Annotated in this window: 52 protein-coding genes (1 of these 52 running past the window's edge); 40 read left to right on the plus strand and 12 right to left on the minus strand. The window is 45.2% G+C overall.

The window, feature by feature from the left end:
• Positions 1–334 precede the first annotated feature (334 nt).
• Positions 335–1021: a DUF4294 domain-containing protein gene (locus tag KN811_RS15070; RefSeq protein WP_187965268.1), complete on the minus strand. Its 687-nt coding sequence runs from the start codon at positions 1019–1021 to the stop codon at positions 335–337.
• 202 nt (positions 1022–1223) lie between these two features.
• On the opposite strand from KN811_RS15070, the gene KN811_RS15075 reads away from it, so the two are divergent.
• The 5 genes from KN811_RS15075 to KN811_RS15095 all read left to right on the plus strand — a co-directional run bounded on the left by KN811_RS15075 (position 1224) and on the right by KN811_RS15095 (position 7319).
• Complete coding sequence (locus tag KN811_RS15075; RefSeq protein WP_187965217.1) at positions 1224–2315, plus strand: M42 family metallopeptidase; 1092 nt, start codon at positions 1224–1226, stop codon at positions 2313–2315.
• The gene (locus tag KN811_RS15080; protein WP_187965218.1) at positions 2315–2872 is read left to right on the plus strand and encodes an NUDIX hydrolase; all 558 of its coding nucleotides are present in this window, start codon (positions 2315–2317) and stop codon (positions 2870–2872) included. The genes KN811_RS15075 and KN811_RS15080 overlap by 1 nt, the downstream gene beginning before the upstream one ends.
• Before the next feature lie 60 nt (positions 2873–2932).
• On the plus strand, positions 2933–4858 hold the full coding sequence (locus KN811_RS15085; RefSeq protein ID WP_187965219.1) for a DUF294 nucleotidyltransferase-like domain-containing protein: 1926 nt from the start codon (positions 2933–2935) through the stop codon (positions 4856–4858).
• A 176-nt stretch (positions 4859–5034) separates the two neighbouring features.
• Positions 5035–5367 (plus strand): TraR/DksA family transcriptional regulator, encoded by a 333-nt coding sequence (locus KN811_RS15090; protein ID WP_187965220.1) that lies wholly within the window; start codon positions 5035–5037, stop codon positions 5365–5367.
• Between the two features lie 374 nt (positions 5368–5741).
• Entirely contained in the window at positions 5742–7319 is a 1578-nt protein-coding gene (locus tag KN811_RS15095; RefSeq protein WP_187965221.1) for a SulP family inorganic anion transporter, read from the plus strand.
• A gap of 73 nt (positions 7320–7392) precedes the next feature.
• On the opposite strand, the gene KN811_RS15100 is transcribed toward KN811_RS15095, so the two are convergent.
• A complete protein-coding gene (locus tag KN811_RS15100) occupies positions 7393–8031 on the minus strand; it encodes a class I SAM-dependent methyltransferase (RefSeq protein ID WP_187965222.1) in 639 nt (212 codons plus the stop codon).
• A 400-nt stretch (positions 8032–8431) separates the two neighbouring features.
• On the opposite strand from KN811_RS15100, the gene KN811_RS15105 reads away from it, so the two are divergent.
• Positions 8432–10174: a M14 family metallopeptidase gene (locus KN811_RS15105; protein ID WP_187965223.1), complete on the plus strand. Its 1743-nt coding sequence runs from the start codon at positions 8432–8434 to the stop codon at positions 10172–10174.
• Between the two features lie 117 nt (positions 10175–10291).
• Here the strand turns inward: KN811_RS15105 and KN811_RS15110 are convergent, their stop codons facing one another.
• The 3 genes from KN811_RS15110 to KN811_RS15120 all read right to left on the minus strand — a co-directional run bounded on the left by KN811_RS15110 (position 10292) and on the right by KN811_RS15120 (position 13221).
• On the minus strand, positions 10292–12130 hold the full coding sequence (locus KN811_RS15110) for an ABC transporter ATP-binding protein (protein WP_187965224.1): 1839 nt from the start codon (positions 12128–12130) through the stop codon (positions 10292–10294).
• A 115-nt stretch (positions 12131–12245) separates the two neighbouring features.
• Positions 12246–12536 (minus strand): hypothetical protein, encoded by a 291-nt coding sequence (locus KN811_RS15115; RefSeq protein WP_187965225.1) that lies wholly within the window; start codon positions 12534–12536, stop codon positions 12246–12248.
• Positions 12537–12633: 97 nt separating this feature from the next.
• Positions 12634–13221, minus strand: coding sequence for an NUDIX hydrolase (locus tag KN811_RS15120; protein WP_187965226.1), 588 nt, complete (start codon positions 13219–13221; stop codon positions 12634–12636).
• Between the two features lie 8 nt (positions 13222–13229).
• Between KN811_RS15120 and pyrE the strand changes: the two genes are divergently transcribed.
• Together pyrE and KN811_RS15130 are read left to right on the plus strand one after the other, a co-directional pair.
• Positions 13230–13883, plus strand: coding sequence for an orotate phosphoribosyltransferase (gene pyrE / locus KN811_RS15125; RefSeq protein WP_187965227.1), 654 nt, complete (start codon positions 13230–13232; stop codon positions 13881–13883).
• Positions 13884–14011: 128 nt separating this feature from the next.
• On the plus strand, positions 14012–14407 hold the full coding sequence (locus KN811_RS15130) for an SRPBCC family protein (protein ID WP_187965228.1): 396 nt from the start codon (positions 14012–14014) through the stop codon (positions 14405–14407).
• A gap of 86 nt (positions 14408–14493) precedes the next feature.
• Here the strand turns inward: KN811_RS15130 and KN811_RS15135 are convergent, their stop codons facing one another.
• Complete coding sequence (locus tag KN811_RS15135; protein ID WP_187965229.1) at positions 14494–15225, minus strand: biotin--[acetyl-CoA-carboxylase] ligase; 732 nt, start codon at positions 15223–15225, stop codon at positions 14494–14496.
• Positions 15226–15405: 180 nt separating this feature from the next.
• Between KN811_RS15135 and rsfS the strand changes: the two genes are divergently transcribed.
• The 6 genes from rsfS (at position 15406) to KN811_RS15165 (ending at position 20250) form a co-directional block, all read left to right on the plus strand.
• A complete protein-coding gene (rsfS, locus tag KN811_RS15140; RefSeq protein ID WP_187965230.1) occupies positions 15406–15777 on the plus strand; it encodes a ribosome silencing factor in 372 nt (123 codons plus the stop codon).
• A gap of 30 nt (positions 15778–15807) precedes the next feature.
• The gene (gene ftsH, locus KN811_RS15145; protein WP_187965231.1) at positions 15808–17748 is read left to right on the plus strand and encodes an ATP-dependent zinc metalloprotease FtsH; all 1941 of its coding nucleotides are present in this window, start codon (positions 15808–15810) and stop codon (positions 17746–17748) included.
• 144 nt (positions 17749–17892) lie between these two features.
• A complete protein-coding gene (locus KN811_RS15150; RefSeq protein ID WP_187965232.1) occupies positions 17893–18501 on the plus strand; it encodes an LUD domain-containing protein in 609 nt (202 codons plus the stop codon).
• Between the two features lies 1 nt (position 18502).
• Positions 18503–19315 carry a phosphatidate cytidylyltransferase gene (locus KN811_RS15155; RefSeq protein WP_187965233.1) on the plus strand — a complete coding sequence of 271 codons (813 nt, stop codon included), beginning with the start codon at positions 18503–18505 and terminating at the stop codon, positions 19313–19315.
• A complete protein-coding gene (locus KN811_RS15160; RefSeq protein WP_187965234.1) occupies positions 19305–19955 on the plus strand; it encodes a phosphatidylserine decarboxylase family protein in 651 nt (216 codons plus the stop codon). Before KN811_RS15155 ends, KN811_RS15160 begins: the two co-directional genes overlap by 11 nt.
• 31 nt (positions 19956–19986) lie before the next feature.
• Positions 19987–20250, plus strand: a complete 264-nt coding sequence (locus KN811_RS15165; protein WP_187965269.1) for an acyl-CoA-binding protein — start codon at positions 19987–19989, stop codon at positions 20248–20250.
• A gap of 616 nt (positions 20251–20866) precedes the next feature.
• On the opposite strand, the gene KN811_RS15170 is transcribed toward KN811_RS15165, so the two are convergent.
• A complete protein-coding gene (locus KN811_RS15170) occupies positions 20867–22168 on the minus strand; it encodes an OmpA family protein (protein WP_187965235.1) in 1302 nt (433 codons plus the stop codon).
• Positions 22169–22434: 266 nt separating this feature from the next.
• Complete coding sequence (locus KN811_RS15175; RefSeq protein WP_187965236.1) at positions 22435–25074, minus strand: valine--tRNA ligase; 2640 nt, start codon at positions 25072–25074, stop codon at positions 22435–22437.
• Between the two features lie 226 nt (positions 25075–25300).
• Between KN811_RS15175 and KN811_RS15180 the strand changes: the two genes are divergently transcribed.
• Positions 25301–25687, plus strand: a complete 387-nt coding sequence (locus KN811_RS15180; RefSeq protein ID WP_187965237.1) for a DUF1573 domain-containing protein — start codon at positions 25301–25303, stop codon at positions 25685–25687.
• 89 nt (positions 25688–25776) lie between these two features.
• Here the strand turns inward: KN811_RS15180 and KN811_RS15185 are convergent, their stop codons facing one another.
• Positions 25777–27093 (minus strand): retropepsin-like aspartic protease, encoded by a 1317-nt coding sequence (locus KN811_RS15185; RefSeq protein WP_187965238.1) that lies wholly within the window; start codon positions 27091–27093, stop codon positions 25777–25779.
• Positions 27094–27397: 304 nt separating this feature from the next.
• Here KN811_RS15185 and KN811_RS15190 point away from each other — a divergent pair, with 304 nt between their 5' ends.
• The 11 genes from KN811_RS15190 (at position 27398) to KN811_RS15240 (ending at position 39243) form a co-directional block, all read left to right on the plus strand.
• Positions 27398–28600, plus strand: coding sequence for a pyridoxal phosphate-dependent aminotransferase (locus KN811_RS15190; RefSeq protein WP_187965239.1), 1203 nt, complete (start codon positions 27398–27400; stop codon positions 28598–28600).
• 5 nt (positions 28601–28605) lie between these two features.
• Positions 28606–29637: a UDP-N-acetylmuramate dehydrogenase gene (gene murB / locus KN811_RS15195; RefSeq protein ID WP_345725278.1), complete on the plus strand. Its 1032-nt coding sequence runs from the start codon at positions 28606–28608 to the stop codon at positions 29635–29637.
• A gap of 264 nt (positions 29638–29901) precedes the next feature.
• Complete coding sequence (locus KN811_RS15200; protein ID WP_187965240.1) at positions 29902–30438, plus strand: RNA polymerase sigma factor; 537 nt, start codon at positions 29902–29904, stop codon at positions 30436–30438.
• Between the two features lie 89 nt (positions 30439–30527).
• On the plus strand, positions 30528–31289 hold the full coding sequence (locus KN811_RS15205; protein ID WP_187965241.1) for an anti-sigma factor domain-containing protein: 762 nt from the start codon (positions 30528–30530) through the stop codon (positions 31287–31289).
• 346 nt (positions 31290–31635) lie between these two features.
• Entirely contained in the window at positions 31636–31842 is a 207-nt protein-coding gene (locus KN811_RS15210; RefSeq protein ID WP_187965242.1) for a membrane or secreted protein, read from the plus strand.
• An 18-nt stretch (positions 31843–31860) separates the two neighbouring features.
• Positions 31861–32961 carry a glycosyltransferase gene (locus KN811_RS15215; RefSeq protein WP_187965243.1) on the plus strand — a complete coding sequence of 367 codons (1101 nt, stop codon included), beginning with the start codon at positions 31861–31863 and terminating at the stop codon, positions 32959–32961.
• Entirely contained in the window at positions 32952–33521 is a 570-nt protein-coding gene (locus KN811_RS15220; RefSeq protein ID WP_187965244.1) for an RNA polymerase sigma factor, read from the plus strand. The genes KN811_RS15215 and KN811_RS15220 overlap by 10 nt, the downstream gene beginning before the upstream one ends.
• On the plus strand, positions 33514–34731 hold the full coding sequence (locus tag KN811_RS15225; RefSeq protein WP_187965245.1) for an Nramp family divalent metal transporter: 1218 nt from the start codon (positions 33514–33516) through the stop codon (positions 34729–34731). The genes KN811_RS15220 and KN811_RS15225 overlap by 8 nt, the downstream gene beginning before the upstream one ends.
• A gap of 139 nt (positions 34732–34870) precedes the next feature.
• Positions 34871–35746: a lipoyl synthase gene (gene lipA / locus KN811_RS15230; protein WP_187965246.1), complete on the plus strand. Its 876-nt coding sequence runs from the start codon at positions 34871–34873 to the stop codon at positions 35744–35746.
• A 132-nt stretch (positions 35747–35878) separates the two neighbouring features.
• A complete protein-coding gene (gene gap / locus KN811_RS15235; RefSeq protein ID WP_187965247.1) occupies positions 35879–36913 on the plus strand; it encodes a type I glyceraldehyde-3-phosphate dehydrogenase in 1035 nt (344 codons plus the stop codon).
• Between the two features lie 113 nt (positions 36914–37026).
• A complete protein-coding gene (locus tag KN811_RS15240; protein WP_187965248.1) occupies positions 37027–39243 on the plus strand; it encodes a response regulator in 2217 nt (738 codons plus the stop codon).
• Between the two features lie 56 nt (positions 39244–39299).
• Here KN811_RS15240 and lpxK read toward each other — a convergent pair whose 3' ends face one another.
• On the minus strand, positions 39300–40307 hold the full coding sequence (gene lpxK / locus KN811_RS15245) for a tetraacyldisaccharide 4'-kinase (RefSeq protein ID WP_187965249.1): 1008 nt from the start codon (positions 40305–40307) through the stop codon (positions 39300–39302).
• 214 nt (positions 40308–40521) lie between these two features.
• Here lpxK and KN811_RS15250 point away from each other — a divergent pair, with 214 nt between their 5' ends.
• Positions 40522–41637: a Nif3-like dinuclear metal center hexameric protein gene (locus KN811_RS15250; protein WP_187965250.1), complete on the plus strand. Its 1116-nt coding sequence runs from the start codon at positions 40522–40524 to the stop codon at positions 41635–41637.
• Between the two features lie 3 nt (positions 41638–41640).
• Entirely contained in the window at positions 41641–42420 is a 780-nt protein-coding gene (locus KN811_RS15255; protein WP_187965251.1) for a zinc ribbon domain-containing protein, read from the plus strand.
• A gap of 97 nt (positions 42421–42517) precedes the next feature.
• Here the strand turns inward: KN811_RS15255 and KN811_RS15260 are convergent, their stop codons facing one another.
• Both KN811_RS15260 and KN811_RS15265 read right to left on the minus strand, forming a co-directional pair.
• On the minus strand, positions 42518–46831 hold the full coding sequence (locus KN811_RS15260) for an endonuclease (protein ID WP_187965252.1): 4314 nt from the start codon (positions 46829–46831) through the stop codon (positions 42518–42520).
• 320 nt (positions 46832–47151) lie between these two features.
• A complete protein-coding gene (locus KN811_RS15265; protein WP_187965253.1) occupies positions 47152–48126 on the minus strand; it encodes a GlxA family transcriptional regulator in 975 nt (324 codons plus the stop codon).
• A 231-nt stretch (positions 48127–48357) separates the two neighbouring features.
• Here KN811_RS15265 and KN811_RS15270 point away from each other — a divergent pair, with 231 nt between their 5' ends.
• From KN811_RS15270 to KN811_RS15325, 12 genes are all read left to right on the plus strand, one after another.
• A complete protein-coding gene (locus KN811_RS15270) occupies positions 48358–48762 on the plus strand; it encodes a VOC family protein (RefSeq protein ID WP_187965254.1) in 405 nt (134 codons plus the stop codon).
• Positions 48763–48907: 145 nt separating this feature from the next.
• Positions 48908–49336: an SRPBCC family protein gene (locus tag KN811_RS15275; protein ID WP_187965255.1), complete on the plus strand. Its 429-nt coding sequence runs from the start codon at positions 48908–48910 to the stop codon at positions 49334–49336.
• A gap of 43 nt (positions 49337–49379) precedes the next feature.
• Positions 49380–49715, plus strand: a complete 336-nt coding sequence (locus KN811_RS15280) for a hypothetical protein (protein ID WP_187965256.1) — start codon at positions 49380–49382, stop codon at positions 49713–49715.
• Positions 49716–49772: 57 nt separating this feature from the next.
• Positions 49773–50006 (plus strand): hypothetical protein, encoded by a 234-nt coding sequence (locus KN811_RS15285; protein ID WP_187965257.1) that lies wholly within the window; start codon positions 49773–49775, stop codon positions 50004–50006.
• 227 nt (positions 50007–50233) lie between these two features.
• Complete coding sequence (locus KN811_RS15290; protein ID WP_187965258.1) at positions 50234–51181, plus strand: helix-turn-helix domain-containing protein; 948 nt, start codon at positions 50234–50236, stop codon at positions 51179–51181.
• Positions 51141–52004, plus strand: coding sequence for a DUF6268 family outer membrane beta-barrel protein (locus KN811_RS15295; protein WP_187965259.1), 864 nt, complete (start codon positions 51141–51143; stop codon positions 52002–52004). Before KN811_RS15290 ends, KN811_RS15295 begins: the two co-directional genes overlap by 41 nt.
• A 54-nt stretch (positions 52005–52058) precedes the next feature.
• A complete protein-coding gene (locus KN811_RS15300) occupies positions 52059–52292 on the plus strand; it encodes a hypothetical protein (RefSeq protein ID WP_223129371.1) in 234 nt (77 codons plus the stop codon).
• A gap of 103 nt (positions 52293–52395) precedes the next feature.
• The gene (locus tag KN811_RS15305) at positions 52396–53532 is read left to right on the plus strand and encodes a M23 family metallopeptidase (RefSeq protein ID WP_187965260.1); all 1137 of its coding nucleotides are present in this window, start codon (positions 52396–52398) and stop codon (positions 53530–53532) included.
• 116 nt (positions 53533–53648) lie between these two features.
• Positions 53649–54353, plus strand: a complete 705-nt coding sequence (locus KN811_RS15310) for a lycopene cyclase domain-containing protein (RefSeq protein ID WP_187965261.1) — start codon at positions 53649–53651, stop codon at positions 54351–54353.
• A gap of 86 nt (positions 54354–54439) precedes the next feature.
• Positions 54440–55159: a hypothetical protein gene (locus tag KN811_RS15315; protein WP_187965262.1), complete on the plus strand. Its 720-nt coding sequence runs from the start codon at positions 54440–54442 to the stop codon at positions 55157–55159.
• Between the two features lie 125 nt (positions 55160–55284).
• Entirely contained in the window at positions 55285–56589 is a 1305-nt protein-coding gene (locus tag KN811_RS15320; RefSeq protein WP_187965263.1) for a retropepsin-like aspartic protease, read from the plus strand.
• A 252-nt stretch (positions 56590–56841) separates the two neighbouring features.
• Positions 56842–57671 carry the 5' portion of an AraC family transcriptional regulator gene (locus tag KN811_RS15325; RefSeq protein WP_187965264.1) on the plus strand. It continues 700 nt past the right edge of the window, so 830 of the gene's 1530 nt are visible here — the first part of the coding sequence; it begins with the start codon at positions 56842–56844; its stop codon lies beyond the right edge, outside the window.

The following is a 57671-nucleotide window of genomic DNA, read 5'->3' on the forward strand; positions in this document are numbered from 1 at the left end:
CGAACTTCTTATGCTTTTTCTCCTATAAAGACACACCTCCGCGCATCTCTACATGACCTATCCTCTCCGGATAAGCGGGTGCAAAAGTAAATACTCTTTTTGACTCTCACAACCCTTTTTGAAAAAATTTTTTTAATGAACTTTTTTACTTCGCAATCCTCTTCTTATCTACACTCTTCCTCTGCAAAGCGGGTGCAAATATAGAACTTGTTTTTTTATTTACGCAAGTAAAATTTAATGATTTTTTTGTCCTACCCATCAAAATACTGCCTCACAATATTTTAAGGCAGAAAAAAAGGATAGCTAATATAACTGATTTCTTCGAACTAAGCAACTATTTTTTCAGATCGGGCGATTTTTTCCACTTATTGGAAAGGGTCGCATAGTCGAAATCGAGTACGGAAGGCTGCCTTTCTATCCGGTTTGCAGCAAAGGCCCTTTGCAAAATATCTTCAATAAGGTAGTCTTCGTGCACTGATTCCGGATGATATTCTTCCTTCAGCGATATTTTAAACATCTTTGCAGTATTATTATACCAAAATGCCCGCCAGCCGCTTCGCAGTTCCTTTACCAGGTAAAAAGCCGTAGATCCCGTTTGCCGGTGAATGAGTTTTACGAGTATCTGTCCTTCCGTCCGGGTAAGTTTTTTTAATTCATCCGTAAACTCGTTTTCAATATACTTTTGTATTCTACGGGTATACCATCTCCTCCTGGATTTGGACTCTATCTTTTCGAGCCTCCTGTTCAACTCTGTCAGCCGTTCAGATGCGAGCTTGGCATAAGGATACACTTTCAGGGTCTTTCGCTTCAATATATAATAACGGACCCTTTCTTCCCTGGAAGAGAACTTAAGACGGTCAAAAATATACACCTCCTCCAGGTCTATGGCTTTACGCGGAACCGTATCCCCTTCGAGCAAAAAATATTCCTGCCCCAGCGAATCCCGGAAAGTTTCCCGGTCCTGGGCATAGACAAAACTTCCCGAAAACAGGAAGATAAAGATATATGTCCATTTTTGCATCATAATCCCGAGTGTAAATTTACGAACATTCTCTCTGTTACCAACACATCCGTCTCATTTAACGCTCATCCCTATCCTGTTATTTCCACTTTCCCGCAAATTAATGGCCAGCGCATACAGGAACGTAAATATCCACAATATAAACTATTTAATGTAATTGAATATTGTTATTTTCGTGCGATAAATAAATATTATATGAGTTATGGCTAAAAAAGCGGAAATTATAAACAAGAAATCTTTAACCTTCCTCGAAAAATACCTGAACAACGCCGCCCCCACAGGCTATGAGTGGGATGGTCAAAAGCTGTGGATGGAATACCTGAAGCCCTATGTAGACACTTTTATTACCGACACCTATGGAACAGCGGTCGGCGTTATAAACCCGGATGCTCCTTATAAGGTGGTTATCGAAGGGCACTCTGATGAGATCTCGTGGTACGTTAACTACATCACCGATGACGGACTATTGTACGTGATCCGCAACGGCGGAAGCGACCACCAGATCGCACCGTCCAAATGGGTGAATATCCACACCAAGAAAGGTATCGTAAAAGGTGTATTCGGCTGGCCTGCCATTCACACCAGGAATGCCGCCAAGGAAGAGACCCCGAAACAGGACAATATATTTATAGATATAGGTGCCAAGGACAAAAAGGAAGTGGAAAAGCTGGGCGTGCACGTAGGTTGTGTGATCACTTATCCCGATACCTTTCAGGTGCTCAACAAAAACAAATTCGTATGTCGTGCCATCGATAACCGTGCAGGTGGTTTTATGATCGCCGAAGTAGCCCGGTTACTGCACGAAAACAAGAAAAAACTTCCTTTCGGACTGTACATCACCAACTCCGTTCAGGAAGAAATAGGCCTTCGTGGTGCGGAAATGATCACCCAGACCATAAAACCGGACGTAGCCATTGTTACCGATGTATGCCACGACACCACCACCCCTATGATCGACAAAAAGAAACAGGGGGAGACCAGGATCGGGGATGGCCCTGTGATCACATACGCTCCCGCAGTACAGAACAAACTCCGGGAACTCATCATAGACACTGCCGAAGAGAAAAACATACCTTTTCAGCGTATGGCTTCTTCCAGGTTTACAGGGACAGACACCGATGCCTTCGCTTACAGTAACGGGGGTGTAGCTTCTGCACTGATCTCCCTTCCATTGCGGTATATGCACACTACGGTAGAGATGATCCACAAGGAGGACATGGAAAACGTGATCCGGATGATTTACGAAACCCTCCTGAAGATCACCCCGGAAACCAGCTTCAGCTATTTTGACTAATGGATGAATACGTTGACATACTCGACGAAAACGGAAATTATACCGGAAAAGTCCTTTTGAAGTCCGAAGCACATGCAAAAGGGCTTTTCCATCCTACGATCCATGTCTGGCTTTATACGACTGACGGGAAAGTATTGTTACAAAAAAGGTCCGCCTGCAAAGACACCTTCCCCGGATACTGGGATGTTTCCGTAGCAGGGCATATTGGAGCAGGCGAAGCCTCCCTCTCCTCCGCTCTCCGGGAAGTAGAAGAAGAACTCGGGCTTCAACTATCCGAAAAGGCCCTGGAAAAAACCGGGATCTGCAAATCCGTCACAAAACATCGCGAGGACCTGATCGATTGTGAATTTCACCATATATATATAGGTGAGCTGAATGTTCCCTTAAGCGAGTTAAAATTACAGGAAACCGAGGTCGATGATGTAAAACTTATGGATATTGATGAGTTTCTTTCAATTGTTAAAGACCCGCCACCGTCATCCCTATACGTAATCTCCTGTCCGGACTATTACAAATCAGTCTTCGGAGCTATAAACAAAAAGCTAAAACAGGATTAAACGGATACTGCACCCAAAAGCCGGCACACTTCAATGACCGATCATCTAAAAAATACACAAGTGAAGAACACCATCGCCCTTCGTATTGCCGACTTCCTGAAGAACCACCCTCCTTTTGATGTACTCAGCAAGGAGCAACTCCTGGAAGTATCTTCTCGTGTACAGGTACTTTATTTTGAAAAAAATAAAGTCATTTTTAATGAAAACGACGAAGGCCACAATCAATTCTACGTAGTACACAAGGGAGCCGTAGCCCTGCAAAAGCGAAAGAACGGCGATTTTATCACCATAGATAATTGCGACGAAGGCGATATTTTTGGGCTCCGGCCGCTTATAGCCAGGGAAAACTATGTCATCAAGGCCGTCACGCGTGAAGAAAGCATCCTTTATGGTATTCCTCTCGATGTCTTTGACCCTATCGTTAAAAAGAACCTTAAGGTAGGGAACTTTATCATAGAGAGTTTTGCCTCCAATACCGAGAACCCTTATTCCGAAGAACACCGCAAAAAACTGTATACCGAAAACGGTATCGATGTAGCCATCAGCTCCTCTACTGACCTTTACGACCTGCAACCCGCCAGGTATGTAAAAAACGTGATCACCTGTACCCGGGACGACAAAACCAGGGACGTCGCCCTTCTTATGCGCGAAAAAAACATTGGTTCCGTAGTAGTTACCGAAGGTGATATCCCTGTGGGAATTGTTACGGACCGGGACCTGAAAAACAAGGTCGTCACAGGCGATTATCCCATTGACACCCCCATCAGCAACATCATGACCTCACCGGTGATATGCTACCCGAAGAACATCACCATCGCCCAGGCGCAGATCGCCATGATGAAATACAAGATAGGCCACCTGTGTATTACCAAAGATGGTACGCCAAAATCCAGGCTCGTAGGTTTTATTTCAGAGCACGACATCACTGTATCCCAGGGCAACAACCCTTCCGTATTGATGAAAGCCATAAAACGGGCCTCCAGGACCAAACACCTGAAGCGTATCCACGAAAAGATCATGATACTCCTTCAGGGTTATATCCGTCAGGACATCCCCCTTACCCATATTTCCAGGATCATCACCGAGCTTAACGACGCTACTATAAAACGGTGCATAGAGCTGTCCCTGAAAAAAATGCCGGAAAGCCCGCCCGTAAAATTCGCCTGGCTCTCTCTCGGCAGCCAGGGCCGTAAGGAGCAGTTATTACATACCGACCAGGACAATGCCATTGTATTTGAAAATGCCCCCGCCGATAAGCTGGAAGAAATCAAAACTTATTTTCTGGCCCTGGCCAAAAAAGTGACCAAAAGACTCAATACCCTCGGCTATGAATACTGCCCTGCAGACATGATGGCCAGCAATCCCCGGTGGTGCCTGTCCCTGGACGAGTGGAAAACACAGTTCACCCAATGGATCGCCGAACCCGGGGAAGACGAAATACTGCTCTGTTCTATCTTTTTCGATTTCGACATTTCCTATGGAGACAGCACACTCACCGATGACCTTAGCCGTCATATTTTCGAAAAAACCGGCCAGAACACTTATTTCTTCGCCATGCTCGGGAAGAGCGTATTGCAAAATCCATCGCCCCTGGGCTTTTTTCGCCAGTTCCTGGTAGAGCAGAACGGCGAATACAAGGATTTTTTCGACCTCAAGAAAAGAGCCATCACCCCCATTACCGATGCCGGAAGGGTGCTTATCCTCTCTCATCAGGTGCCACATATTAACAATACGGCCGAACGCTTTGAAAAACTCGCCGAACTGGAGCCCGAAAACAAACAGCTATACCTTTCCTGCTCCTACACCTCCAAGGCTCTGTCGAAATTCCGCACCAAGCACGGCCTTATGCATAATGACTCCGGCAGATATATAGAACTGTCCGCCCTGTCCAAGGAAGAAAAAATGAAACTGAAACGCTGTTTTAAAACCATACGGGAAATACAGGAACTCATAAAAATGCGTTATAAACTGACATCGTTTATTTAAGGCGATGTATATTTAACTACAAAGTACGCGAAGGATTACACAAAATTCGCAATGTATATGCTTTGTGCTCTCCGTACCTGCTTTGTTCCCCTCTGTGGTTGTATAAGCCTGTTGCGAGTCTCCAGACTCGTGACATCATTATTTAATAATATTGTTAATCCCAAACCAAAAAAACAATGACCGACCCCACCGACAAACAATGGATGGAATTCCTCCAAAAACAAATCGAACTCACCGAAAAACAGGTAGAGCGCTACAAGGAAATGACCAAACCCATAGCTCCTGAAAACGCCATAGGCCGCGTATCGCGTATGGATGCCATAAATAACCAGAGCACCGTAAAAGCCGCATTGCGACAGGCCGAAGAAAAACTCTCCAAACTAAAGTATGTGCTGGACAAAGTTGGTGACAAGGATTTCGGTATCTGTGTAAAGTGCAAAAAGCCCATTCCCATGGGCCGTATTATGGCTATGCCGCAGAGTACACTTTGTGTGGGTTGTGCACGATAGCCAGGTATTCCTCCATAATTTATCTTTAACAAATCACCTCCTTTACCAAAGCCATAATATCCCTTTACTTCATTAAAAAAACCATTTAAAAAAGACGCTGTATTTAAAAACTACACAAAAAATCACCTTAACATAATTTTTTATTAACTCCTTATAGTTGTCACTTCCCTTAAAAGTTATACTTTTGCCGCTTCATTTATGAAACGCAGGATCACAACATACTTCAAAACCGTTACTCCGCCTTGATGCACGGAGCCATTCCGGTGTTTTGCCATTCCCTGTCCTAAGGGGAATACGGCATTGTTTTCACATATTCAGGCTTTTAGATTTTTATCAACCAGTTACATTCCGTAATTCATTTATTATTCATTGCCATGAAAAAAATATTCAATTTGTTTGACCTTTCACAAAAAGTAAATTACAAGACCGAAGTGCTTTCGGGCCTTACCGTAGCCCTGGCCCTGGTACCAGAGGCCATTGCCTTTGCCATGATCGCAGGGTTTTCGCCGCTTATTGGTCTCTATGCCGCTTTTACCATGGGGCTCATAACCTCCATTCTCGGTGGCCGTCCGGGTATGATCTCCGGGGCTACGGGCGCCGTAGCTGTGGTTTTTGTGGGGCTTATTGTAAAACTGAAAGAAATAACTCCCGACATCACTCCCGAAGGCATTTTACAGTTCGTCTTTGCCACGGTTATTCTGGCCGGGGCCATACAAATACTGGCCGGGGTACTGCGACTGGGTAAATTTATCCGGCTGGTGCCGCAACCCGTAATGTTTGGTTTTGTGAACGGGCTGGCCATTATTATTTTCACGGCACAATTCCCTAGTTTTTACCAAAAAGGAAGTTCGGAGCTCCTGCAAGGTTCTTCCATGTTCATCATGCTGGGGCTTGTATTACTCACCATGCTTATCATTTGGGGGCTTCCCAAACTTACCAAAGCCATACCTTCATCACTGGTAGCCATTATCGTAGTTTCTGCCATTGTTATAGGACTGGGCGTAGAAACCACCACCGTAGCCGACACCCTCAAGGAAGGCGAGACCATCAAAGGAGGTTTTCCTCCGCTTACCATCCCTAACATTCCCTTTACCTGGGAAACTTTTACGCTTATTCTCCCCTATTCTGCCATTGTAGCCGGCGTGGGCATGATAGAAAGCCTGTTGAGTTTGAGCCTTATCGACGAGATCACAGAAACCCGTGGCCGTGGCAACAAGGAATGTGTAGCCCAGGGAACGGCCAATATCGTATCCGGTTTCCTTTCCGGTATGGGAGGCTGCGCCATGTTGGGACAAAGCCTTATTAATATCTCTTCCGGAGCCAGGGCAAGATTGTCCGGTATAGTGGCCTCGGTAGGATTACTTTGTTTTATTATGTTCGGTTCCAGCCTTATCGAAAGATTGCCTATGGCCGCTTTGGTAGGCGTTATGTTTATGGTTGCCATCGGAACATTCGAATGGGCCAGCTTAAAGACCTTTAAAAAAATGCCTGCCTCCGATGTTATTGTCATGGTACTGGTAACTCTTATCACCGTAGTTACCCATAACCTGGCCGTTGCAGTACTTATCGGTGTAGTACTTTCTGCCCTGGCCTATTCCTGGGAAAATGCCAAGCGTATCCGGGCCAGGAAACATGTGGATGAAGACGGTGTAAAACACTATGAGATATTCGGCCCCCTCTTTTTTGGCTCCGTACAAGGTTTTGCCGATAAATTTGACGTACTGAACGATCCTCAGGAGATCATCATTGACTTTGCCGAAAGCCGTGTAGCCGATATGTCTGCCATTGAAGCCCTCAATGCCGTGACCCACCGCTATGCCAAGCAAGGTAAAAAAGTACACCTCCGCCACCTGAGCAAAGATTGCCGCAGGTTGCTTCAAAACGCCGAAGCTATCATCGATGTGAACATCATGGAAGATCCGAGTTATAAAGTTATGGTCAATAAGATCTGACTCTTTGAAACATACATATCGAAAACACAAAAGTTAAGGCTGTCTGAAAAAGATAGCCTTAGCTTTTTATCTTCTACTTCTCAAAAATGATCAGCCTTCCCGAAACAGTCAGCCCGGAAAAGCCCAATGCTTCCCTGACCCACTCCAGAGTCCTTTCCCGGTAAATAAATACGTGGGTGGCATCGTCCTTATAATTCCAGCCGTTAAAGTCAATACTATTATCGTATAAACCGGTCATACAATAAAGCTTCCCTTCCGGCAGCAAAAGGGATCTCAGTAACCTGAACTCGTTATAAGGCTTGTGAAAATGCTCCATGACCTCACAACAAACAATATAGTGATAGTGCTTTTGCAGCAAACTTTTGTCGTTGGCAAAGAAGGGGTCGTACTGTACAATATTATAGGCATTGTCCCCCAGTACTTTTGAAATAACCGGCCCTGTCCCCGCACCGAAATCCAGCCCGCTGTGGTATGGCTCAAAATCGCGCAGGACCGACGATGTAATCGGGGAAACAAATTGCTGATAGCGCTGGTCAAAAATGTCATTATTGTGTTCTTCGTAACGGGATTTTTCCGCATCTTTGTCCACATACGTACCTTTCGGGCGGAAAATACCGTAACAACCTCCACAGGAATAAAACACATGATTCCTATCGTAGAACAAACGCACATCTTCGCTACTGCACAAGGGGCAGCTTACCCGATCACTCATAGGATAATGGTTTTCTGATAGTTTCACAAAGGTATGGGAATTTATCAGGGAATAACAAAGCCTTCAGCTTCATGGTAAGAAAACACATACAGGCAAATACCGGACATCGTCACATCCTGTTAAAATTAAAACCATTTTATCATTTTTCAATCTTCCGCGTTTTACAAGCTCAAGGCAAATTTAGTATCTTCGTGCAGTTTGTACCATGCCCGCACGGGTTTACAGACTCCCAATATTGAAATCTAAACCAGAAACCGTCTGTTCATGAAATGCCTATTAACGGTTCGTGCAAACCATCCGGTAATGTCTTAGGGCATTCCATACCTATGCTGAGCTTGTCGAAGCATGACCTATGAAAATTTATAGTGAGTTTATCGAACTAACAAATAAAAAATAGCAGATGAAACGATATTTTCTATCCTTTCTCCTCCTGTTGGTCGTGGCATGTAACACGATCAATACGGAAGAAGAACAGGAATTCACCACCTTTTTTGAAAACTCCGGGGGAAAAGAGACCCCTGCTTATACCGGGGTCATGGAATACTACATGAAACTGGCCAGGACATTCCCGGACATCAACTTACAGACCATGGGAAAGACCGACAGCGGCCATCCGCTTCACATTGTCACCTACAATCCCAAAGGCAATTTTAATTTTGAAAAGATCAGGAAAGACAAACGCATTCTCCTCATAAACAATGGCATCCACCCTGGCGAAAGCGATGGCATCGATGCTACCATGATGTTATTTCGGGACTATGCCACCGGGAAACTCACCCCTCCGGAAAATACAGTTATCGTAGCCATCCCTGTTTACAACATCGGGGGAGCCCTCAACAGGAACAGCCACACCAGGGCCAACCAGAACGGCCCGGAGGAATACGGTTTCCGGGGCAATGCCAGGAACTACGACCTTAACCGCGACTTCATCAAAGCCGACTCTAAAAACGCCCGGGCTTTTGCAGAGATCTTCCATCTCGTAAAACCCGATGTCTTTGTAGACACTCATGTGAGTAACGGTGCCGACTATCAATATACCCTCACCCACCTCTTTACACAACACAACAAGCTGGGCGGCGAACTGGGCAAATACCTGCACCAGGAAATGATGCCGCAACTCGAAAAAGCCCTGGCCAGCAAGGAATGGTATATTACCCCATACGTCAATGTGTTTAATGAAGTACCAGAAAAAGGATTTTCCCAGTTTATGGATCACCCCAGGTATTCCACGGGCTACACCACATTGTGGAACACTCTGGGCATGATGGTGGAAACCCATATGCTCAAGCCCTACAAGCAAAGAGTAGAAGGCACTTATGCCCTACTGAAAAACATGGTAGACATCACTGAAAAGGACTACCGCAGGATCGGGGAGCTCCGGGAACAGGCTTTTAAAAACCATGCCACGGCAAAAACCTATCCCGTACAATGGACTGTTGATTCCACTAAACTATCCACCCTCCATTTCAGGGGATATGAAGCCGATACCCTGATCAGTGCAGTTACCGGTTTTCCCAGGTTAAAATACGACCGGAACAGGCCGTTTACCAAACCGGTGTCGTACAACGATTATTTTAAGCCTTCCAAAGAGGTTACCATACCCGAAGCCTATATCATCCCGAAACAATGGTGGCATGTGATAGCACGGTTACAATCCAACAATGTAACGTTAAACATCATTCCCCGCGATACCCTGATGGAAGTGGAATGCTACCGCATAGAGGATTACAAAACACAGCGCAATGCCTATGAAGGCCACTACCCCCATTACAACACCAGGGTAAGTGCCGAAGTCCGGAAAGTACAATTCCATAAAGGCGACCTGATCGTAAAAACCGACCAGCCTGCCCTCCGTTACCTGCTCGAAACCCTCGAGCCCGAAGCTACCGACTCTTTCTTTAACTGGAACTTTTTTGATGCCATCCTCCAGCAAAAGGAGCATTTTTCACCTTACGTATTTGAAGACATTGCCAGAGAGATACTGAACACGGACCCTGCCCTGAAAGAGAAATTCGAAGCCAGAAAAAAAGAGGATACCCTCTTCGCCGGGAATTGGTACAAGCAACTGGACTGGGTTTACAAGCATTCTCCCTATTACGAAAAAGCCCATCTGCAATACCCAGTATATCGCGTTGGGAGTTGATTAGTTGTTAGTTTTGGAGTCCGGGAGTTTCATAGCAAATCCAAAAACTCCGGATTTCCAACACTTCTGCTGAGCATAGTCAAAGCATCACACCTCTAACTTCGTACTTCTAACTTTTCAATGATATCCGACGGCCTGTAAACTGAACAATTCGGCATACAGGCCATTGTTTTCCATAAGCGTTTCGTGCGAACCTTTTTCCAGCACCTTGCCATCTTTCAGCACTACGATGGTATTGGCCAGCCGTACTGTACTGAAACGGTGCGAAATAATAATTGCAGTCTTCCCATCCGTTAAACCGATAAATCGTTGAAAAGCCTCATATTCAGCACGGGCATCCAGGGCCGAAGTAGGTTCGTCCAGAATCGCGATTTTGGCATCTTTCATATAGGCCCTGGCCAGGGCTATCTTTTGCCACTGCCCTCCGGAAAGGTCCAGGCCGTTGGTAAACCGGCGTCCCAGTTTTTGATCGTATTTTCGAGGCAGGGTAGCGATAACTTCATCGGCAAGGCTTTGTGCCGCTGCTTCCGAGATCTTCGTTTGGTTATTTACATTTTTAATATTCCCCACGGCAATATTCTCCCCGGCAGAAAAATTGTATTTCACAAAATCCTGGAAGATCACTCCGAAAAGGTTTTGGTATTCTTGCTTGCCAAATTCCCGAATATCCTTTCCATCCAGCAATATTACTCCTTTTGCAGGTTCGTAAAACCGTAGGGCCAGTTTTATAAGTGTCGTTTTCCCTGCCCCGTTCTCTCCTACAAAGGCAAGTTTTTTCCCGGCAGGCACTTTAAAGTTCACTCCTTTTAAGACATAATCCTGTTGACCGGGATATTTAAACCAGACATCCACAAATTCCAGTCCGTCACGAATATCTTCCGGGACAGGAATAACGGATTTGGAATCTCCCGAAATCGTTTCCAGGTCCAGAAAATCAAAATAATCCTTTAAATACAGTGAACTCTCCGTGATCTGGCTGAACCGGAAAAAAATGGCCTGAAGCTGGTTTCGAAGCCGGTTAAAGGAACCGGAAAGGAAAGTAAGGTCTCCGACGGTAAGCACACCGGCTACCACACGAATAATGATCAAAACAAAAGCTCCGTAATAGGAAAGCACCCCCAAAACATTAAAGACTCCTCCCCAGAGGTTTTTCCGAATGGCCAGTTTCCGGGTTACCTTATAGTATTCGTCAGATAGTTTTTTAAAACGATCAGCAATATATCCCGTAAGCCCGAAGAGTTTCACTTCTTTGGCGGTAACGTCACTCGCCCCTACATACCGCAAGTCGTCCAGCTCTCTGCGCTCAGCGGTCCATCCGCGGGCCAGGGAATAACTCTTTTGACTGAACTTTATTTCATTGAGGAATGCCGGGATAACGGCCAGGATAAGCAACGCAATCAGCCAGGGTTCAAACACGACCAGGGCGGTAATGAGGGAAATAACGGTGATACTATCCTGAAACTGTGCCATAATACCGGACATCAGGGAAACCCTCCCTACGGTCTGCCTGCGGGCGCGTTCCAGTTTATCGTAAAAATCGGTATCCTCGAGCTGGCTCAGCTCTATTTCAGCCGTTTTGTTAATGATCTCTACGGAAGATCTATTGGAGTAGAGATCCCCTATCAGGGTATCTGTAAGGTTAATGACCCGGCTTATGAGATCGGAAAGCACGGCAAGCCCCAACTCTACTGCTACAAGGCCCCACAAACGGGTAAAGTCCTTATCTGCTGCATCGATCTGTAACACCACTTCGTCCAGTATCAATTTCCCTACCCATAACAGAAGTACCGGCGTGGCGGAATTGACGATACGAGCAAAGAGATTGGCATAGAACAGTCGCGGGGAGACATCCCGTATCTTACTGAAAAACCGGGGAATGTACTGAAGGGAACCGAAACGCTCCTTCCAGCTTATTTTTGATGCTTCCGGACGGGTAGCAGATTTTCTTTGAGGCATATTTCCTGTGTTTTGAACCTATAAAATTAGGCTTTTTTAAAGTATGCCTTCCTGTTACCACTTCATAAGAAACCTGGAAAGACGTATCGAAAAGTATTTGCCTCTAAGAAACCGCCTATTTCTGCCAGGGTTTCCGGTTCTTAAATCTTGGCCCTGTGACGTCTGCCCTTTTCTTTCCGGTAATGATTTGGTGGGTGGTATCTTTCCTTTTCCAGATCTTACGATTCCTGGCTTTCGGCCCTGTTACGATCTCTTTTTCCGAAGTGTGATATATTTTTACAGATGTGTTTTCCCTGTTCCAGGCTTTTTTATTTTTAGCCCGGGCCCCGGTCGGTTCGCTTTGCTGGCCGCTTGAGACTGACACAAAGCACCATGCGAAGAATAAAGTAAGTACGAGTTTCATCATGTCTGTTTTTTGTGATGCTACAAAAATAAGCACTAAAAGAACAGATCCAGGTCAAAACGAATTATAAAACTTCAATTAAGAATTGAAAAATTTCCTGTCAATTATGAAAAAGCACTTTTATGTTGGCATAAGAGTTCTGAAGGGCTTCCGGGATTTCGGCCGGCTTTTTCCACTCTACCTTTTCGATCCCTTCTTCGTATTGGGCCTGAAATTTTCCTTTATATGTACTGGTCATACTAAACCAGTGGGTTTCTTTTAGCTTATACGTACCGTTTCGTTTAAAGATATGATAGGTTTTCTGCAACAAGGGCCCCAGTTTCAGCTTTCTTACCCCGGTTTCCTCTTCCACTTCCCGCAAAGCAGCTTCTTCTATGGATTCTTTCTTTTCCAGCTTGCCCTTGGGCAGGTCCCATTTGCCGTTCCTGTAAATGAACAGCACTTCATTTTCGGCATTGGTCACCAATCCCCCCGCAGCTACCACCAGCGGTATTTTTTCACTAAGTTTTTTAATCAACTGCCCCTCTTTCGGATAATATAAATGAGCCGACTGCATTTCTCCCTTGTTCAGCTGCTTTATAACCTCCTCAATGCTTACACTTTCCAGTAAAAACAATTTATGTTTTACCTCTTTCGTAAGTATATTTGTTAAAATAATTGGATAATCATTTACAAAAACTTCATACATTTGTCACCATGGTTTTAGACAAAAATACCGCTAAAAAAACAGCAGAACTTTTATTGCAAATTAATGCAATAAAATTGAATCCGAAAAATCCTTTTACATGGGCCTCGGGCTGGGAATCCCCTATATATTGTGATAACAGGGTTGCCCTGTCTTTTCCACCTATCCGGAACTTTATCCGCGAGAACATGGCCCGGCAGATCGAGGAACATTACGGCAAACCCGACGTTATTGCCGGAGTGGCTACCGGGGCCATCGGCATCGGTATCCTGATAGCCGAATATCTCGGTGTCCCCTTTGTATATGTAAGGCCCGAACCCAAAAAACACGGCAGGAAAAATCAGATTGAAGGCTTTCTGGAATCCGGGCAAAATGTAGTTGTGGTAGAAGACCTGATCAGTACCGGAAAGAGTAGTCTCAATGCTGTACAAGCCCTGAAAGAACACGGGGCCAACATTAAGGGCATGATGGCCATTTTCTCTTACGGATTTGATGTGGCCACCCAAAATTTCGAGGAACAGAAAGTCTACCTCACCACCCTGAGCCATTACGACCACCTACTGGAACAGGCTATAGAAACCAATTACATCAACGAAAAGGAACTGGAAACCCTCAAGGAATGGCGGAACAATCCCGCCGAATGGGGCCCGAAAGCTATAAAATAAATCCAAAATTCCAACTGTCATTCTGAGCGAAGCCGAAGGATCGGAATAACAGTTGGAGCTTGAAGCTGCCGGCAAAGACAAAGTTGAGAAAGCAAGTACCAAACACATAACACTAACATACAAGCCTAATGCGAATAGAAAGCCCGAAAACCACTGTAAACAAAACACAGGAAGAACTGTTTCACTTTCTTACCGACATAAAGAACTTCGAAACCCTGATGCCGGAAAATACCAGCCGGTTCGAAGTGCTGGCCGAAGACAAGTTTGTCTTTGCCCTCAAAGGCATGCCCGAGATCGTCCTGCAACTGAAGGACAAAAATGAATTTGACCGGATCGTGCTCGGGGCCGCCAGTGACAAACTGCCCTTTACACTTACGGCACATATCAACAGTATCGATGAAGGAAAAAGTGAAGCGCACCTGGTTTTTGACGGTGAGTTCAACGCCATGATGGGCATGATGATAAAAGGCCCGATCACCAGCTTTATCGGCACCCTGAGCAACAATATGACAAAAATAAGTTAGACGTACGAAATGCGAGGTTAGAAGTAACAGGTTAAAAACTACTTTCTGATTTTGCACTTCGTATTTCGTACTTCTAATTTCGAACCTCAATACATCAGTTTCACTTCCTTCAGGTCGAATTCCTTTTGCACTTCGTCTTCCAGCAGGATGACCAGCTTTCCGGCTTCAGATATACCCCTGATAAATCCCATAAATAGTTCTCCTTCCGTGTTTTTAAAAGTAGAAGGTTTGTCTTTCCGGAAAAGCGCTTCTTCATAACGCGATTTGAGAGGGATAAGCGTCCTATCTGTGATCAGCTTTTCGTGGTTTTTCAGTTCCCCTACAATACTATACATCAGCTCATCCAGATTGTAAGTAGTTCCGGTGGCAAGTTTCAGGGACCCGGCATTGGGCAGGCCGTCAAAATCGGTTTGATTTACATTAAGCCCCATACCAATGACCGCCGCATCCAGCTCTCCTTTTTTAATGATACTTTCTATGAGTACCCCGCATATCTTCAGATTGGCTGACAAAATGTCGTTCGGCCATTTGATCTTCAGTTGCGGAACATTGAATTTTTTCAATGCGCTCACAATAGCCAGGGATGTGGCCATGCTCAGGTAAAACAGCTCTTCTTTTCGTATACAGGATATTTTCTTATAGACGCTAAACGTCAGGTTTTTACCGGCTTCCGAAGCCCATGAAGTTCCCATCTGTCCCCTCCCCCGGGTTTGTTGGCGTGTTATCACAACCGTGTAGTCTTCCAAAGTTCTCGTGGCACTGAGTTTTTTCAAATAGGAATTGGTGGAATCAATGGCATTAAGTTTGATGATATGCATATGGAATACGAATGTTCTGTTAAATAGAATAGTTAAAGAAACAAAAAAGTAATAACTTTGCGTAATTATAACCAGTAAAAAAAGACCTTGTCTCCGACAATAAAGCCCGCATAAACAGAATCATCCTGTTCATGACCCGGGGCACAAGGCGCGGATACAAATTTAAACACATGAAAGTTAATGGCAAAAAAGAACAGTAGTGCAGACCAGTTAATTGCAATAATCTTGAAAGGGATAGAGGATGTTAAAGGAAAAGATATAAATATCTTGGATCTTAGGGAGATTGAAAACACGGTTTGTGACTACTTTATTATCTGCAACGGTACCTCCAACACCCAGGTCAATGCCATTGTAAACTCCATCCAGAAAACAGTAAGCAAGGAAATCAAAGACAAGCCCTGGCATGTGGAAGGCACAGACAATGCCGAATGGGTTTTGATGGACTATGTAAATGTGGTGGTACATGTCTTCCAAAAGCACATCCGCGAATATTACGACATCGAGGGCCTCTGGGGCGATGCCAAGGTAACCTCTGTCCCGACCAATTATTAATGTATATTTTCAGACTAAGACGAATAATTAATGGCAAAAGACAACCCAAATAACAAAAGACCGAGATTCAGTTCTTACTGGATCTATGCAATCATTTTGTTTGTAATTATAGGAGTTAATCTTTTTTCCGGCGGTAGCAGCTGGCAAAAACTGACCCCAACCACTCCTTCCGAACTACAGGATTTTCTCAAAAACGGTGATATAGAAAAAATACTTATCATCACAAATACCAGGCAGGCCAAGGTTTACCTTACCAAAGATGCACTGGCCAAAGAAGAACACAAGAACGTAGACGATAATTCCCTTTTTCCAACTACGGGATCTTCTCCCCAATATGAAGTAAAGTTCGGGGACCTTCAGAATTTTGAGAACGAGATCAAAAAGACCATCCAGGACAACAACCTGCAAACCGTTATCGGTTATGACCAGGAGTCCAATCTTTTGGGTGATTTTATCATTACCCTTCTTCCGTTTATCCTCATCATCGGTATCTGGATATTCCTGATGCGCAGAATGGCCGGCGGTGGTGCCGGTGGTGCCGGAGGACAAATATTCAATATTGGTAAATCCAAGGCACGTCTCTTTGACGAAAAAACAGAGACGAAAGTCACTTTCAAAGACGTGGCGGGACTTGAAGGTGCCAAAGAAGAAGTACAGGAGATCGTAGAATTCCTTAAAAATCCTGATAAATACACCTCCCTGGGAGGTAAGATCCCGAAAGGGGCCCTGCTCGTAGGTTCACCGGGTACCGGAAAAACCCTGCTGGCCAAAGCAGTTGCGGGTGAAGCCAAGGTACCTTTCTTCTCCCTGTCCGGGTCGGACTTTGTAGAAATGTTCGTCGGTGTGGGAGCCTCCAGGGTAAGAGACCTGTTCAAACAAGCCAAAGACAAATCGCCCGCCATCATATTTATCGACGAGATCGATGCCATAGGACGCGCCAGGGGCAAAAGCAACTTTACGGGTTCTAATGACGAGCGCGAAAATACCCTCAATCAGCTGTTGACAGAAATGGACGGCTTTGACACCAATACCAATGTCATTGTCCTGGCCGCCACCAACCGTGCCGATGTACTGGACAAGGCCCTGATGCGTGCCGGACGATTTGACCGCCAGATATTTGTAGACCTTCCGGATATCCGGGAACGAAAAGAGATCTTTGAAGTTCACCTTAAACCCATTAAGACTTCCGAAGCACTCGACCTCGAATTCCTGGCCAAGCAGACACCTGGCTTTTCCGGTGCCGATATAGCCAATGTATGTAATGAAGCGGCCCTTATCGCGGCAAGGAACGGCAAAAAGGCTGTCGATAAACAGGACTTCCTGGATGCTGTGGACCGGATCATCGGCGGACTGGAAAAGAAAAACAAGATCATTACCCCGGAAGAGAAAAAGACCATCGCATTCCACGAAGCCGGTCACGCTACCGTAAGCTGGATGCTGGAACACGCCGCTCCGCTGGTAAAAGTGACTATCGTACCAAGAGGCCAGTCTCTCGGAGCCGCGTGGTATCTCCCCGAAGAACGCCTTATTGTACGACCAGAACAGATGCTGGACGAAATGTGTGCTGCCCTGGGAGGAAGGGCCGCAGAAAAGGTGATATTCGGCAAGATATCCACAGGCGCCCTCAGCGACCTGGAAAAAGTGACCAAACAGGCCAAGGCCATGGTCACCATATACGGACTTAACGAGAAGATCGGGAACCTTACCTATTACGATTCCAGCGGACAGAGCGAATACGGCTTTACGAAACCTTACAGTGAAGAAACTGCCATCGTCATAGACAAGGAGATCTCCAACATCATCGAAGAACAATATATCCGGGCCGTAAAACTCCTGTCCGAGCAGAAAGACAAGCTCACAGAACTGGCGGAACACCTTCTCGAAAAAGAGGTGATCTTTAAAGACGACCTGGAAAGGATCTTCGGAAAACGCCCTTTTGAAAAAGAAGAAGAAGAGGTGGTGGAGAAATAATTTCCCACCTCTACCCCTGTTTTATATGCATGCGACCGTTTATTTTGCAGAACAGCCGTAAATAACCGTATAAACAGTGATTTCTAACAGAATATTTTTAACTTTACATAAAAATAAAAAATCCTTTTTCCCGTTGAACATTGAATGAAGCTGTTAAAGAAGATTTTAGACATTATAAACAAGCCGCAGGATGCTGAAGATTCCATTGAAGGGAGAGGTAAGTTTATGCCTAATATCGATCTTCCTGTAGATGAAAAGTTTACCATAAACTTTAAGAAGAACGGAGGCAAATTCATTTATTGCGACTCTATTGAAGAAATATATGACAGTTTCCGGAGCATTCTCACCGAAAACGACTGGATTGATAAGAAGATTTTCTGTGTAAATTCAAGACTCAAGGAAAAATTCCAGAAACTAGGAGGGCACTTTTCCACCAGCCTGCAGGGAAGTTGTTCTTTTATCACTACCTGCGAAAACCTGGTCGCCGATAACGGTTCTATACTGGTTAGTTCTAACCAGATAGGAGAACTCAAGCTACACGACCTGCCCGATAATTTAATTCTGTTTGCCACCACCAGCCAGCTGGTAAACACTATCGGGGAAGGCCTCAGGGGCATCAAAAACAAGAATAAAGACCATATCCCCACCAATATCACTACAATCAAGCACTTCAACACACAGGGAGAAAAGAACTTTCTTAACTACGGGAGTAACACAAAAAACCTATATTTGCTCCTCCTGGAAGATTTGTAGAATGAAAAACCTCCTTACGCGTTCCATTACGGGAATCCTGTACGTTTTCCTGTTATTATCGGCAGTATTCCTGAGCAGTGATGCTTTCGATTTCCTGTTCCTGTCTTTCGGGCTGATATGCATATACGAATTTAAAAAACTCATCAAACTAAGCGGATATTACATCTTTATTGCTTTTTTACTGTTGTGGTGGTTATTCGTTCACCTTGTGCAGGGAGAAACAGCAGTGTTCTTTCTCCTTTTCGTAACCCTTGCGGTAAACCTGCTTCTTATTGCCCTTTTGCTGTCCGGAAAACAGTTCAAGCTCCCGAAAAACTATTACAAATTCATCATTGCGTTGTTCTATATCGGAGGAGGTTGTATTTTTCTCACCATGATCCCCTATCACAATCATAATAATTCCTTTGCCAAGTTTATAATTATTGGTATTTTTATATTGGTATGGGTCAACGACACTTTTGCCTATATTGTAGGTAAGAGTGTAGGAAGAACTAAATTACTGGCCAGTGTATCCCCCAACAAAACCGTCGAGGGATTTGTAGGCGGAATGACCTTTTCTCTTATTGCAGCTTATATCATTGCCCTGTATAACCACGACCTGGAGACAATACATTGGATGATCCTTGCCGCGGTCGTCGTTATCACAGGAAGCCTGGGAGATTTGATCGAGTCTAAGTTTAAGCGGTTGGCAGGTGTAAAAGACAGCGGGGCTATACTACCGGGGCACGGAGGGCTCCTGGACAGGCTGGACAGCCTTATTTTTCTCGCGCCTTTTACCTATCTGACCTTACAATTATTTATCTATGTTTCATAAAGAAGGGCATAAAATAATTATTATCACCTTTTTGCTGGTCGTAGCCATTGCATTGGGTGCCGAGTATTTCATTTCCATATCCTGGCTTCAGGTTGCCGTTCAGATCCTGGCGCTCATTTTGCTTATACTTATTCTCCAGTTCTTCCGGAATCCCAAAAGACAGACCCCGCATAACGACGAACACATTATAGCGCCTGTCGATGGCAAAGTCGTGGTCATTGAAGAGGTTTACGAAAAGGAATATTTTAAAGATAAGCGCCTCCAGGTATCCATCTTTATGTCTCCCATAAATGTACATGTTACGCGCTATGCTCTTGGTGGCGAAGTAGTTTACAGCAAATATCATCCCGGGAAATATCTCGTAGCCTGGCACCCCAAATCGTCCGAAGACAATGAAAGGACCACGGTAGTCGTAAAAAATCGCATCTGGGGCGAAGTACTTTACAAGCAAATAGCCGGAGCCATGGCAAAACGTATTGTAAACTATGCCAAACCCGGCAAACAAGTGGTCCAGGGAGAAGATGCCGGCTTTATTAAATTTGGTTCGCGGGTAGACCTTTTACTGCCTCCCGGCACAAAAATGAAGGTCAACCTCCATCAACATGTCAAAGGAGGAATAGATGTCATTGCAGAAAAATAACAACACAGTATTGCAACAACAATCCGGTAAAATGACTGACGAAGCATTAAACAACGCTTTTGACGAGGCTGTAGAACTCGTAAACAACTACACGGACCCTTTACCTGCCGATTTCTTGTTACGTCTTTACGCCTACTATAAAATAGCAAACAGGAACTACGACAATCCCGGTAGCCGAAAACCCCTTATCAATGCATTCAAGGCCAATGCTCTTTTCCAGGCCAGGAATATCAGCGAAAGGGAAGCCAAGGAAAAGTATGTGCGATTGGTGCACGCTCACCTCAAGGACAAATAAACGGTATTATCTATCATATTCCCTGAAAATAATTCATTGAATAAAACTGGGATCGACCATCCCGGAACAAACTCACGAGACATTCAAACAAACAAGCCTTAGCTTTAGCTTATTTTGACAAAGCTCACAATACAGCGCATTTCGATGCAAAGAATCGGGGAATTAAACCCACTTGGTCAGATAACCATCTACACAGCCCTCTTACAATAACTCGCAATACGTCGTATTTTTCACCCGGACAACATAATCTTGACTTGTAAGCTGTCCTGACATTACAGGCAATAGCCGTTACCCGAAACTGTTTCACAAGACCACAAAGCAATCGCTCCCACCTGTTTTTCCTCTGTGAATCTCCGAGTTTCTCTGTGCAACCCCCAGAAGTGTAATGTATTTACCCTGATATTCTCTCCAGGTATTTTGTTTCACTACTCTCCCGTACATTATACACATTTTGAAAAATTTCCAGGACAACTAATCCGACCTGCCAACAATTGCGTATAAACACTCTCACTCTTCGATAAAACCTTTATGATCGCATTTCAGCATATGTTTTTAAAATAAAAAACCCCCGGGGAATGGATCCCCGGGGGTTTTATTTATTTTTTGAAATCAGTTGTTACTTCAGTTTGAAAGTAACCCTTCTTACGATCTGACGTGCATTTGCAGAACCTTTGTCTACACTGCTATCGATACCTTGACCGCTGTAAGACAGTCTAGACTCTTCTATTCCAGAAGAAACCAGTATATCGTATACTGCTTTAGCTCTTCTTTCAGACAATGAAGTATTGTACTGGCTATCTCCTCCGATCTCATCAGCATATCCGAGCAGTTCTGCTTGTGCAGAAGGATTCTCGTTCATATACTTGATCAGGTAGTTGATGGCGTCGAATGAATATACAGCCGGTTTGCTGCTGTTAAATCCGAAGTATACATTTACGTATCCGTCTTCTATCAGTCTCTTAACAGGATCTCCTCCGTCGCCAAGACCTTCCAGGCTTTCTTTAGATGCATAACGCATGTCCATAGCGCTTTCGAGATCATCCGGAATACCGTTTTCGTTCAGGTCGTTAGCTTTACCGTATCGGTCAACAGAAACTCCTGTAGGAGTATTTGGCTCCTGATCCAGGTAATCCGGCACTCCGTCCCTGTCAGTATCCTGAAGCATTCCTTCGATATCATCAACACGTGTTGCGAGTTGATTAAGTGCTTCGTTTTCTCTCAGGTACCAGTCAGCATGTTGTTTTGCCTTTCCAAGGTAGAAAGAAACACCCACTGTTGCATTGAACATAATACCGTCGAAACCACGGGTAGAGGTTTTCTTCATACCATCAAAAGTATAATCCTGGCGGCTGTGGGCCAATGTAGTAAAATCAGCATTCAATACTACACGATCGCTGAGCTTCACCTGTCCGGTAAGACCGGCGATCCAGTTCATCATTTGGTCGTGGTCATCAGAAATAGGACCCTGGTCTGGTCGCAGTTGCGAATAACCGGCACCGGCATGTCCCAAAAGGTTAAAAGTCCTGGTCCATGTCTCCCAGTTCATGATCCTACCCAGGTTGGCAACACCTTGTAAACTCACCCTGTAATACTTAGTATCAAATTCCTTGGAATCTTCATCATTTTCGAACTTGTCGTACCCTACATCCAGTTTCAAACCGAATTTTTCGTTGAACATGTATCGTCCCGCCAAATCCAAGTGAAGAAGATCCGGAGTGTTGGTATAATAACCGCTAGCCAAAGGCCTCATCGGTTTATTAACCCCGCCGTTGATCTCGATAGACCATTTATTAAAATTGTCTTGAGTCATAACGTCTATACCACCCTCGTCTTGTACATCGGTAGTATCCGCCTCCTGTGCAGTAACGCCAGTAGCAAATAATCCTACAAACAGTGACGTAAACATTAATTTTTTCATAATCATAATCAAGTGTTTAGTAAAAAAAATTTCTTAAATATTGTTTCCTAAATATACGAATGTTAATGCGAATGTAATACAGTTTTCTCAAAATTTAATAACTTTTTTCATCTTTTTTTGACATATTGCCCCTTACTCAAAGGGATTCAAAATGAAAAAATAAAAATAAAGCACTGTATTACAATGCATTATGAATTGAAAAATGTCAAAGAGCGAAATTCGCAACAATTAATACAAATAAACAAAAATTGTAAGAATTATCTTAATTAGTTTTGCAGATTGGACAAACTTTCCCTGATCGTTGTAATCTTGGCAATGGCGTCCGCTTCTTTTTGTCTTTCCACAGCCACCACTTTTTCCGGCGCATTATTCACAAAACGTTCATTAGACAGTTTGGCCCTTACAGATTTTAAGAAACCTTCCACATAGGACAACTCTTCTTTCAGTTTCCTGACCTCACCTTCCACATCTACCGATCCGTTGACCGGGATAAAGTATTCATATGCCCCTACGCGGAATGATACACTTCCTTCAGTTTTTTCGGTACCGTAATGTATTTCCGAAATATTCCCCAGTTTGCGTATTACCGCATCCAGGAAACCTGCCATATCCGTGCTGTTACCTGCCGTATAAAGGGATAATTCTTCCTTAAAGGCTATGTTCTTCTCTTTTCTCACCGTACGGATCCCTGAAATAACCTCCATAACCAGGGAAAAACCGTTCAGCAAGGCTTCGTCGGGCTTTACCGGTTCCGGCCACTGTGCTACCACAAGCGCCTCTTCCGGCTTGCGACTTTCCATGTGCTGCCATATTTCTTCAGTGAGAAAAGGCATAAAGGGATGTAATATTTTCAGATTCTCCTCAAATAGCGTTATGGTTTTTTCGTATGTTTCATGGCTTATTGGCTTGCCATATGCCGGTTTTACCATTTCCAGGTACCAGGAACAGAAGTCGTCCCAGATCAGTTTATAGGTGGCCATAAGCGCGTCGGAAATCCGGTATTTGGAAAAATGATCTTCTATTTCCTTCAGAGCCTGCCCGAATTTTGACCTGTACCAGTTTATGGCTATTTCTGCCACATCTTCCTGTTTTTCGGTATCAGAAACCTCCCATCCCTTAACCAGCCGGAAAGCATTCCATATTTTATTGGTAAATCCTTTTCCCTGCTGGCAAAGTGCTTCGTCAAACAGCAAATCGTTGCCCGCAGCGGAACTCAATAGCAACCCTACCCGCACTCCATCTGCTCCATATTTCTCTATGAGCTTCAGGGCGTCGGGGGAATTACCCAGGGACTTGGACATCTTTCTCCGCTGACTATCCCGCACCAAACCGGTAAGATAAACATTGGTAAAAGGTTTTTCTTCGCGGTATTCATAACCTGCAATGATCATCCTCGCCACCCAGAAAAACAGGATATCCGGGCCTGTAACCAGATCATTAGTGGGGTAATAATACTGTATTTCCTTGTTCTCCGGCTCCAGGACCCCCTTAAAAAGGCTGATCGGCCATAGCCAGGAAGAGAACCAGGTGTCCAGAACATCGGGGTCCTGGGTAAGATCGGAAAGCGAAAGTGAAGGGTTCCCCGTTCTCTCCCGGGCAAGTTCCAACGCTTCTTCACTACTTTCCGCTACCACAAAATCTTCTTTGCCTTCTCCATAATAATACGCGGGTACCTGTTGCCCCCACCAGAGTTGCCGGGAAATGTTCCAGTCCCGGATGTTTTCCATCCAATGCCTGTAAGTATTTTCAAATTTTTTCGGAAACAGTTTTATTTCTTCATCTTCGAGTACTGCCTTCAGGGCAGGTTTTACCAATTCTTCCATTTTAAGGAACCACTGGTCCGAAAGGCGGGGTTCTATAACAGCCCTGGTCCGTTCTGAAGTACCTACTTTATTTATATGGGTCTCGGTTTTTACCAGATATCCCTTTTCTTCTAATTCACGGGAGATCTCCTTTCTTACAACAAAGCGGTCTTTTCCCCTATAATGAAGGCCGTAATGATTAAGCGTAGCATCATCATTAAAAATATCGATAACCTCAAGGCTGTGCTTGTCCCCGAGATTCTTATCGTTCACGTCGTGGGCCGGTGTTACTTTGAGGCATCCGGTACCGAACTCCATATCCACATATTCGTCTGCAATAATGGGGATTTCCCGGTCACATACAGGAACGATCGCCTTTTTACCTATTAAATGCTGGTAGCGCTCATCATCCGGATTGACACATATGGCAGTATCTCCCAATATAGTTTCCGGGCGTGTTGTGGCAATAATGACCTTTTCATCCGTTCCTTTGATCGGATAGGCCAGATAATAAAGCAGTCCCTGCCTTTCCTCGTGGATCACTTCTTCATCAGACAAGGTTGTCTTTGCCTCGGGGTCCCAGTTTACCATACGATGCCCCCGGTAGATCAATTTTTTATTATAAAGGTCTACGAAAACCCTGATCACAGAGGCTGACATATCGTCATCCATGGTGAACTTGGTCCGCTCCCAGTCGCACGAAGCACCGAGTTTTTTCAATTGTTCCAGGATAATACCGCCGTATTCCCGCGTCCATTCCCAGGCTTGTTCGAGGAACTCCTCCCTGCTGAGATCGGATTTTTCCATTCCCTTTTCCTTCAGCCTGGCCACAACCTTGGCTTCCGTAGCTATGGAAGCATGGTCTGTCCCCGGCACCCAACATGCATTATACCCCCTGAGTCGCGCCCGGCGGATCAACACATCCTGTATGGTATTGTTGAGCATATGCCCCATATGCAGCACACCTGTAACGTTCGGTGGAGGTATAACAATGGTATAGGGCTCGCGATCGTCGGGTTCTGAATGAAAATAACGATTCTCTATCCAGTAATTATACCACTTATCCTCTACTTTTGCGGCATCGTATCTTGACGGAATATTCATGTTTTGGAACGATTTTTGACTTTGATTGGGCAAAAGTAGTCATATCTGTAATATTATAAAAGCCCGGTAAACAAAGAAAACAAACATAAAAGGGCTGTACCTGACCAGGAAAACAGGTCTTTAATTTTGCAGAAGTGGAAAAAGTGTTTAATTTTAGCGCTTGTTACAAACTTAAAAAGTTACAAAAACAGGCTGTTTTTTAAAGACAGCCACAAATTTTAAACTTATGAAAAAGTTAGCAATCTTTCTGTTTGTGAGTACGTTTGCCCTAGCCGTACACGCACAAGAAAAAGTAGCGAAAATTGAATTCAAGGAAGATACCATAGACTATGGAGAAATCGCCCAGGGAAGTAACGGTGTTCGTGTATTTGAATTTACAAATACAGGAAATGCCCCCCTGGTCATATCTAACGTTTCCAGCTCTTGCGGTTGTACAGTACCCAAATGGACCTCTAATCCGGTACAACCCGGTAAAAAGGGAACTATTGAGGTAAAATACGACACCAAGAGAGTAGGCCCGATCAGGAAAACAGTAAATGTGTCTTCCAACGCGGAAACGCCTACGGTTGCCCTCAAGATCAAAGGAAAAGTTCTCGGAGGTAACAGTAAGTAATATACGTTCACAAAATACAGACAATAACAAAGCTCCCTTTCCGGGAGCTTTTTTTATGCCTGAATCTCCTTTGAAAGCTGGTTTCCAGTCTACAACACTTTTTTGAGTGCGAAAGTAAAATCCAAATGCTGTCCTTCCCTTTCAACCTTTAACCGTATTTTTTTACCGGGTTTTTCATTCAGCATCTCTTTAACCTCATGCAGGGAACGCCTGTACGTAGCTTTTCCGTTTACAGTCAATATAATGTCTCCCCTTTGCAATCCGGCTATAAATGCAGGGCTCCCATCTCTTATCTCTGCTATTTCAAACGCAGGATGCAGGGAATATTTAAAAAACCGGTCCAATCTTATTTCCACGCCTTCCCCCGGAGATTCATTGGTCTTGCCCCGTCTGATCCCCGACTCCAGTTCTTTTACTACCCGTATGCCATTGTGCTGCAATTCTATTCCGCTCATATTGTACTTAAAGGGTTGTTTAAAATAGCGATTGCGCCGCAGGGTGAGCTTCCCTTCCCCATAGTCAAATACGATATTGAACCGCTTCAGCACTTCAGCCCCGAGGCTACCATCCCTTTCGTTCAGGTTTTGCAGGTGCTGTATGGAAACCGAATCCGGGAAAGCCACTTTAGCTTCCTTTAATTCAAACTGCCCTATTTGCAATTTTTCCACTCTTGCCCTGTCTCCATAAATACTTCCGCTCAATCCCCTTCCCAGAAAATCCTCGAAATGATTTTCGGGAGTCACCAGATTTTCTTTTTCCTTCCTAAACAGCCACAAAGCATCGCTACTCCCCGAATCGATAAGGAGTTTTACTTCCAGATCCTTTTGCTCGTTCAGGTCTACGGTTGCCTTGATATAGGGCTTATCGTGAATAATGTCGAGAGGAAAGGTCTGGCATTTTCTGCATGCCCTGTACTTATAAGATCCGGGCCTGTAAAACCTTATCCGTTTTCTGGCATAGTTGATCTCCACCACAAAATCCCGAAAGAGTTCAAACCCAATGATCCCGTGTATGGGAACTCCGAGCCGGGGCGAAAAATTGATCCCCTGGTCCAGGATGAGGTAAATGTCTTCATTATAGTTTACCACATCTTTTTTTATCCGGAAGATATTGCTCCTGGCCTTATATGCTTTTATGGCTTCACCACCGCCCAGGCCTCGTATGTAGATCGCTTCGGTATTTTTAAGTTCCAGCGAATCGGCAGAAGTGAGATCAAACAATATGGGCTTATTTACTCCGGTATCCAGGATAAAAGACAATTCCACCCCGTTAATCTCTACCGGAATAACGATCAGATTACTGACCAGCTTAAACCTTATCGAATAGTAATCTCTGGTTGAGGTCAGGTTAAAATATGACTGCGCACATGATGAGCCACAAAAAAACAATGTCAAAAAAACAGTCAAAATTACGTTTTTGACAATATTTAATGTAAAAAAATGCATAATACTAAGATACACATAAGTTTTGTCTTATAATAACGTATTAAGAAACTATTAAATATTAAGGAATAATAATTATCACTTTGTGTGTTGAGGAAAGTATCGGCAGCTCAAAATTATTTCGCAAATTTGCAAAGCCGTTATTCCGGACAGGAAATGTAATCATGTGCCAATGTGATAATTTAATAATGAGTCATTATCGAATTAGCCCATTAACGAACCGGTACATTTACCAATTGGCAATTAACCCATAAACCACAAAAGTATTATGCCAGCAATCTCCGACAAAGGCAGGCAAATGCCGGAATCGCCTATTCGAAAATTGGTACCTTATGCCGAAGAGGCCAGGAAAAAAGGCCGTAAAGTCTATCACCTCAATATTGGACAGCCCGATATCAAAACCCCGAAAGTGGCCCTGGACGCAGTGAAAAACAACACCATAGAGATCCTGGAATATTCCAGGAGTGAGGGTTCCGAACAATACCGGGAGAAGATCGCCGGATATTACAAAAACAAGGGGATCGATGTCACCGCCAAAGAGATCATTGTTACCACCGGAGGCTCCGAGGCTTTGTTGTTTGCCCTGGGGACCGTTGCAGACTACGGGGATGAAGTTATTATCCCGGAACCTTTTTATGCCAATTATAATGGCTTTGCCACAGCTTCTGGTGTAAAGGTCGTGCCCGTGGTGTCTTCCATAGAAAACAACTTTGCCCTGCCACCCATTGAAGAATTTGAAAAACTCATTACCCCGAAAACACGGGCCATCCTTATCTGTAACCCCGGGAACCCCACAGGGTACCTTTATTCCAGGGAAGAGATCCGGAAACTGGCCGGGATCGTAAAAAAACACAACCTGTTCCTGATCTCTGACGAGGTGTACAGGGAATTTGTCTACGACGATTTAGCGCACTATTCCATCATGCAGGAAGAAGGACTGGAAGAGCATGCCATCATGATCGATTCCGTCTCCAAACGTTACAGCATGTGCGGGGCCCGTATCGGATGTTTCGTATCCAGGAACAAAGAGGTCATTACCACCGCGCTGAAATTTGCCCAGGCGAGACTGTCTTCCCCCACCTATGCCCAGATAGCCAGCGAAGCCGCCCTGGAAACCCCGCAAAGCTATTTTGACGAGGTCTCCAAAGAATATGTGTCCAGGCGTAACCTGCTGGTAAGCGAACTGGAAAAGATAGCAGGGGTACGTGTCGCCAAACCCAAAGGCGCATTTTACTGCATCGCCGAACTCCCGGTCAAAAATACCGATGATTTTGCGAAATGGCTGCTGGAAAGTTTCGAGCTAAACAATGAAACGGTTATGATAGCTCCCGCAGCCGGGTTTTATTCCACTCCCGGAATGGGCACCAACCAGGTGCGTATTGCCTATATCCTGAAAAAAGAGGATCTGACAGCGGCCATGAACATCCTGAAAGAAGCCCTGGAAGTATATCCGGGCAGGGAAACGTCGTAAAAAGCATCAACAAACTGAAAAGATTGAATATTCAACACGACATATCGCTTAAAAAGCACAATACTTTTGGTATAGACGTTAAGGCCAGGCATTTTACTTCCGTATCTGCCACCGAAGAGCTCCGGGACATACTCCGGCAGCCCGGTTATCCGGATAAATTTATCCTTGGCGGAGGAAGCAATATCCTGTTCACCGGCGATGTGGAGGCCCTGGTGATCCACATGAATATCAAGGGAATAACAGTAACACAGGAAGGTGAAGATCACGTCTTTATCCGTGCAGGAGCCGGCGAAAACTGGCATGAATTTGTACTCTGGACCCTGGAAAAGGGATACGGGGGACTGGAAAATCTTTCCCTCATTCCCGGCAATGTAGGCACAGCTCCTATTCAGAACATCGGAGCTTATGGAGTAGAGCTCAAAGACGTTTTTTCATCCTGTGAGGCCGTGGAGATCGCTTCCGGGGAAACAAAGAGCTTCCATTTACAGGATTGCCGTTTCGGTTACAGGAACTCCATATTCAAACAGGAAGCCAAAGGAAAGTATATCATTACCAGTGTTACTTTTAAACTCACAAAGAGGAAACACCATATACATATCGATTACGGGGCCATACGTTCCCGACTGGCCGAACAAGGGATAGAAACTCCTTCAATCCGGGACATCTCAGAAGCTGTCATCTCCATTCGCCGCAGCAAACTCCCGGATCCGGCCGAGATCGGTAATTCGGGTAGCTTTTTCAAGAATCCCGTAATTCCTGCGGAAGATTTTGAAAAGCTAAAAAACAGATACCCGGAAATTCCCCATTATCCTGTTTCCGAAAAGCATGTAAAGGTCCCCGCCGGCTGGCTTATCGAACAATGCGGATTCAAAGGCAGGCGTTTCGGAGATGCCGGAGTGCATACCAAACAGGCTCTGGTACTTGTAAACTACGGAAATGCTACCGGAAAAGAGATCTGGAAACTGGCGCAGGATATAAGGGAAACGGTAAGTGAAAAATTCGGGATATCCATACATCCCGAAGTCAATGTGCTCTGAAATAAAAAAACCTCGCCGGAACAGTATCCCGGCGAGGTTCTTCGCTGGCATGGCTAACCCTAACACCCACACCAGGCTAAAAAACCATAGCTAAATCAAATAATTTCCACAGTAAGGTTTTTGCCGTATCTTTTCAAATAACAACAAAATTGTCTTCTATGGGGCGGGGAACTATCTCATAATTTTAATAACTTTGAATAGCCCCATCCTTATATACGATGCACCCGGCCTGTTCGGATGTTTTTTAACAAAAAAACAAGCTTTATGTCCTCTTTACTGGAAATCAACATCATGAACTTACTCATTGAAAAGGATGAGAAAGGCATGGCTATGCTTTATGATTATTACGGAGATGCCCTTTACGGTATAGCCTACAAGATAACACGGGACGAAGAACTCGCCAAGGACGTCTTGCAGGAGGGGTTGGTAAAAATATGGAAAAAGGCGCACACTTACGACGCCGAAAAGGCCAGATTGTTTACCTGGCTCTACCGGATTATTCGCAATACGGCCATAGACAAGGTGAGAAATGCCAATATAAAAGAAGAACAGGAAATCCAACTGGATATTTCTAACGTATATAATGTGGGTGTCGATGCCATTAAGCCGGAACACATCGATGTGGAAAAGCACCTTGCATCACTGGATGCAAAATACCAGATTATCCTGGATGCCCTGTTTTTTAAAGGAATGACACAACAGGAAGCCAGTGAAGCGCTGGATGTTCCGCTGGGTACCGTAAAATCCAGGCTTAAAATAGGGCTCCGGGAACTCAGAAAAATTTTTAACACGAATATCTGATATTTGATTTTACCTTTATATCTGCAAGGCCACGGACCGGAATATCCGTAATACTGATGTAATATGCAGACCGACAAAAGACCGAGAAAATGAACCACGATATTAAAACCATGCTGGAAAGTGATTTGCTGGAGAGATACCTCATCGGATCCACCTCATCCAAAGAAAATTATAAAATTGAAGAATATATAGCTCGTTATCCCGAGGTAAAACAAAAATACACAGAATTACAGGAAGATCTCGAAAGTTACACCATGAGCTTTTCACGCCCTGCTCCCGACCAGGTGAAGAAAAACGTCATGAAAACCATACGGAAGGAAAAGAAAAGAAGCACCCCCTGGTATTACAATGCCGCCGCCGTGATCGCAGTAATCTTCTGTACCTCAACCATCCTCTTGCTGTACCAGAATAAGCAGTTACTGTACAAAAACGGGCTGGTCAATGAAGAGATCGCAGCACTCAAAAGCGATATCCTGAACACTAATTCCAAGCTGGATGACGTTAAAAACCAGTTCCTCATACTCAACAACCCGAAAACCCAGAAATATATCCTCAAAGGCAACCGAAGGGCCAAAAACCTGAAAACCGTTGCGTATATAGACCCCGTTGAAAAACTTTCCATGGTCAATATCGTTTCGCTCCCAGAACTCCCAAAAGAACAGGTGTTCCAGATGTGGGCAGAAATAGACGGCAAAATGGTGAGCCTTGGTGTACTGGAAAATGCACAGAACAAACTGCTTTCCATTCCGTTCAAGGAAGGAGCCAAAAGCTATAACATCACCATAGAACCCAAAGGGGGAAATATCAATGCCACTGAAGAAAACATGGTAGCCAGCATTTACCTGAGATAGGCTTGCCGGTATTCGGTAGTCAGTGGTCGGTATTCAGTATGCGGATGACTTATGTTGAATTTATTGTCATTTGTTGTGTTGCATAGTTATTGTCCTGTAATTCTTTATTCCTGCCGATAAGTTATCGGATGTCTCTATAAATCCTCTCCCAATATTACTCCCGAATAGATTTTATGTCAAATACCGTGTATACCGAATACTGAATACCGACCACCAAACACTCCCCCTCCTTCTTCAACCTGATCCCAATTTTCTATCGAATGACAGCTTTGTACTGATATTCACCGCTCAATAGTTCGTTATTCATTGTTTTGTTTTGTAACTTTGCAGTACAAAGACAGTAACAATGAAACTTATATTACTCACCATAGGATTATTAGCCTTAGCCTTTGCGGGAATAGCCATAAAAATATGGGCAAAGAAAGATGGCAAATTTGCAGGTACATGTGCCAGTCAGAGTCCCTTCTTGAACAAATCCGGCGAAGCGTGCAGTTTCTGTGGAAAAATGCCCGACGAACAGGAATGCCGTGACCCCAAAACACAACAAAACTAATATGGCAGGATACCGCTTATGCTAACCATCTTACTTTCACTGTTTATTGGAAGTATAGGTATCCTGGTCATTTATTATGTTTTATTCGGAAAACTGGCTTTTGCCCGGACTTCCGCCCCACCGGAAAACCTTGCTCCCGTTTCTGTTATCGTCCGGACGAAAAACAATGCCGAATTACTCCGGCAAACCATCACTTCCATATTAGCCCAGGATTACCCGGTTTTTCAACTGGTACTCATTAACGATGCTTCTTCAGACCACACGCTGGATGTCATTGAAGAATTTGCAGGCCGTTATTCCAATATTAAAACAGTAAACGTCATTAGCAACGAAGCCTTCTGGGGGAAAAAGAAATACGCCCTCACCCTCGGTATCAAGGCAGCAAAATACAACCTCCTGGTATTTATAGAAGATAATTATATCCCGGTTTCTGACCACTGGCTCCGGGAAATGAGCCGGAATTTTCGTGGCAAAAAAACATTGGTTCTCGGGTACAGTGCCGTAAAACGTGTAAAAAACGTTTTTTTCAATGCACTGATCCGATACGACAACTGGCTTAGGGCTGTAAAATACCTTTCCTTTGCCCATGCGGGACTTCCCTATTCCGGCCTGGGAAAAAACCTGGCCTATCACAAAAGCGCATTCTATGAGGTAAACGGCTTTATCGGCCACATGGACATGAAAAACGGCGAGGACGAACTCTTTGTCAATGAAGTATCTACCGCAAAGAACACCACTATAAGCCTGTCTAAATATGCCCGTACACGGTCTGTAACTACTCCTTCCTACCGCGAATGGATCCAGCAAAAACGTGAAGGCTTCTACGTATTCCGTAATTTTAAACTCGGGCAAAGAGTGCTGCTGAACCTGTTTTACATAGCACAGTTGCTCTTCTGGCTATTACCCCTTCCCCTGATCTTCCTGGCCCGAAATCCGGTAACCGTGCTCGCCCTTTTTCTGTTCAAATGGGTGGTACAATTCGTCGTCATGGCAAAATTGGCCCGAAAGCTCGGGGAAAAAGGGTTTATCTGGCTGCTACCCCTTCATGAATTTGCCCTTATTAGTGTGCAATTTTATATCTTTATAACAAGTTTCAGAAAAAGTACGCGTTGGAAATAACTTCAGAATTTATCCGAAAAAACATCGAAAAGGCCAGAAAAGGAGATCAAAAGGCTTTTAATTTTCTTTTAGACCATTACTGGAATGACATTTACGGCTTCCTGCTGATCCGTACCAAGAACGAAAATGATGCAGAAGACATCACCATACAGACATTTTCCAGGGCTTTTGACAAGATCGACACGTTCGACAATAGTTACTCTTTTAAAACGTGGCTTACCACCATTTCCAAAAATATCCATCTCGACCTGGTCCGAAAACGGAAATCGAGCCTTTTCCATTCCACATCCCAGGAAGAAGATACTGTTTATGACGTTCCGGATGACACGCCTTCTGCCGAGGACAACCTGATCTACGAGCAAAACCTGGCACAACTCAAACGCTATATAAAAAAACTGAAGCCACATTACCAGGACGTGATCAACCTGAGGTATTTCCGGGAACTGAGCTACCAGGAGATCGCCTCGGAACTGGACGAACCTCTGAACAATGTAAAAGTAAAGTTGTTGCGGGCAAAAAAGCTACTGGCCGAGATCATTCACAAGAACAAAAATGTATAAGTATATCAAAACACTGGGCCCTGGCCTGTTATTTGCAGGAGCGGCCATAGGAGTATCGCACCTGGTACAGTCTACAAGGGCCGGTGCGGATTTCGACTTCGGCCTGCTTTGGGCTTTGTTGCTGGTACACCTTTTTAAATATCCGTTTTTCCGGTACGGTCCCGAATATACAATGGCCACAGGCGAATGCCTGCTCGACGGGTATAAGAAACTGGGCAGACCCATCCTCATCGCCTATTTTATACTCACCTTCGCTACGATGTTCACGATACAGACCGCACTTACTGTAGTCACTGCGGGCCTCGCCTCTACCCTTTTCGGGATCACCACAGATACCGTACTGTGGAGCGCCATCATCACCGCCGTCTGTATGGTGATCCTGCTCATAGGCAGGTATAAGCTCCTGGACAATCTGATGAAGATCATTGTACTTACCCTTACCATAAGCACATGTATTACGGTAGTGCTTGCTGTGCCAGACACTACCGTATCTCATACTTTTGAGCAGGTATTGCCCAAAAGTGCCGCAGGAATGGCCTTTCTCATCGCCTATATGGGCTGGATGCCCGCCCCTCTTGATATTTCCATATGGCATTCTCTGTGGGCTCTGGAAAAGAAAAAGACCATTCCCGATTACAGTGTAAAAAATTCCATTTCCGATTTTAACCTGGGTTTTGGCAGCACCATTATCCTCGGTTTTTTATTTATGGCACTCGGCGGGTTGGTGATGTTTGGTTCCGGAGAGATTTTCAGCACCAATGCCACCCTGTTTTCAGAACAGCTCATTTCTCTTTACACCAGGAACCTGGGAGAAGCCGCCTATATTTTCATAGCCATCGCCGCCTTTACCACCATGTTCAGTACTACACTGACCACGCTCGATGCCTCCCCGAGGGCAATGTCCTATACCACAAAACTGCTGCTCGGGCAAAAAGACCGGCAGTATTATGCCTTATGGATGGCGATACTTGCTACCGGGACCATAGCCATATTGCTTTTCTTCCTGTCCGAAATGAAAACGCTGATCGATATCGCCACCATATTATCTTTCGTCACTGCACCCTTCTATGCTATTATCAATTTCCGGCTGATCTGCTCCTCTCATACCCCGAAACAATATCGTCCCGGGATTCTTATGAAAATTGTAAGCTGGCTGGGCATTATTTTCCTGGTAGGGTTTAGCCTGTGGTATATTATAACATTATTCTGATAAAATCACACCGCCTCCCCCTTTAATTTTGCCTTTCCAATCCAGGGATAGTTAGGCGCAAAGCATTGCGCCCCTACTTTGTACTTCGTACTTCGTACTTCATACTTCTTTTGTATCTTTGTACGACAAAAACATAACTATGAGTGTAGAGACCGTTGCAAAAGCAGCACCGCCAAAAGGCAAGCCGAAATGGCTGCGTGTTAAGCTACCAACCGGCAAGAAATATACAGAACTGAGAGGGCTGGTTGACAAATACAACTTACACACCATATGTACGTCGGGAAGCTGCCCTAATATGGGCGAATGCTGGGGCGAAGGTACCGCCACCTTTATGATACTCGGAAATATATGTACAAGATCCTGCGGTTTCTGCGGGGTCAAGACCGGAAGGCCTGAGACCATCGACTGGGAAGAGCCCGAAAAAGTGGCGCGGTCCATCAAGATCATGAACATCAAACACGCCGTGCTCACATCCGTGGACCGGGACGACCTTAAAGACATGGGGTCCATTATATGGGCCGAAACCGTAAAAGCTGTAAGGCGTATGAACCCCGAAACCACATTGGAAACCCTGATCCCGGATTTCCAGGGTGTAGAACGGAACATAGACCGTATCGTGGAAGTTTCTCCCGAAGTTGTATCGCACAATATGGAAACCGTACGGCGGCTTACCCGCGAAGTGCGTATACAGGCCAAGTATGACCGGAGCCTCGGTGTTTTGCGCTACCTGAAAGACCAGGGGGCCCGCAGAACCAAATCCGGCATCATGCTCGGGCTGGGCGAGACTGAGGAAGAAGTGGTACAGACCATGAAAGACCTCCGCGAAGCCAAAGTAGACGTCGTGACCATAGGACAATACCTCCAGCCGTCTAAAAAACACCTTCCCGTAAAGCAATTTATCCTGCCCGAACAGTTCGACAGGTTACGGGAAATAGGCCTCGACATGGGATTCCGCCACGTGGAAAGCGGTGCCCTGGTAAGATCGTCATACAAGGCACATAAACACATTGAATAAAGTACGAAGTCAGAAGTACGAAGTCGGAAGTAGAGGGACACGATATCTTGTGCCGGAAATATAATGCCCCACAGCTCATACAATATTAGGTAAGGGCGTAAAATTTTACGCCCTAAGACGGAGATCAACACTATGGATAAAATAAAAATAGCGATAAACGGTTTCGGCCGTATCGGCAGAACGGTCTTCCGCCTGCTCATCGACCACCCTCAGATAGAAGTGGTGGCCATTAACGACCTTGCAGACCCCAAAACACTGAGCCATCTGCTGAAATACGACAGCATACACGGAGTCCTCTCACAGCATATCGGTTATGATGAAAGTTCCATTACAGTTAATAACGATCACTATCCGCTCCTCAACACCGCAGACATACAAAAGCTGGACTGGTCATCCTTCCACCCGGATATTGTACTCGAATGTACCGGGAAATTCAAGAGAAGGAAGCAACTTGAGCACCACCTTCGCAATGGTGCGGGGAAAGTGATCCTTTCCGTTCCCCCGGAAGACGACCATATAAAAATGGTGGTCCTGGGTGTCAACGAACATATCCTGGATGGTTCTGAAGATATTGTGTCCAATGCTTCCTGCACCACGAACAATGCCGCTCCCATGATAAGGGTCATCCACGAACACTGTGGCATAGAACAGGCCTATATCACTACCGTACATTCCTACACCTCAGACCAGAGCCTGCACGACCAGCCTCACAGGGACCTGCGGAGAGCCAGGGCGGCAGCACAGTCTATTGTACCCACCACCACAGGAGCCGCAAAAGCCCTGACCAAAATTTTCCCCGGACTGAGTGAAGTGATCGGAGGATGCGGTATCCGTGTACCCGTACCGGACGGTTCTCTCACCGATATTACTTTCAATGTGGCCCGGGAAACTTCTATCGAAGAAATAAAAGATGCCTTTAAACAGGCCGCCCTCGGGGAGTTGAAAGGCATATTGTCCTATACGGAAGACCCCATCGTATCCATAGATGTGGTTAACAACCCGCATTCCTGTGTCTTTGATGCACAAATGACCTCCGTCATCGGCAAAAAAATGGTAAAAATAATAGGCTGGTATGACAACGAGTACGGATACAGCAACAGGATCATAGACCTTATATCCTTTATCAGTGCTCCGAAGCGGAAAAATCAGATCCAGGGGGTACATTAAATTCCCGGGGCCGTGCTAATACCGGTAAACGGACAAAAGCCCCGGAAAAGATTTAAACCCTTTATTTTTGATTTTATAGAGAACCCTATTATATTTATGTTAATCTTTTTGCCATGAAGGGACTCTCTTGTTATTTTTTATTTTTCCTGCTCCTGTTGCCGGGCTTTGCATCCGGATTGCCTGGCAATGCATCCGAAGACCCCATTAAAGACACCATAAAAAAGGTATACGAACTCAAGAACAATTTCGATTTCGGGGGAGCTGTTACCGAACTGAACCTGGCCATAGCCATGGCCGATACGGTAAAGCGAAAACGTTCCGATTATTTTTTCAATTGCTACACCCTGTTCATAAAGTTATACCTCGATTTCGACCGGGGAGATGACCTTGAGGTCTATGAATTCCTGAGCGAATCGCACCTTAAACCCAATTCCCGGGCAGCGAAGGAGATCCAGCTTCTCGTTCTTAAAGCCCTGATCTCGGCCAAAAAGGGCAACCAGAAGCAGGCCCTGTCGTATATAAACAAAGCAAAATCCATACTCATCCAGAAAGAGGATGCTGTTCTCGACATCATACTCTATTATGAAGCACAGGTACTCCTCGTTCAGGAAGAATATGCCCGTGCCATTCCCATACTCCAGCGTATATTTCCGCTTAAGGACCCCAATGAGGAAAACTATATCAATGCCGGGATCCTACTCGATCTCGCACATGCGCACCTCCGGTTACAGGAGCCGGACAGAGCCATGGCCTATATGGAAAAAGTTTCCAAAATGCCTGAATATCTCGTTTTTCCAAAACTGGAAATACAACGGCATCTCATCCTTTCTGAACTATTCCGTATAAAAAAGAAACCTTTGGAAACGGTAAAACACCGGCAACTGGCGGACAGTCTAAAGGAAAAATACTTCAATATTCAAAGCATCGAGGAACGAAACAACATTGCCTATCACAACACTTCCGATTTCAAGGACAGGGTGATCGACCAGTACAAGATCGATGCCGCAAAACAGTCGCGCCAGGTCAATATTGCCAAGATCATTTCCATAATGAGCTCCGTATTGCTCATCATCATCTTCCTGCTCACCATATCCCTGTACCGCAACAACAAGATCAAGTTAAAGACCAACAACCTGCTGCTTAAAAAGAACAGGGAATTACAGGCGGCCAAGGAAGAAGCGGAGAGTGCCCTTCAGGTAAAAGCCAGGTTCCTTTCTACCGTAAGCCACGAACTGCGGACTCCCTTATATGCAGTGACCGGGCTTACCCACCTGCTGCTGGAAGAGAATCCCAGGAAAAGTCAGAAAGAATACCTCAACTCGCTAAAATTTTCCGGAGAATACCTGCTGAACTTTATCAATGACATTCTCCAGGTCAACAAATCGGAAGCCAATCAACTGAAAATAAAAAGAGGGCCTTTTAACATGGAACAGTTACTCGGTAAGGTAGCAGGGTCCCTGGAACATTCGGCCAAGGAGAACAACAATATCATAAAACTGGACCTTGACAAGGATATTCCCGCAGAACTCATCGGTGATTCGTTAAAATTGTCGCAGGTGTTCATCAACCTCATTGGCAATTCGCTTAAATTTACGGAAAACGGTGAAGTCGTGATCCTCGGCAGAATACTGGAACGTCGCAAAAGCAGTGTTAAAATACACTTTGAGGTCAGGGATGATGGCATGGGTATCGAGCCGGACATCCTTCCCCGTATATTCGACAGTTTTGCGCAGGGCTCTACCCAAATAAACCGGAAATACGGTGGCACCGGCCTGGGGCTCACCATTGTAAAAAACCTCCTGAACCTGATGGATAGTGATATCAGGGTAGAAAGCGACCCCGGAAAAGGCAGCACATTCCTCTTTGACCTTACCCTGGAAACCGGGGATGAAAAAGGTGTAGAAAAACCCGTGACACCAACCTTACAGGAAGAACTGACCGAAGAAGAGATCGTTTTTGAAGACGTCCATGTGCTCCTTGTAGAAGACAATAAGATCAACCAGGTGGTCACCCAGAAAATGCTGGCCCGGAAAAATATTACCTCCGAAGTGGCCAACGATGGTTATGAGGCCATTGACAAGGCCAAAAACAAAAATTTCGACCTTATCCTCATGGATATTCATATGCCGGGTATCAGTGGCATCAAAGCCACGACCAGAATACGGGAATTCGACAAAAAAGTGCCTATTGTAGCCCTCACCGCCATTTCACTGGAAGAAAACATGGACGACCTGTACAACGCAGGCTGCAACGACATTATTACCAAGCCATTCAAGCCTCAGACTTTCTACAAAAAAATAAAAAACAACCTCGGGGGTAGCTCCCGGTAATCGGTATTCAGTATTCGGTATTTTGTATCAATCACTGACCACCGATCACCGAATACCTACTCCCCCTCAACATACCTACGGATCAAACGGTTAAATTCTTCCTGTTGTCCGAAGAGAAAAGCAGTTTGTATTCCTATAAAAAAAATGTCCTCCAGCTTGTCCTTGAGGCGCATAAAATCTTTTTCAGTGGTGAGTATTTTGCCTTTTTTCCGCAAGGTTTCCAGTTCGCTGTCACTAAATTCGTGATGGTCGGGGTAGTTACAGTGTTCAAAGGAAAGTCTTCTGCTTTTCAGGAACTCCACCAGGGGAGTGGCATTGGCTATACCCGTCACCAGGGTAAAATGTTCCCCTTCCCAATCGGCCAGGGGGACAATTTTATGCAGTGACCTGGTCTCTTCACTGTAAGCTATTGAAGTAAAAAAAACCTTTTGATATCGTTTCGGGGCGAGTTGTCCGGTAATCTCTTGCCGTTCGGTCCCCGTCATATCTTCCCGGCATTTGGTCACCACAATGATATCTGCGCGTTTTGCTTCGCTACGGCTGTCTCTCAGGTTTCCTGCCGGAAGAAAAATATCCTTTGTGTAGAGGGCATTTTGTGAAGTGAGCAGTATGTTCATTCCGGCTTTTACCCTGCGGTGTTGCATGGCGTCGTCGAGAATAACCACTTCGGGATAAGGTTCCTTCTCCATCAGACGGTTTATACCGTTAACCCGGTCAGCATCCACGGCTACGGCCACATCCGGGAATTTTTCGTGGTACTGGCAGGGCTCATCCCCCAGTTCATCTACTCCGATTCCGGATCCGGCCAGTACAAAGCCTTTCGACTTTCTCCGGTATCCCCGGCTCAGGGTTGCCGTGCGGAAATCTGCCTTCAGCAATCGCACCAGGTACTCTACCATCGGCGTTTTACCTGTTCCTCCTACACTTAGGTTCCCTACACAGATTACAGGAATACCAAAAGAAACAGAACGGAAAATTCCACGGTCATACAAAATATTACGCACCTTTACCACCAGTCCGTAAAGGACGGAAAAAGGCCAGAGTATTTTTCGAAGGATGTGCATGATGTTGTTTCCAGTGTTCCAGTGTTCCGGTGTTCGAGGATACAGGTGTTCGAGTTGTTTAAACTACATACTCGAATACTCGTACACTCGCCCTACAAATAACGGTTATTTTTTTTACTTCGGAAGAATTCCGGATTTTTCACTGTATATTTAGGACCTGAAAACCCGCCTGCCGGGTTCGCCTTTGTTTTTTTAATCGAAAAGAAGGAACAACATGTATATCAAGGACGTCATGGCCATGCTGGAGGAACGCTCTCCCCTGGCCTATGCCGAAGATTTTGACAATACCGGGTTGCTGGTGGGCAGCAGGGACCGTGAAGTTACCGGAATACTCATCACCCACGACACCCTGGAAGAGGTCGTGGACGAAGCCATTGAAAAGGGTTGCAACCTCATTGTGAGCTTTCACCCCATCATCTTTTCCGGCCTCAAAAAACTGAACGGTTCTTCCTATGTAGAAAGAACAGTGATCAAGGCCATACGGCACGACATTGCTATCTACGCCATACACACAGCCCTGGACAATGCCTTTAACGGGGTCAATGCCGCCATTTGCGATGCCCTGGAATTACAAAACAGGGAAATCCTGATCCCTCAAAAAGGAACGATAAAAAAACTGCTTACCTTTGTACCCCGAAAAAATGCCGATCACCTCAGAGAAGCCCTTTTCGCAGCAGGAGCAGGAACTATCGGAAATTACAGCCATTGCAGCTTTAACCTGGAAGGTACGGGTACTTTTCACGGAGAGGAGAACAGCAACCCCGTAATCGGCGAAAAAGGCGTAACCCGTTTTGAACCGGAAACACAGATAGGGGTCACCTACCCCAGGCATCTCGAAGGCAGTATATTAAAAGCCCTGTTTGCCAACCACCCGTATGAGGAGGTAGCTTATGAGGTAACAACACTCGAAAACAACAACCAGCACATTGGCATAGGGATGATAGGGGAATTGGCAGAAGCTGTGCCGGACATGGATTTTTTAAGGCAACTAAAGCAAAAAATGCAACTGGCCTGTATCCGTCATTCAGGTTTATTGGACAGGAAAATAAAGAAAGTTGCCGTATTGGGAGGTAGTGGCGCTTTTGGCATTTCACACGCCAAAAAGGCGGGGGCGGATATTTTTATTACGGGAGACGTAAAATATCACGAATTCTACAAAGCCGAAAAACAAATGATTATCGCCGATGTGGGGCACTATGAGAGTGAACAATATACAAAAAACCTTTTGTTTGAGCATCTTACAAAAAAAATTCATAATTTTGCACCTGCCTTACCCGGGGGTAAGGTCGTTTTATCAGAGTTCAATACAAATTCCATCAAGTATTTATAACCTATGGCAAAAAAAACCGACGCTACTGTAGAAGAGAAATTAAGAGCTTTGTACGATCTGCAGTTAATTGACTCCAGAATAGATGAAATAGCTAATGTAAGAGGAGAACTTCCCCTGGAAGTGGAGGACCTGGAGGACGAAGTGGAAGGGCTGAAAACACGGTTAGAAAAACTGAGCGTAGAACAGGAGAACCTTACCCAGGAGATTGCCAACAAAAAAAATGCGATCGAGGAATCCAAAGGGCTTATCAAAAAATACTCCGAACAGCAGAAAAATGTTCGTAACAACAGGGAATTCAACTCCCTGAGCAAGGAAATTGAATTCCAGGAGCTGGAAATCCAGCTTTCCGAAAAACACATTCGGGAATTCAAGGTGCAGATCGAGCAGAAAAAAGAGGTGATCTCAGAAACCAAAGAACGCCTCAAGGAACGGGAAAACCACCTGAAACACAAAAAAGGAGAGCTCGACGCCATCCTGGCCGAAACCGAAAAAGAGGAGAACACCCTGAAAGAAAAGTCCGGAGAATTTGAAGAACTCATCGACGACAGACTGGTACAGGCTTACAAGCGCATTCGCCAGAACGTTAAGAACGGACTTGCTGTGGTAGCGATAGAAAGAGGAGCCTCCGGAGGTTCTTTCTTCACCATTCCGCCACAGATACAGATGGAGATCGCTTCCCGTAAAAAGATCATCACCGATGAACACAGCGGCCGTATTCTTGTAGACCCCAACCTGGCAGACGAAGAAAAAGCAAAAATGGAAGAACTGTTCCAGTCACTGTAAAGGACAAGGAACACCACATACAGAAAAGGCCGGAAAGTGCGATCGATACTTTCCGGCCTTTTTTATTTTAAAACAGGTAGCTTTACCAAAAGCATGCCTATAATTTAAGTATCTTTTTAGTTATAGCCCGGCCACCTTCCGGGAGCAGTTTACAGATATAGATTCCTCTTCTGTAACCGGAAAAGTCAACACCTATACGGTTTCTTCCCTGGCTTATGGTTTTCTCATCCGTATAGACAAGATTTCCGCTCCGGTCATACAATTGTATCTTCACGATGATTTCCGCACTGCTCTGCAATACAATGTCGGCATCCCTTATCACCGGATTGGGCAATACGAACACCCCGGAGATCACAGCTTCCGAAGCATCACCACAGGAACCGAGCTCAGCACCTAACCTGAGCAATTGTTCAGCGGCTATTTCAGACAGGCAAAGTGCCTTTCCTTTATAACAGATCCGGATCTTGTTAAAAAATCCGTCGTTACCACACAGGATATCTTCTGCTTCCACGGTGATCTCTCCGGTAGATGTACAACCACCTGCATCAGTAATGGTCAGGGTATACACGGTAGTCTCCTGGGGTTTTACGGTAATTTCACTTTCGGTATCGCCCGTACTCCACAGATAGGTATAACCCGGGGTTCCTCCGGACACCGTAGCAGACAGGACAGCAGTCTCTTCCGGGCCATATCCGGGATACACTTTTTCATCTCCTTCCAGGGTAAAGGTTATTGCTTCGGGTTCGCCTATTTCCACCTCGGTTTCCACCTGTGCCCCTTTTGCATCGGTTACGGTTACGGTATAGGTCCCGGCAGAAAGCCCTTCAACAGTTGCCGTATCCCCGCCATTGCTCCATGTATAGGTATATGGCAGTACCCCTCCTGAAACTTCAACGGTTGCCCTACCATCTTCATTGCCGTGGCAGGTAGCATCGGTAACCTCCGTCCGTGCCAGCTCCAGGGCCTGCATACGAAACCGGGCCGATACCGGGAAATGATCGGAAGTAGTATTGGTATAATCGCTGTCGTAAAATTCGTAGCCAACCCTTACGGACCCGTCTATAAAATTATCGTTCAGTTCATTGGAAACCATGATATGATCGATCATGTTCTCCCGGAATACGTACGACCTGAAATTCTCTTCACTCAGGGATAAAGAAACCACATTATAGCCGGCCATATCGTTCACATAGGTTTCGTAAGTGGTCGTTGTGGTATTTACTCCGTCAGCTACGGTTTCATCCACATCGTCGTTATAATCGCCAAGGACAACGAGATTTGCATCGGCATACATGGCATCGAGGCTGTCTTTCAGCATTTCCACATCATATTTTCGCATGTCATATCTGGACTGGGCTCCATTGCTGCTGTTAGCCCTGGCGTGCAGTGCAATAAAGTTTATTTGTTCCGTGGCTCCGCCTATGGTAACATTGGCAGTCATTAAAAAAGGAAGGCGGCCACTGGCAAAAAAACGGGTGGGGTCGTCCGGATAATCCGCAAGTGCACTGTCGTCCCCACCATTGTAATACGGGTGAACAGAGGCCAACAAGGGTTTAGTCTCCACAGGGCTTACGGTAGAGGTCTTATAGATAAAACCCACTTTTTGTTTTACGCCCGGATCGTTGGGATAGGACGTATGATCGGACAACACATAGGCGTATCCATCCATTTCACTTACCATTTGGGCAAACAGGGCATCATCCGATATTTCTTCTACGGCAATAAGATCAGCATCCATCGCGGCCAGGATGGCTTTAACGCTGTCTTTCTGGATCATATCCGAATCCGGATCACCGGCTGCCGGGGAATTGGACTCATCTCCAAACCATTCGATATTCCAGGCTGCTACATCCAGGGTTTCATCTTTGGGGATATCGAGGTCGTCGCCTCCGGGAATATATTCTTCCGCACAGGGCAGATCGGTTTTCATCCTGGGTAATAACTGAAAAATATCCCGGAACCGCCCCACTACCCCTGTAATTCCGGAACAGGTGTCCGGTTGTGCCAACCCTACAATCCCTTCCGCGTCATTATCTATACGTAACTCACCGGAACCTGTGCTGTCCGACAGCATATAATTGGAATTACCGAACAGCATATCGCCGGGAGTGGGAAAAGTGACATTTACAATACGTACCAGCTCTCCCGGATGCTCTCCCATTTCACCAAGGGTGATCTCCACAGGCTCAACAGGGGTATTGGCCATGCCATACCCCGTTACCGAAGATACCGGGCTTATTTGCAACTGGTCATTGTAAGAACTTCGCGTTCCGGTCAGGCTAAGGGAATCCCCTACCTGGAAAACACCGTCACCGTGCACAGACTGATCAAACACTGCTATGGCCCCGGTATTATCTTGGATGTAGGCCGATCCCGCAAACTGATCGGACACGGTCAACACTCCCGAAACAGTGACTGTGGTCCCATCCGGAAGGCTCCTCGCTTCGGCTATGGTAACAGATTCCGTAGGTTCATCCGTACCTCCGTTCAAAGTTCCCGGTGTAGGTATGGCTGGCATATAGGTTGAAGTATTCCGGGGGCCGCCTTCGCCATTGGGTATCCTTTGCAGGGAATGATTGTCTTTATCTCCCAGTTCACCCTCGTTTACCTGGGGTTCGCCGGCATTCAGCAGGGTCAGTATTTCCGCATCATCGTCATCATTGGTATCATAAGCAATCGCGTCTTGCAGGCTGTCTGTGGTGATGGGTGTCCCGTTCGGAAAGTCGGAAGCGCTTCCGGAATACAGTGCTACGGCATCGGCTCCGTTTTGCAGGGTATTTCCCGGAAATACCAGGGAAACATTAGCTACGGCCTCATTACCCAATACAAAATAGCCATTGGCATCTGTTGAGTATCCGTTCAGGTCAAATGTTGCATAACTCACATCGGTAGAACCGTTATACAACACCAGTACCAGTCCGTCCAGGGGGGTATTGCCCGTTCCGCCATCATACAGTTCTATAAACTCCGAGGCGTCACTGCCCGGGGTATCGGCATCTATCTCATTGATAAAGATTCCCGTTCTACCCGTTCCTCCATTATTATTGGAAGCTCCGGGGGTCGGTATGGCCGGGGAATAGGTTGAAGTATTCCGGCCCCCGCCCTCACCATTGGGTATTCTTTGCAGGGAATGGTTGTCCTTATTTCCCAGTTCGCCTTCGTTCACCTGGGGTTCACCAGGATTCAGCAGGGTCAGTATTTCTGTATCATCGCCATCATTGGTATCGTAGGCAATGGCATCCAGCAGGCTGTCCGTAGTGATGGATGTTCCGTCCGGAAAGTCGGAAGCGCTTCCGGAATACAGTGCTACGGCATCGGCTCCGTTTTGCAGGGTATTTCCCGGAAATACCAGGGAAACATTAGCCACAGCCTCGTTGCCCAGTACAAAATAACCATTGTCATCCGTAGTGTACCCGCTCAGATCGAATGTCTTGTAACTTACATCTGTTGAGCCATTATACAATACCAGCGTCAGCCCGTCCAGGGAAGTATTTCCCGTTCCGCCGTCATATAGTTCTATAAATTCGGCAGCATCACTGCCCGGCGTATCGGCGTCTATTTCGTTGATGAGTACATGGACCTCAGGTTCGGGCTCAGGAGAGGGTGTGCCATTCCCAAAACGGTCTTCGGCCTGTGGTCCGCCCCAAACGGAAGTGGCAAAAGCAGGGTTATCGATAAAAGGGTTCCGGTTGCCCTGTAAATTCTCCAGTATGCCATTGCGGTTCAGTTCGTATTCCGACACCGGGTCTTCCGCATTCCATTCCAGGAAAACATCCATCATATCACTGCTGTAGGTTTGCGATCCCACCCCTACGGCAGACGGGAGGCAACGGTCTCCATACCGGAGGTACATATACATAATCATCCGGGCTACATCGCCTTTCCATTCATCACCGGGATACCAGGAATTATTGATCTTCCTGGCATTCCCGCTGGCATCTTCAAAAGGAAGGTTTCCTCTCTGTGAGTTCATATTTACATCTGAAGCCCGCAGATGGTGTGCATCAGAGCCCGGGCCCGAAGTGCCAAGGTTAGGGTTCCCCAACGATTTGGCAAACACGTGTTCACGGTTCCAGTCGCCCGTATTTCCGCCATTGCGGTCCTTGTCGCGTGTGCGGTCGGTCTGCAGGTTTCCGTCGTTATCGTTATACCCGTAAATGAGGAATACGTTTTCCGGGTTGTCCGGATCGAGGTCCGTTTGCTTCAATGCTTCCCAGACTCCCGGGGTATAGCTCAATTCGATAGTGTGAGTTCTGGTGATCAATGCAGCAAGTTCGGTTTTCAGATCATTTCCCGCTTTGGAAATGTCCGTTCCGTTGTAGTAAGAAGGTACTTGTGCCCACAGCGAAAAACTGTTGAGCATAAGGCCCATAGTAAGGGCACATAATTTGGCAGCGTAAAGTTTCATCATAAATTAGCGTTTTTTTAACATCATCAAAACTACTAATAATATATCAAAAGCTCTTACAGGAAAGTAAGGTTTATCCTTAAGATAACATTTGCTTTACACTATTTTCCGGAAATCATTTTTTGTTATATCCCAGGAGGAAATAATCATATAAGACCACCTTATTTCTGCGGAAATCTGCGATGATCTGCGCTATCTGCGGGAGAAATTTTAGGTCGCAGATCACGCAGATTTATATATTTTTTCGGAGATGCCGTGACTTTTTACGGGCTGGTTTATTATCACAAAGACACTAAGGTTACGGTTCCGTTCACAAAAATCGCTTATGCGTTTAGCACCACTCCTTTAAACTTTTCGCGATAAGAGATAGGTGTGGTCCCGGTGTTCTTTCTGAATAGTTTACGGAAAGATTTTTCGTCCCTGTACCCTACTTCGAGCATGACCTCCATAATACTCTTATTGGTCTGTTCCAGCATTTTCTTGGCTGCCTCCATACGTATTTTTTGCAGATACACTATGGGGGTAACTCCTGTGGCTTTCTTAAAACGGCGTACCATATTGCGACGGCTGGACGGCACTTCGCTGACGATCTCTTCTATGGTATGTATTTCGGGATACATTTCGTGTATGTATTGCTCAATACCTTTTACCAGCTCGTCCCCATGGTCGCGATTGGGGGTAAACGTTCCGTAGCAGGCCTGTTGCTCGCGGTCCATATCAATGGCGAACATCTTGGAAATATAAATAGCTGTTTCTATCCCGCAATATTTCTTGATCAGGTGAAGCATCAGGTGAAAGCTGTTGGTTGCCCCACCACTGGTATAAACGCCCCCGTCCTCGGTGAGTATTTCCCTGGCTTGCAACAACACGTTCGGAAAGCTGTTCGCAAAGGCCGTAGTAGCATTGATATGAGTAGTTGCTTTCCTTCCGTTAAGCAGGCCCGATGCCCCAAGGAGAAAAGCCCCGGTACAAAAACTGGCGATCTCCACTCCCTGTTTGTACTGCCCATGCAACCACTGGATCATTTCCCGGTTTTCCGAAATGAGCGTTCTGATATCTTCAGATGCAAAAGCAGGTATGAGGATCAGGTCTGTACGCTCTACCTCCGTTACGGGTTTTGTAATATAATCGCTATATCCATGCTTGTTTCGGCTTTCTTCGCCATAAAGCAGTTGAATATCGAAAAAAGGTGTTTTGCCAGCTTCCGTAAAATAGCGGTTTACCGACTGAAAAACATCCAGCATGGCAGCCACACTGAGCAGGCGGTGGTGGGATGTTAATAGAATAGATAATTCCATGGGGTGTATTGGTTTTTATTTAGATTGTACGAAATTAAAACTTCGCCCTTTAAATTGAGCTACATTCGGAAATCTGTTTAATTGTAGTACAAACAATTAAATAACAGTTCTTTATTTCTCCTCAAAAAAGTCTCTAAAGATACAATTTTGTCCCGAATACCCCTATAAAATGGCGGGATAAGCACCGCAAAGGAAAAGATAACTCCTTTAATTTAGCAAAAAAAGTTATTTATGAAACTCATACCCTACCTTCAATTTCAAGGAAATTGTGAAAAGGCCCTTCAGTGGTACCAGTCCATTTTTGGCGGTGACATTAAACTGAACCGTTATAGTGAGGCCCCCATGGATATCCCGGAAAACTACAAAAACAAGATATTACATGCCGATTTTACCTTTGAGGATAATACCATACTGGCATGTGACAGTTTTCCCGGGGGACAGATATCCAATTCCAACGGCATTGCCATGACCTTGCAATTCACCGATGAAAAACAAGCGGAAAAGATCTTCAACAAACTGGCTGAAGGCGGAAAGATCACCATACCCTTCCAAAAACAGTTCTGGAATGCTTACTTCGGCCAATTGGAGGACAGATATGGCAAATTATGGATGATAAATTCCCCTCAGGAAGAATAAACGGATATACGGGTGTGCCGATGTTGAGGTGTAACCAAAACCCTTGAAAACGAACAGAAAAGTTTCTGACAAAACTGTAACATTTTCTGAAAATCTATCACTAATACTAAGAAAATGTTTAAACCAATTTAATATATTCACAAAAATGACAAATATTGAACATATCAATTATATTAAGACACCCGCAGCTAAGGTATACGAAGCTCTTACCACCGAGAAAGGGCTCTCCGAAGTATGGACCAGGGAACTGAAAGTAAAGCCCGAGATAAATTTTATCAATGAGTTTGATTTCGATGACGGTTACGCAACCAAAATGCAAATAAAGCATCTAACGAAGAACAGGAGAATAGAATGGGCCTGTGTGGAGTCCGACCCCGAATGGATAGGTACCTCGGTGATCTTTGACCTTACCGAAAAGAACGGGGTAACCACGGTGATACTCAATCATGCAAACTGGAAGGACGTAACCGAATTCTACCGATGGTGCAACTATAACTGGGGCATGTTTCTCCTGAGCCTTAAAGAATATTGTGAAGACGGAAAAGGCACCCCGTTCCAGGAGCGTAAGTTTTAAACACAAAAAAACGGGAGCCCCTATCCATAAAAAATGGCAAGTTATGCCCATACTACATTGTTTTGTAAAGCAAAAAGATGTTCCGGAACTCCTGTTGGATTCCATAGTAAAGGAATGGGGCATGCGTATCGGTGTGGCGGATAATGACATATGTATAAACATGGTGAGTGGTTTTGTACAGGCGGGAAAGTCCTATGCCATACTGGCCAATCTTTACCTCCCGGCACTCTGGTCCGACCAGGATGTCCGAAACATCCAGCAGAGCCTCCTGGAAGTCCTTTCCGGGAACTTTCATGTCCGGGAAGAGGATATATTTATCATGACATCCATAATACAATCGGGCCATGTTGTGGAAAACGGACAGATTATTACATGGTAAAATTGTAACATTTCCCACAAAATTATGACTAATAGATACATCCCAAAAAGTACGACTATGCCTGTATTTCAATTTAAACCCACTGTGGAGATCTTCCGGACCAATGTCCCCGACAAGACACTGGCCAATAAAGTCATATCGGTATTGTACAATTATTTCCCGGATACACAGATAAATTTCGACCTGGAAGATTGTGACAGGATCCTGCGGGTGGAGGGAAACATTATTGATGTTAAAAAAGTTACGGATATCCTACATTCCCTCCAGGTTGATGCCGAATTACTTCCTTAGCGGCCGGAACACATCTTAAGCTGAGCACTAATAGGATTCGAAGTTCAAGGTTTAAGGTTGCAGGTTAGAGGTTGAATTAGTAGGAGTTTAACCTGTAACTTGCAACCTGCAACACTAAATACCCGATCCAATACCGATCACTGCTTACTGAATACCGACCACTGAATACTGTTCACCGAATACTATATCCCGTTTCTTTTCGTTCTATTGCCATACCCCTTCCGGACATGGAATACATAGAGTACAAGCCACACCCCTCACTGTCGGAATATATAGAGTGCTTCTGGGCAACAGACGTACACAACACGATCTCTTCGAGAGAAGTGGAATCGTTTATCCCGGACGGCAATATAGAACTTGTATTTAACTTCGGGGACGATCTTACGGAGTTCATGGACGGCAAACGGGAATCGGTAAGAGGATCACATGTTTCGGGCATTCGAAACAAGTCTGCTCATGTGGTCCTGCCCGAAAGGCTTAAATTCTTTTGCGTGAGGTTCAAACCCGGTGGTTCTTATCCGTTTTTCGGCATCCCGGCACATTTATTTGCCTATGCCAACTATCCACTCGACGCTTTTCTGGGCAGGGAATACCGTTTACTGGAAGAACAGGTCTACGAAGCTCCCGACGATACTACCAGGATTGGCCTGATTGAAAATTTTCTGTTGAAAAAGCTGCAAAACACAGGTGTTATAGCGGACTATTATTTTGTAAAATCCTGTATGCACAGCCTGTTTCTGGATACTTCACTGAGAATAAACGAACTGAGCCGAAAATTCCATTCCAACTATAAGACCATAGAACGCAAATTCAAAAAAGTTACCGGGCTGAGCCCCTCCGAACTGGTTAAAATAAAGCGGGTCAACAATGCCGTGCAGTTCATGCACTCTTCCAACGCCATTTCCCTGACGGAAACGGCTTATGCCTGCGGGTATTACGATCAATCCCATTTTATCCGGGAATTCAAACAGGTCACGGAGCTCGCTCCCAGGGAGTTCCTGAAAAAAGAGTTTGCCGTGGTCCAATCTACCGAAGGTATTGATTTTTCCTGCCGTATCGTTGTCGAAATAGTACAATTTCTGCAATCCACTGATTCCTATGTTTGCCTGAAAACTGATAAAAACAGGCAAATTCATGAAAAAACTCATCGCCGTAGCCTTCCTGACGGGTATTAATATCGGCTACGCCCAACTCAAAGACGGATTGTCCGTCTCATCTTCGCTGCTGTCGAAAAACGACAGAACGGGAATAAACAGATCCGGATTTTCCTTTCAAAAAACCTTTCCCGTAAACGAAAAAGGGAACGCCATTCTGGTAGGAGCAAACTATACACTTTCGGCATTTGATTTTGAAGAAGGGCGCCAATCTTTTTCAACCTCCACGTTGGAAAGGTTCCACACTGCTACCCTGAAAGCCGGATACCTCAAGATCTTTAACCCCAAATGGAGCCTTATGGCGGTTGCGGAACCGGGTATTTCCTCCAATCTGGACGGGGCCGTGAAATTCAGGGACTTTAGTCTCACAGCCTATGTGGTGGCTACCATGTCTAATAAAGACCATACCTCATTTTTTTCCTTCGGGATGGCCTATGACATGCAACTGGGATTTCCAGTGGGAGTCGTTTCCTACCACAGGATCGTCAACGAAAAATGGTCGTATCACCTCGGCGTGCCCAGCTTCTATCTCAACTACAATATCAGTAAACGCAGTGCCATACAACCCTTTGCCAAACTAGACTGGACCCTGGCCAATATCAGCAAGCCCGTACTGCCCGACCAGGAAAAGAAAAAGAACAGGCTCTCCCATCTTGCAGTGATCGGCGGACTGGGATATCATTACAGGATCGGGAAATCTTTTTCCCTGTTTGCCGAAGGGGGATATTCCATTTTCAATGAATTACAGATACAAAACTATAAGATCGACGACAACACCCTCTACGATTTCGACATGAAAAATTCGCTTTATATAAACGCTGGCATCCGTTATACTTTAGACTAAAATGTATTTCTGATAAAAGCCGGTTTTGACCTTTCCTTTATTTATACTGAAAAGATGAAGATAACTACACATACCATCGTAGAGATCTTTAAAACCGATGTTAATGACGTCACTACGGCAGACCATTGTATCCTGGTATTGTCACATCATTTTCCCAATACCCGCATCAATTTCGACCTGGAGGACCGGGACCGGATACTCAGGGTAGAAGGATATCATATCGATATCCGCAGGATCATTGATCTGCTCGCCGACATGAAGGTACGCTGCTCCCTTTATCTGGGCTGACGGGCCCGTTCTCTAAAAGTTAAAAAGGAGATCGGCTATGGTTATTCTATATAATAATGAATACATTAGCAGGATACAGACCCCATGATCTAAAAAATTTCTCATGAAACTATCGTCAATCCTGTTATATCTTATACTGTGTGTTTCCGGTATGGAAAAAGCAGCCGGGCAGGAATATATACAATCTCCGGAAATTCGTATCGGACACCTCTCTGAGATGGTCACCATAAACGGAAAAAATACGATTTATTACGAACTTCACCTGACCAATTTTGCAGACCATACCATAAAAATCACTGGTTTAACCGTTACAGAAGGTGCTTCCGGAACACCTGTATTTTCCGTTGCAGAGAAAGAACTGGCAAACCGGCACAGAATGGCAGGCACCTGGGAGGCAGTCCCCGAAGAAGTATTGCCCCCGGGCAGTGCAAGTGTCATTTACATGGATTTTACGCTACCTTCGGAACTGAAGAGCAATACACTACGGCATCAACTTCACTTTGTAAACCCGGACGGAGATACAGATAATCCGGTAACGATCTCCGGCCCTGTCTTCGGTCTCAGGAAAACAGAGACTGCCCTGGGGCCTCCGTTACGTGGCGGGCCCTGGGCAGCGATCTATGAATCTTCCTGGGAACGCGGACACCGCAGAGTGTTCTTTACAGTCGACGGAAAAGCACGGATACCCGGCCGATTTGCCATAGACTTTGTTAAACTGGACCGTGAAGGCAAGGAGTCAAAAGGAGATGAGGACACCATAAAAAACTGGTATGGATATGGCGCCGAAGTCCTCGCGGTTGCAGACGGCACCGTGGCATCGGCCAGGGACGACTTTACCGAAAGCCCTACTCTTTCCGGACATCCCCGATACCCGGCAGGGAAAGCCACGGGAAATTATATATCCATAGCTATCGGCAATAATCGTTATGCGTTTTACGAACACCTGAAACCCGGGAGCATACGGGTAAAACCGGGGCAAAAAGTGAAGAAGGGAGATGTTATCGCCGCTCTCGGATTTACCGGGCAATCCACAGGGCCACATCTTCACTTCCACGTGGCCGACGCCGACTCTCCTCTGGGGGCAGAAGGCATTCCGTTTTTCCTGGAACAATTCTCTCTGCTGGGAAATTATAAAGACTTTTCAAAGTTTGGAAAAGCACCCTGGATTCCTGTAAACAACAGCAATGAAACCAAAATAACCCGGGAACGACCGGGGCCGAATACTGTTATCAGTTTTTAACCATAAATACCCCGAATTCCCCGGTTACCGGTACCCCTCCATTTCATTAAGATTGATAAACGGCATCTTATTCGGAAATTTTCTTAACTTTAAGTTGTTATTCACCAACCAAAACCATGGATAAATACGCTTACTTATTTATCTCCGTACTGCTATTTGTCCCCTGGCTGGCTTTTTGCCTTAGCAGACCGGACCTGAAGAAAAAAATACTAAAGACAAGTGTACTCGGAGGGCTGGCCGGGCTTATTGCAGAGTTCTGGTATTTCAGGGATTACTGGCAACCTCCTTCCCTCTTTGGCAAGGCTACGGTATCACCGGAAGATTTTCTGTTCGGTTTTTTTATTACCGGGATCGCTGTTGCCGGGTATGATGTTGCTTTCCGGAAAACCAATGCTACCGGGGCAAAAAAACGCAAAAAATTCTTTGCAGGCCTGTTTGCAACCGGTGTCTTTTCCCTGTTCATTTTCAACAACTGGATGGGATTTAACTCTATATTTGTCAGTTCTCTGGCCTTTGTGGCCTTCTCCGTGGTGATGTCCCTTTTCCGAAAAGACCTGTGGCTGCCTTCGCTAATTTCCGGAATGCTCACCGTACTTATTATCATCCCCGTATATGCGATAATCTTTAACCTTTTATATCCGGATTTCTGGAATAAATACGGACTACTTTCCGGCTCGGCCTATGGTATTGCTGTACTCGGCCATATCCCTGTCACTGAACTCGTGTGGTATTTCTCCTGGGGCAGTATGGCCGGTATTGCTTACGATTTTGCTTCAGGGAAGAAGAAAATGACTTATCAAAACAAGCGCTACAAATATTAATATCACCATTTTTACCGATCTTTGTTTTACACCAGGCAACACAGGCCCGTAGCAGGTTTCGGGTATAATCCATATGTTGAGAATACATGATGCACCTCTATAAACTCACAATAAACAGGATGATCTTTAATGTCCTGCCCACACTGATCATTTTAATATTGTATATAAAGCTCAGATCGGATCAACCGTTAATGCCACTGCAATCCATCGATTTTCTCCTTATCCCTCTCCTGTTTCTCCTGTTCATTACATATAAAGAAAGCCAAAAAATATCGAGCTTTATAAAAAAACGAAGAAAAATGCTCCAAAAACGAGAGCTCCTGTCTGTGCCATCAGATCTATCATTCTTTAACAGGTTTAATGTGCTGGACAAAAAAATCACGGTTCAGGAGAAAAGTATTAGTGTGACAGGCGAAAAACTGTCTGTCATTGTTTATATCAGTAAAACTGACAAGTATATAGAGATCAAAAACAATTTCGGGCACCGTAGGATCGCCTTCAGCGATATTGATTTTATTTTTCTAGAATATTATAACAGCTATTTTTATACATTTCAAGGACTCTTTACAAGAGGATATTCTGACAAACAGCTTTGGAAAAATTCGGTCGCCCTGGTCCTCAGATCGGGGAAGATCGTTCCGTTCTTCGAGGCTCAACTCGACCAGACCTGCTATCGACAATATATAGAGAATTCCGATAATACATCCGTTACAAATGAAAACTATCTGCATTACGGCGAAAAGGCCATCCGGGTTTTAAGCCATGCCATCCATAAAAAATATCTTATTATCGATCATACGGAATGATCCCTCCGGACATCCGAATACCTGTGCTCTTACTTTCAAAATGCCAAAACCCCGGAAAAAACTCCTCCACATCGTATAATTCCCTATTTTAGCTTATCGGTAATACATACTAAAAATAACATAAAATGACCTCCGCCCCCCCCATTTATCAGATAATTACAACGATTTTCTTCCTGTTAACGACAGCAGTGGGATACAGCCAGCCAACCGTTGAAAAAAATGAAAAGATCTACGCTGAGATCGATTCGCTCATAGATGCCAAGGATTATTTCCGCGCCAGGGAAAAATACATGGAAAACCTCGATCGCCTTTCCGAACTTCATCGTCTTAAAAGCGGTGTTTTCCTGGACAATGTATTTAACCATCCTGACTCCTCTATCCACAAAATGAAGTTATTGCTCACCAGGCACGCCTCCGAAATATCAGATAGCCTTAAGTTCAGGATGCTTTCCATCAATCATGTCAATTATTCCAAATTGTTCGAATATAAAAAAGCAAAGGAAACCCTGGAACGCCTGCTGGCCGAATACCCGCACTGGATGACCGGGGAAGAGGAGGAAGACCACAGGAACACCCTGGCCATATGGTCGGCCCTGGAAGATCAGCCCAAACAACAGATCGAGATCGACAACACCGTGAACCTGGAAATCACCCGGGACAAGGCACAACTGCAAAACCTCATGGTCACCCGCGATACCGTGAAACAACATTTCGTTTTCGACACCGGGGCCAACCTTTCGACCATCACTGAAACCACCGCAAAACGATTTGGTCTAGTATTGATGGATGGTATTGTAAATGTCGATGCCGCAACAGGTAACAAGATAAAATCAAGGATCGCCATAGCTCCCGAACTTTCCCTGGATGGCCTGACGGTCCGCAATGCCGTCTTCCTGGTTTTTCCGGACGAGGCCCTGGCTTTTCCACAGATAAACTACCAGATACACGGTATTATAGGGTTTCCGGTCATCGAAGGCATGAAAGAGATACAGATCACCAGGAACAACCGGTTTATTGTTCCCAAAGAACGGACTTCATCTTCGCAACGCAACCTTGCCATCGATTTCCTCACTCCCCTGATCTACCTGAAAGACAAGACCGGATGGGGTACATATGCACTGGATACAGGGGCTAAGAACAGTATGCTCTACGATATATATTTCGCGAAAAATAAAGAAGAACTCAACACCTCTTATAACGAGACTGAAGTCTCTTTTGGCGGAGTCGGCGGAATTGTCACAAAAAAAGGAATGTATATGACTTTCGAACCGGAGATCAATAACAGGACGATCGGCCTGGATTCCATCGTAGTGCTGAAAGAAGCTGTGAAACCGGACAATCACTATCTCGGTAACATAGGTCAGGACCTTATCCGAAAGTTTGAGAAAGTGACTTTTAATTTCCAGGACATGTTTATCAGGTTTGACTGACTGTGCTCCTGAGAATACATTATCCGGGATTGAATAAAGGGTTAAAAGGAGTTTGGGAGTTTTAAAGTATCTTTTTTTTGTTACCCTCATCAACTCCGAACTCCAAAACTAAAAAACTATTCCGTATTGGGTACCGGGAATTTAAAATCGTGAAATCTTCGGCCCGGGACTTCCAAGTGGTGTTAATTTTATAAATTGGGCGAAAAATCGGTTTTTACGAATAGCTATCCGTTCAGACCAACCTTGAAGTCAATGCTAATTTACCGGAAACCTGATATCGTCCGCTTTTCCTTTATGCTCGCCAGCCTTATGCTGACGGGGCTTCTCTTTTCCTGTACCGGCCTTAGGAAGGAAAAGGATAAGATAAAGATCGGCTTCTCCCAGGGCATGACCACCGACGACTGGAGAAAACAGATGAACAAATCCATGCGGCTGGAGGCCTCTTTACATGACGATGTGGACCTGGCCATACTGGATGCCGATGACGATGTGGAAAAACAGCTTACGGACATTGAGACCCTGATCCGGAACAGATCGGATATTATCATTGTATCCCCTATACAATCGCGCCCGCTTACCGCCGTAGTAGAAAAATCCGTAAAAGCGGGGATCCCGGTGATTGTCATCGACCGCAAAATTGAAAATGAACGCTATACGGCCTATATCGGGGCAGACAACATCGAGGTGGGAAGAAATGCCGGACGGTATATCGCATCCGTTATCCCCCATCACGAGGGAGGGATCAGGATCGTGGAAATAAAAGGGCTCAAAGGCTCCTCCCCGGCTTATGAAAGAAGCCTGGGATTTCGCCAGATCGTCAACCGTTTTGAAAAGCTGAAAGTTGTCGCTTCTATCGACGGAAACTGGGAAAGCGAGTCGGTAAAGGCCCCTTTGAGAAATATCCTGAAACAGGACAAAGATATCGATTATGTATTCTGTCACAACGACCGCATGGCCCTCAGTGCCTGGGAAGTGGCCCGGGAAAAAGGTGTGGAAAACAAGATAAAATTCATCGGTGTAGACGGGCTCAACACCCGGAACGGCGGTATACAACTGGTGCAGGACAAGGTCTTACAGGCCAC

The organism is Sinomicrobium weinanense (genome assembly GCF_018863395.1).
Lineage (GTDB): Bacteria > Bacteroidota > Bacteroidia > Flavobacteriales > Flavobacteriaceae > Sinomicrobium > Sinomicrobium weinanense.

What these genes read in the sequence shown, in the direction of transcription:
- KN811_RS15070 (WP_187965268.1), bottom strand. Translation starts at nt 1,021, where the DNA reads ATGCAAAAATGGACATATATCTTTATCTTCCTGTTTTCGGGAAGTTTT.
- KN811_RS15075 (WP_187965217.1), top strand. Translation starts at nt 1,224, where the DNA reads ATGGCTAAAAAAGCGGAAATTATAAACAAGAAATCTTTAACCTTCCTC.
- KN811_RS15080 (WP_187965218.1), top strand. Translation starts at nt 2,315, where the DNA reads ATGGATGAATACGTTGACATACTCGACGAAAACGGAAATTATACCGGA.
- KN811_RS15090 (WP_187965220.1), top strand. Translation starts at nt 5,035, where the DNA reads ATGACCGACCCCACCGACAAACAATGGATGGAATTCCTCCAAAAACAA.
- KN811_RS15095 (WP_187965221.1), top strand. Translation starts at nt 5,742, where the DNA reads ATGAAAAAAATATTCAATTTGTTTGACCTTTCACAAAAAGTAAATTAC.
- KN811_RS15100 (WP_187965222.1), bottom strand. Translation starts at nt 8,031, where the DNA reads ATGAGTGATCGGGTAAGCTGCCCCTTGTGCAGTAGCGAAGATGTGCGT.
- KN811_RS15105 (WP_187965223.1), top strand. Translation starts at nt 8,432, where the DNA reads ATGAAACGATATTTTCTATCCTTTCTCCTCCTGTTGGTCGTGGCATGT.
- KN811_RS15110 (WP_187965224.1), bottom strand. Translation starts at nt 12,130, where the DNA reads ATGCCTCAAAGAAAATCTGCTACCCGTCCGGAAGCATCAAAAATAAGC.
- KN811_RS15115 (WP_187965225.1), bottom strand. Translation starts at nt 12,536, where the DNA reads ATGATGAAACTCGTACTTACTTTATTCTTCGCATGGTGCTTTGTGTCA.
- KN811_RS15120 (WP_187965226.1), bottom strand. Translation starts at nt 13,221, where the DNA reads ATGTATGAAGTTTTTGTAAATGATTATCCAATTATTTTAACAAATATA.
- pyrE (WP_187965227.1), top strand. Translation starts at nt 13,230, where the DNA reads ATGGTTTTAGACAAAAATACCGCTAAAAAAACAGCAGAACTTTTATTG.
- KN811_RS15130 (WP_187965228.1), top strand. Translation starts at nt 14,012, where the DNA reads ATGCGAATAGAAAGCCCGAAAACCACTGTAAACAAAACACAGGAAGAA.
- KN811_RS15135 (WP_187965229.1), bottom strand. Translation starts at nt 15,225, where the DNA reads ATGCATATCATCAAACTTAATGCCATTGATTCCACCAATTCCTATTTG.
- rsfS (WP_187965230.1), top strand. Translation starts at nt 15,406, where the DNA reads ATGGCAAAAAAGAACAGTAGTGCAGACCAGTTAATTGCAATAATCTTG.
- ftsH (WP_187965231.1), top strand. Translation starts at nt 15,808, where the DNA reads ATGGCAAAAGACAACCCAAATAACAAAAGACCGAGATTCAGTTCTTAC.
- KN811_RS15150 (WP_187965232.1), top strand. Translation starts at nt 17,893, where the DNA reads ATGAAGCTGTTAAAGAAGATTTTAGACATTATAAACAAGCCGCAGGAT.
- KN811_RS15155 (WP_187965233.1), top strand. Translation starts at nt 18,503, where the DNA reads ATGAAAAACCTCCTTACGCGTTCCATTACGGGAATCCTGTACGTTTTC.
- KN811_RS15160 (WP_187965234.1), top strand. Translation starts at nt 19,305, where the DNA reads ATGTTTCATAAAGAAGGGCATAAAATAATTATTATCACCTTTTTGCTG.
- KN811_RS15165 (WP_187965269.1), top strand. Translation starts at nt 19,987, where the DNA reads ATGACTGACGAAGCATTAAACAACGCTTTTGACGAGGCTGTAGAACTC.
- KN811_RS15170 (WP_187965235.1), bottom strand. Translation starts at nt 22,168, where the DNA reads ATGAAAAAATTAATGTTTACGTCACTGTTTGTAGGATTATTTGCTACT.
- KN811_RS15175 (WP_187965236.1), bottom strand. Translation starts at nt 25,074, where the DNA reads ATGAATATTCCGTCAAGATACGATGCCGCAAAAGTAGAGGATAAGTGG.
- KN811_RS15180 (WP_187965237.1), top strand. Translation starts at nt 25,301, where the DNA reads ATGAAAAAGTTAGCAATCTTTCTGTTTGTGAGTACGTTTGCCCTAGCC.
- KN811_RS15190 (WP_187965239.1), top strand. Translation starts at nt 27,398, where the DNA reads ATGCCAGCAATCTCCGACAAAGGCAGGCAAATGCCGGAATCGCCTATT.
- KN811_RS15200 (WP_187965240.1), top strand. Translation starts at nt 29,902, where the DNA reads ATGTCCTCTTTACTGGAAATCAACATCATGAACTTACTCATTGAAAAG.
- KN811_RS15205 (WP_187965241.1), top strand. Translation starts at nt 30,528, where the DNA reads ATGAACCACGATATTAAAACCATGCTGGAAAGTGATTTGCTGGAGAGA.
- KN811_RS15210 (WP_187965242.1), top strand. Translation starts at nt 31,636, where the DNA reads ATGAAACTTATATTACTCACCATAGGATTATTAGCCTTAGCCTTTGCG.
- KN811_RS15215 (WP_187965243.1), top strand. Translation starts at nt 31,861, where the DNA reads ATGCTAACCATCTTACTTTCACTGTTTATTGGAAGTATAGGTATCCTG.
- KN811_RS15225 (WP_187965245.1), top strand. Translation starts at nt 33,514, where the DNA reads ATGTATAAGTATATCAAAACACTGGGCCCTGGCCTGTTATTTGCAGGA.
- lipA (WP_187965246.1), top strand. Translation starts at nt 34,871, where the DNA reads ATGAGTGTAGAGACCGTTGCAAAAGCAGCACCGCCAAAAGGCAAGCCG.
- gap (WP_187965247.1), top strand. Translation starts at nt 35,879, where the DNA reads ATGGATAAAATAAAAATAGCGATAAACGGTTTCGGCCGTATCGGCAGA.
- KN811_RS15240 (WP_187965248.1), top strand. Translation starts at nt 37,027, where the DNA reads ATGAAGGGACTCTCTTGTTATTTTTTATTTTTCCTGCTCCTGTTGCCG.
- lpxK (WP_187965249.1), bottom strand. Translation starts at nt 40,307, where the DNA reads ATGCACATCCTTCGAAAAATACTCTGGCCTTTTTCCGTCCTTTACGGA.
- KN811_RS15250 (WP_187965250.1), top strand. Translation starts at nt 40,522, where the DNA reads ATGTATATCAAGGACGTCATGGCCATGCTGGAGGAACGCTCTCCCCTG.
- KN811_RS15255 (WP_187965251.1), top strand. Translation starts at nt 41,641, where the DNA reads ATGGCAAAAAAAACCGACGCTACTGTAGAAGAGAAATTAAGAGCTTTG.
- KN811_RS15260 (WP_187965252.1), bottom strand. Translation starts at nt 46,831, where the DNA reads ATGATGAAACTTTACGCTGCCAAATTATGTGCCCTTACTATGGGCCTT.
- KN811_RS15265 (WP_187965253.1), bottom strand. Translation starts at nt 48,126, where the DNA reads ATGGAATTATCTATTCTATTAACATCCCACCACCGCCTGCTCAGTGTG.
- KN811_RS15270 (WP_187965254.1), top strand. Translation starts at nt 48,358, where the DNA reads ATGAAACTCATACCCTACCTTCAATTTCAAGGAAATTGTGAAAAGGCC.
- KN811_RS15275 (WP_187965255.1), top strand. Translation starts at nt 48,908, where the DNA reads ATGACAAATATTGAACATATCAATTATATTAAGACACCCGCAGCTAAG.
- KN811_RS15280 (WP_187965256.1), top strand. Translation starts at nt 49,380, where the DNA reads ATGCCCATACTACATTGTTTTGTAAAGCAAAAAGATGTTCCGGAACTC.
- KN811_RS15285 (WP_187965257.1), top strand. Translation starts at nt 49,773, where the DNA reads ATGCCTGTATTTCAATTTAAACCCACTGTGGAGATCTTCCGGACCAAT.
- KN811_RS15290 (WP_187965258.1), top strand. Translation starts at nt 50,234, where the DNA reads ATGGAATACATAGAGTACAAGCCACACCCCTCACTGTCGGAATATATA.
- KN811_RS15295 (WP_187965259.1), top strand. Translation starts at nt 51,141, where the DNA reads ATGAAAAAACTCATCGCCGTAGCCTTCCTGACGGGTATTAATATCGGC.
- KN811_RS15300 (WP_223129371.1), top strand. Translation starts at nt 52,059, where the DNA reads ATGAAGATAACTACACATACCATCGTAGAGATCTTTAAAACCGATGTT.
- KN811_RS15305 (WP_187965260.1), top strand. Translation starts at nt 52,396, where the DNA reads ATGAAACTATCGTCAATCCTGTTATATCTTATACTGTGTGTTTCCGGT.
- KN811_RS15310 (WP_187965261.1), top strand. Translation starts at nt 53,649, where the DNA reads ATGGATAAATACGCTTACTTATTTATCTCCGTACTGCTATTTGTCCCC.
- KN811_RS15315 (WP_187965262.1), top strand. Translation starts at nt 54,440, where the DNA reads ATGATGCACCTCTATAAACTCACAATAAACAGGATGATCTTTAATGTC.
- KN811_RS15320 (WP_187965263.1), top strand. Translation starts at nt 55,285, where the DNA reads ATGACCTCCGCCCCCCCCATTTATCAGATAATTACAACGATTTTCTTC.